The 57,671-nt window shown below is 54.2% G+C and carries 49 protein-coding genes, 1 tRNA gene and 3 rRNA genes (1 of these 53 running past the window's edge); 33 read left to right on the top strand and 20 right to left on the bottom strand.

Going from position 1 to position 57,671, the window contains the following annotated elements:
* Window positions 1-201: 201 nt before the first annotated feature.
* The gene (gene yihA, locus B8P98_RS27535; RefSeq protein WP_002882734.1) at window positions 202-834 is read left to right on the top strand and encodes a ribosome biogenesis GTP-binding protein YihA/YsxC; all 633 of its coding nucleotides are present in this window, start codon (window positions 202-204) and stop codon (window positions 832-834) included.
* A gap of 133 nt (window positions 835-967) precedes the next feature.
* Here the strand turns inward: yihA and B8P98_RS32160 are convergent, their stop codons facing one another.
* A complete protein-coding gene (locus B8P98_RS32160) occupies window positions 968-1,015 on the bottom strand; it encodes a spot 42 RNA, inhibition of DNA synthesis (protein ID WP_071892919.1) in 48 nt (15 codons plus the stop codon).
* Between the two features lie 165 nt (window positions 1,016-1,180).
* Window positions 1,181-3,967, bottom strand: coding sequence for a DNA polymerase I (gene polA, locus B8P98_RS27540; protein ID WP_025710902.1), 2,787 nt, complete (start codon window positions 3,965-3,967; stop codon window positions 1,181-1,183).
* A 396-nt stretch (window positions 3,968-4,363) separates the two neighbouring features.
* On the opposite strand from polA, the gene B8P98_RS27545 reads away from it, so the two are divergent.
* Window positions 4,364-5,263, top strand: a complete 900-nt coding sequence (locus tag B8P98_RS27545; RefSeq protein ID WP_025710901.1) for an acyltransferase — start codon at window positions 4,364-4,366, stop codon at window positions 5,261-5,263.
* Window positions 5,264-5,312: 49 nt separating this feature from the next.
* Here the strand turns inward: B8P98_RS27545 and dsbA are convergent, their stop codons facing one another.
* The 3 genes from dsbA to B8P98_RS27560 form a co-directional block, all read right to left on the bottom strand.
* On the bottom strand, window positions 5,313-5,936 hold the full coding sequence (dsbA, locus tag B8P98_RS27550) for a thiol:disulfide interchange protein DsbA (protein ID WP_025710900.1): 624 nt from the start codon (window positions 5,934-5,936) through the stop codon (window positions 5,313-5,315).
* A gap of 27 nt (window positions 5,937-5,963) precedes the next feature.
* A complete protein-coding gene (locus B8P98_RS27555) occupies window positions 5,964-6,950 on the bottom strand; it encodes a serine/threonine protein kinase (RefSeq protein ID WP_025710899.1) in 987 nt (328 codons plus the stop codon).
* Between the two features lie 75 nt (window positions 6,951-7,025).
* Window positions 7,026-7,295, bottom strand: coding sequence for a YihD family protein (locus B8P98_RS27560; protein WP_002882612.1), 270 nt, complete (start codon window positions 7,293-7,295; stop codon window positions 7,026-7,028).
* A gap of 71 nt (window positions 7,296-7,366) precedes the next feature.
* Between B8P98_RS27560 and mobA the strand changes: the two genes are divergently transcribed.
* Together mobA and mobB are read left to right on the top strand one after the other, a co-directional pair.
* The gene (mobA, locus tag B8P98_RS27565; RefSeq protein WP_025710894.1) at window positions 7,367-7,948 is read left to right on the top strand and encodes a molybdenum cofactor guanylyltransferase MobA; all 582 of its coding nucleotides are present in this window, start codon (window positions 7,367-7,369) and stop codon (window positions 7,946-7,948) included.
* Complete coding sequence (mobB, locus tag B8P98_RS27570) at window positions 7,945-8,451, top strand: molybdopterin-guanine dinucleotide biosynthesis protein MobB (RefSeq protein WP_025710892.1); 507 nt, start codon at window positions 7,945-7,947, stop codon at window positions 8,449-8,451. Before mobA ends, mobB begins: the two co-directional genes overlap by 4 nt.
* Before the next feature lie 202 nt (window positions 8,452-8,653).
* Here mobB and rrf read toward each other — a convergent pair.
* The 4 genes from rrf to B8P98_RS27595 form a co-directional block, all read right to left on the bottom strand.
* Window positions 8,654-8,769 (bottom strand): 5S ribosomal RNA (rrf, locus tag B8P98_RS27580).
* Between the two features lie 97 nt (window positions 8,770-8,866).
* Window positions 8,867-11,768, bottom strand: a 23S ribosomal RNA gene (locus B8P98_RS27585).
* 182 nt (window positions 11,769-11,950) lie between these two features.
* A tRNA-Glu gene (locus tag B8P98_RS27590) sits at window positions 11,951-12,026 on the bottom strand.
* 85 nt (window positions 12,027-12,111) lie between these two features.
* Window positions 12,112-13,651 (bottom strand): 16S ribosomal RNA (locus B8P98_RS27595).
* The 16S, 23S and 5S rRNA genes sit together here with 1 tRNA gene alongside, the layout of an rRNA operon.
* 477 nt (window positions 13,652-14,128) lie before the next feature.
* Here B8P98_RS27595 and B8P98_RS27605 point away from each other — a divergent pair.
* Window positions 14,129-14,830, top strand: a complete 702-nt coding sequence (locus B8P98_RS27605; RefSeq protein WP_025711386.1) for a FadR/GntR family transcriptional regulator — start codon at window positions 14,129-14,131, stop codon at window positions 14,828-14,830.
* Between the two features lie 12 nt (window positions 14,831-14,842).
* Window positions 14,843-16,240 (top strand): multidrug transporter subunit MdtD, encoded by a 1,398-nt coding sequence (mdtD, locus tag B8P98_RS27610; protein ID WP_025711385.1) that lies wholly within the window; start codon window positions 14,843-14,845, stop codon window positions 16,238-16,240.
* On the opposite strand, the gene rbsR is transcribed toward mdtD, so the two are convergent.
* The 6 genes from rbsR to rbsD form a co-directional block, all read right to left on the bottom strand.
* On the bottom strand, window positions 16,237-17,229 hold the full coding sequence (gene rbsR / locus B8P98_RS27615) for a ribose operon transcriptional repressor RbsR (RefSeq protein ID WP_025711384.1): 993 nt from the start codon (window positions 17,227-17,229) through the stop codon (window positions 16,237-16,239). The genes mdtD and rbsR overlap by 4 nt on opposite strands.
* A 3-nt stretch (window positions 17,230-17,232) precedes the next feature.
* The gene (gene rbsK, locus B8P98_RS27620) at window positions 17,233-18,162 is read right to left on the bottom strand and encodes a ribokinase (RefSeq protein ID WP_025711383.1); all 930 of its coding nucleotides are present in this window, start codon (window positions 18,160-18,162) and stop codon (window positions 17,233-17,235) included.
* Between the two features lie 103 nt (window positions 18,163-18,265).
* Window positions 18,266-19,156: a ribose ABC transporter substrate-binding protein RbsB gene (rbsB, locus tag B8P98_RS27625; RefSeq protein WP_012969238.1), complete on the bottom strand. Its 891-nt coding sequence runs from the start codon at window positions 19,154-19,156 to the stop codon at window positions 18,266-18,268.
* 27 nt (window positions 19,157-19,183) lie between these two features.
* On the bottom strand, window positions 19,184-20,149 hold the full coding sequence (gene rbsC, locus B8P98_RS27630; RefSeq protein WP_008806709.1) for a ribose ABC transporter permease: 966 nt from the start codon (window positions 20,147-20,149) through the stop codon (window positions 19,184-19,186).
* 5 nt (window positions 20,150-20,154) lie between these two features.
* Window positions 20,155-21,660, bottom strand: coding sequence for a ribose ABC transporter ATP-binding protein RbsA (rbsA, locus tag B8P98_RS27635; RefSeq protein ID WP_095033600.1), 1,506 nt, complete (start codon window positions 21,658-21,660; stop codon window positions 20,155-20,157).
* A gap of 10 nt (window positions 21,661-21,670) precedes the next feature.
* Window positions 21,671-22,090 (bottom strand): D-ribose pyranase, encoded by a 420-nt coding sequence (rbsD, locus tag B8P98_RS27640; protein ID WP_025711381.1) that lies wholly within the window; start codon window positions 22,088-22,090, stop codon window positions 21,671-21,673.
* A 254-nt stretch (window positions 22,091-22,344) separates the two neighbouring features.
* Between rbsD and B8P98_RS27645 the strand changes: the two genes are divergently transcribed.
* Entirely contained in the window at window positions 22,345-23,673 is a 1,329-nt protein-coding gene (locus B8P98_RS27645; protein WP_080896980.1) for an IS4 family transposase, read from the top strand.
* A 39-nt stretch (window positions 23,674-23,712) separates the two neighbouring features.
* On the opposite strand, the gene kup is transcribed toward B8P98_RS27645, so the two are convergent.
* Window positions 23,713-25,581 (bottom strand): low affinity potassium transporter Kup, encoded by a 1,869-nt coding sequence (gene kup, locus B8P98_RS27650; RefSeq protein ID WP_025711380.1) that lies wholly within the window; start codon window positions 25,579-25,581, stop codon window positions 23,713-23,715.
* A gap of 217 nt (window positions 25,582-25,798) precedes the next feature.
* On the opposite strand from kup, the gene ravA reads away from it, so the two are divergent.
* Window positions 25,799-27,298, top strand: a complete 1,500-nt coding sequence (gene ravA / locus B8P98_RS27655; RefSeq protein WP_025711379.1) for an ATPase RavA — start codon at window positions 25,799-25,801, stop codon at window positions 27,296-27,298.
* A complete protein-coding gene (gene viaA / locus B8P98_RS27660) occupies window positions 27,295-28,743 on the top strand; it encodes an ATPase RavA stimulator ViaA (protein WP_025711378.1) in 1,449 nt (482 codons plus the stop codon). The genes ravA and viaA overlap by 4 nt, the downstream gene beginning before the upstream one ends.
* 3 nt (window positions 28,744-28,746) lie before the next feature.
* On the opposite strand, the gene asnA is transcribed toward viaA, so the two are convergent.
* Complete coding sequence (gene asnA / locus B8P98_RS27665) at window positions 28,747-29,739, bottom strand: aspartate--ammonia ligase (RefSeq protein WP_025711377.1); 993 nt, start codon at window positions 29,737-29,739, stop codon at window positions 28,747-28,749.
* 151 nt (window positions 29,740-29,890) lie between these two features.
* Between asnA and asnC the strand changes: the two genes are divergently transcribed.
* From asnC to B8P98_RS27785, 23 genes are all read left to right on the top strand, one after another.
* Window positions 29,891-30,349, top strand: coding sequence for a transcriptional regulator AsnC (gene asnC / locus B8P98_RS27670; RefSeq protein ID WP_002882510.1), 459 nt, complete (start codon window positions 29,891-29,893; stop codon window positions 30,347-30,349).
* Between the two features lie 99 nt (window positions 30,350-30,448).
* A complete protein-coding gene (mioC, locus tag B8P98_RS27675; RefSeq protein ID WP_025711376.1) occupies window positions 30,449-30,889 on the top strand; it encodes an FMN-binding protein MioC in 441 nt (146 codons plus the stop codon).
* Window positions 30,890-31,270: 381 nt separating this feature from the next.
* Window positions 31,271-33,160, top strand: coding sequence for a tRNA uridine-5-carboxymethylaminomethyl(34) synthesis enzyme MnmG (mnmG, locus tag B8P98_RS27680; protein ID WP_025711375.1), 1,890 nt, complete (start codon window positions 31,271-31,273; stop codon window positions 33,158-33,160).
* 116 nt (window positions 33,161-33,276) lie between these two features.
* The gene (gene rsmG, locus B8P98_RS27685; protein WP_025711374.1) at window positions 33,277-33,900 is read left to right on the top strand and encodes a 16S rRNA (guanine(527)-N(7))-methyltransferase RsmG; all 624 of its coding nucleotides are present in this window, start codon (window positions 33,277-33,279) and stop codon (window positions 33,898-33,900) included.
* 616 nt (window positions 33,901-34,516) lie between these two features.
* Entirely contained in the window at window positions 34,517-34,897 is a 381-nt protein-coding gene (gene atpI / locus B8P98_RS27690; RefSeq protein WP_025711373.1) for a F0F1 ATP synthase subunit I, read from the top strand.
* 8 nt (window positions 34,898-34,905) lie between these two features.
* Entirely contained in the window at window positions 34,906-35,721 is an 816-nt protein-coding gene (gene atpB / locus B8P98_RS27695; RefSeq protein ID WP_025711372.1) for a F0F1 ATP synthase subunit A, read from the top strand.
* 48 nt (window positions 35,722-35,769) lie between these two features.
* Window positions 35,770-36,009 (top strand): F0F1 ATP synthase subunit C, encoded by a 240-nt coding sequence (gene atpE, locus B8P98_RS27700; protein ID WP_000429386.1) that lies wholly within the window; start codon window positions 35,770-35,772, stop codon window positions 36,007-36,009.
* A 50-nt stretch (window positions 36,010-36,059) separates the two neighbouring features.
* On the top strand, window positions 36,060-36,530 hold the full coding sequence (atpF, locus tag B8P98_RS27705) for a F0F1 ATP synthase subunit B (RefSeq protein ID WP_004107293.1): 471 nt from the start codon (window positions 36,060-36,062) through the stop codon (window positions 36,528-36,530).
* Between the two features lie 14 nt (window positions 36,531-36,544).
* Window positions 36,545-37,078 (top strand): F0F1 ATP synthase subunit delta, encoded by a 534-nt coding sequence (gene atpH, locus B8P98_RS27710; RefSeq protein ID WP_025711371.1) that lies wholly within the window; start codon window positions 36,545-36,547, stop codon window positions 37,076-37,078.
* Between the two features lie 12 nt (window positions 37,079-37,090).
* Window positions 37,091-38,632, top strand: coding sequence for a F0F1 ATP synthase subunit alpha (atpA, locus tag B8P98_RS27715; RefSeq protein WP_004144995.1), 1,542 nt, complete (start codon window positions 37,091-37,093; stop codon window positions 38,630-38,632).
* A 50-nt stretch (window positions 38,633-38,682) separates the two neighbouring features.
* Entirely contained in the window at window positions 38,683-39,546 is an 864-nt protein-coding gene (gene atpG, locus B8P98_RS27720) for a F0F1 ATP synthase subunit gamma (RefSeq protein WP_004144996.1), read from the top strand.
* A 26-nt stretch (window positions 39,547-39,572) separates the two neighbouring features.
* Window positions 39,573-40,955 (top strand): F0F1 ATP synthase subunit beta, encoded by a 1,383-nt coding sequence (gene atpD / locus B8P98_RS27725; RefSeq protein WP_004144997.1) that lies wholly within the window; start codon window positions 39,573-39,575, stop codon window positions 40,953-40,955.
* 20 nt (window positions 40,956-40,975) lie between these two features.
* A complete protein-coding gene (locus B8P98_RS27730) occupies window positions 40,976-41,395 on the top strand; it encodes a F0F1 ATP synthase subunit epsilon (RefSeq protein WP_001251971.1) in 420 nt (139 codons plus the stop codon).
* Window positions 41,396-42,095: 700 nt separating this feature from the next.
* Complete coding sequence (glmU, locus tag B8P98_RS27735) at window positions 42,096-43,466, top strand: bifunctional UDP-N-acetylglucosamine diphosphorylase/glucosamine-1-phosphate N-acetyltransferase GlmU (RefSeq protein WP_025711369.1); 1,371 nt, start codon at window positions 42,096-42,098, stop codon at window positions 43,464-43,466.
* A 186-nt stretch (window positions 43,467-43,652) separates the two neighbouring features.
* Window positions 43,653-45,482, top strand: a complete 1,830-nt coding sequence (gene glmS, locus B8P98_RS27740) for a glutamine--fructose-6-phosphate transaminase (isomerizing) (protein ID WP_025711368.1) — start codon at window positions 43,653-43,655, stop codon at window positions 45,480-45,482.
* 337 nt (window positions 45,483-45,819) lie between these two features.
* Window positions 45,820-46,860, top strand: a complete 1,041-nt coding sequence (pstS, locus tag B8P98_RS27745) for a phosphate ABC transporter substrate-binding protein PstS (protein WP_025711367.1) — start codon at window positions 45,820-45,822, stop codon at window positions 46,858-46,860.
* Window positions 46,861-46,988: 128 nt separating this feature from the next.
* Complete coding sequence (pstC, locus tag B8P98_RS27750; protein WP_004145004.1) at window positions 46,989-47,948, top strand: phosphate ABC transporter permease PstC; 960 nt, start codon at window positions 46,989-46,991, stop codon at window positions 47,946-47,948.
* Window positions 47,948-48,838: a phosphate ABC transporter permease PstA gene (pstA, locus tag B8P98_RS27755; RefSeq protein ID WP_025711366.1), complete on the top strand. Its 891-nt coding sequence runs from the start codon at window positions 47,948-47,950 to the stop codon at window positions 48,836-48,838. The genes pstC and pstA overlap by 1 nt, the downstream gene beginning before the upstream one ends.
* A gap of 46 nt (window positions 48,839-48,884) precedes the next feature.
* Window positions 48,885-49,658 carry a phosphate ABC transporter ATP-binding protein PstB gene (pstB, locus tag B8P98_RS27760; RefSeq protein WP_004145006.1) on the top strand — a complete coding sequence of 258 codons (774 nt, stop codon included), beginning with the start codon at window positions 48,885-48,887 and terminating at the stop codon, window positions 49,656-49,658.
* A 50-nt stretch (window positions 49,659-49,708) separates the two neighbouring features.
* Window positions 49,709-50,434: a phosphate signaling complex protein PhoU gene (gene phoU, locus B8P98_RS27765; protein WP_004145007.1), complete on the top strand. Its 726-nt coding sequence runs from the start codon at window positions 49,709-49,711 to the stop codon at window positions 50,432-50,434.
* A 483-nt stretch (window positions 50,435-50,917) separates the two neighbouring features.
* The gene (locus tag B8P98_RS27775; protein ID WP_080924897.1) at window positions 50,918-52,552 is read left to right on the top strand and encodes a carbohydrate porin; all 1,635 of its coding nucleotides are present in this window, start codon (window positions 50,918-50,920) and stop codon (window positions 52,550-52,552) included.
* 38 nt (window positions 52,553-52,590) lie between these two features.
* Window positions 52,591-53,757 carry an esterase gene (locus tag B8P98_RS27780; protein ID WP_080924898.1) on the top strand — a complete coding sequence of 389 codons (1,167 nt, stop codon included), beginning with the start codon at window positions 52,591-52,593 and terminating at the stop codon, window positions 53,755-53,757.
* A 48-nt stretch (window positions 53,758-53,805) separates the two neighbouring features.
* On the top strand, window positions 53,806-54,525 hold the full coding sequence (locus B8P98_RS27785; protein ID WP_095033601.1) for a glucosamine-6-phosphate deaminase: 720 nt from the start codon (window positions 53,806-53,808) through the stop codon (window positions 54,523-54,525).
* 69 nt (window positions 54,526-54,594) lie between these two features.
* On the opposite strand, the gene yieH is transcribed toward B8P98_RS27785, so the two are convergent.
* Window positions 54,595-55,260: a 6-phosphogluconate phosphatase gene (yieH, locus tag B8P98_RS27790; RefSeq protein WP_095033602.1), complete on the bottom strand. Its 666-nt coding sequence runs from the start codon at window positions 55,258-55,260 to the stop codon at window positions 54,595-54,597.
* A 169-nt stretch (window positions 55,261-55,429) separates the two neighbouring features.
* Here yieH and B8P98_RS27800 point away from each other — a divergent pair, with 169 nt between their 5' ends.
* Window positions 55,430-56,767 carry an NCS2 family permease gene (locus B8P98_RS27800; protein ID WP_025711361.1) on the top strand — a complete coding sequence of 446 codons (1,338 nt, stop codon included), beginning with the start codon at window positions 55,430-55,432 and terminating at the stop codon, window positions 56,765-56,767.
* A gap of 81 nt (window positions 56,768-56,848) precedes the next feature.
* On the opposite strand, the gene B8P98_RS27805 is transcribed toward B8P98_RS27800, so the two are convergent.
* Together B8P98_RS27805 and B8P98_RS27810 are read right to left on the bottom strand one after the other, a co-directional pair.
* Window positions 56,849-57,415 (bottom strand): NADPH-dependent FMN reductase, encoded by a 567-nt coding sequence (locus tag B8P98_RS27805; protein ID WP_025711360.1) that lies wholly within the window; start codon window positions 57,413-57,415, stop codon window positions 56,849-56,851.
* A gap of 38 nt (window positions 57,416-57,453) precedes the next feature.
* Window positions 57,454-57,671 carry the final stretch of a 4'-phosphopantetheinyl transferase family protein gene (locus B8P98_RS27810; RefSeq protein ID WP_165931894.1) on the bottom strand. It continues 358 nt past the right edge of the window, so the window shows 218 of its 576 coding nt (coding positions 359-576); its start codon lies beyond the right edge, outside the window; its stop codon occupies window positions 57,454-57,456.

Consider the following 57,671-nt stretch of genomic DNA (forward strand, 5'->3'; position numbering starts at 1 on the left):
TCTATTTTTATAATGTATTTATTTTCAGTAGGTTAATTGCAATTGGTCTCATTTTTCTCAGGTATGTCCTATACGAAGAATAGCCAATGTCTCACAAAGCGTATGGTTTTTACTTACAGAACCAGCGTGCGGTAAAAACAGCCTTTTTCTGCTGTTCAGGTATAATCCCTGCCATAGCCTGTTTTAACGGAGACGACCGTCTTGACCAACTGGAATTATCAACTGACGCACTTTGTCACTAGCGCGCCAGATATCCGCCATCTTCCTGCCGATACTGGTATTGAAGTGGCGTTCGCCGGCCGCTCCAATGCGGGAAAATCCAGCGCGCTGAATACGCTGACCAACCAGAAAAACCTGGCGCGCACCTCCAAAACCCCCGGACGTACGCAGCTGATTAACCTGTTCGAAGTCGCCGAAGGCAAACGCCTGGTCGACCTGCCCGGCTATGGTTATGCGCAAGTCCCGGAAGAGATGAAGATTAAATGGCAGCGCGCGCTGGGGGAATACCTGGAAAAACGTCTGTGCCTGAAGGGCCTGGTGGTCCTGATGGACATTCGCCATCCGCTTAAAGATCTCGATCAGCAGATGATCGAATGGGCGGTAGAGAGCGATATTCAGGTGCTGGTGCTGCTGACCAAAGCCGATAAGCTCGCCAGTGGCGCGCGTAAAGCGCAAGTGAATATGGTGCGAGAAGCGGTACTGGCCTTCAATGGCGATGTCCAGGTTGAACCCTTCTCTTCGCTGAAAAAATCTGGCGTGGATAAGCTGCGACAGAAGCTGGATAGCTGGTTTAACGAAATCCCGCCGCAAGAAGCTGTCGAAGACGCAGAGTAACCCCGCTTTTTCCGGATAACGGCGCTTAGCGCCCTATCCGGACGTTCATACTACGCAGTTTTAACTGTGTAAAACTTTTCTTTCGCGCAATAAAAAACGCCCCGGTCATAAATGACCGGGGCGGCTAAAATATTCAGCCAAATCCGATTACGTGAAGTAAAAGGTCTGAAAGATAGAACATCTTACCTCTGTACCCTACGCGAATAACTTTACTCTTCTTTCGCTCACGGATAAAGCATTTTTTGTAGTTTTTTTTCACTATTTACATAGCAAATTCAAATGATCCTCACAAAACTCTATAAGTTATGTTGCTTACTTACAGAAAATCGCTTTGTACTTTGTATACTTAGTGCGCTTGATCCCAATTTTCGCCGCTGCCCACTTCCACCAGCAACGGTACCGCCAGGGTGGTACTGTTCTCCATCAGTTCATGGATCTTCTTCGATACAGCATCAAGCTCATCCTTATGGACTTCAAAGACCAGTTCATCGTGAACCTGCATGATCATCCGCACGCGAGGTTGCTCCTTCCGCAGCCATTCATCAACAGCAATCATCGCCCGCTTGATAATGTCCGCTGCCGTCCCCTGCATTGGGGCGTTGATCGCCGCACGTTCCGCTCCAGCGCGACGGGCACCATTGCTGGATTTAATATCCGGCAGATAGAGTCGACGGCCATCCAGCGTTTCAACATACCCTTGCTCTTTCGCCTGAACGCGGGTGCGCTCCATATACTCCAGGACGCCCGGGTAACGCTCGAAATAAAGATCCATGTACTTCTGCGCTTCCTTACGCGGAATGTTCAGCTGGCGGGCCAGGCCGAAGGCGCTCATGCCATAGATCAGACCGAAGTTGATAGCTTTCGCACTGCGGCGCTGTTCGCTGCTGACGCTGTCCAGCGGTAAGCCAAACACTTCAGCCGCCGTCGCCCGGTGAATATCCTTACCTTCAGCAAAGGCGGTCAGCAGGCCTTTATCTCGTGACAGGTGCGCCATAATACGCAGTTCGATTTGCGAGTAGTCCGCTGAGACAATGACGTAATCTTCCGGCGCGATAAACGCCTGGCGAATACGTCGCCCTTCTTCGTTACGCACCGGAATATTTTGCAGGTTGGGATCGGTAGACGACAAACGGCCGGTAGCGGTAACCGCCTGATGATAGGAGGTATGCACTCGGCCCGTTTTAGGGTTAATCATCAGCGGCAGTTTATCGGTATAGGTGGACTTCAGCTTCGCCAACCCGCGGTACTCCAGAATCACTTTCGGCAACGGATAATCCAACGCCAGCTCTTCCAGCACCTCTTCAGAGGTGGACGGCGCGCCGCCCGGCGTTTTCTTCAGCGGCTTGATGCCCTGTTTTTCAAACAAGATCGTTTGCAGCTGTTTGGTGGAGGAGAGATTAAACGCTTCCCCGGCAATCTCATGCGCGCGCTGTTCCAGCTCTACCAGACGCTGAGCGATCTCCTGCGAATGCGCATGCAGCACGGCAGGGTCTATTTTCACGCCGTTGCGCTCAACCCGAGACAGCACCGGCACCAGCGGCATTTCGATATGCTTAAAGATATTCAGCGGACCTTCATGCTGCTGCAGCTTCGGCCACATCTTCAGATGCAGCTGGAGCGTGACGTCGGCGTCTTCCGCCGCGTAGCGACCAGCCTCTTCCAGCGCAATCTGGTTAAAGGTGAGCTGATTCTTACCCTTGCCGGCAATTTCTTCAAAGGTAATGGTTTTATGCTTCAGCCAGCGATCGGAAAGGCTGTCCATATCATGACGGCCCGCCACGCTGTCGAGGATGTAAGACTCCAGCATGGTATCGAATGCAATCCCGCGCAGCTCAATGTCGTAATTGGCCAAAATACCGCGATCGTATTTGAGATTTTGCCCGACCTTGAGCAGCTTCTCATCCTCCAGCAGCGGTTTAAGCAGCGCCAGCACACGCTCGCGAGGGATCTGATCCGGCGCATCAAGATAATCATGCGCCACCGGAACATAGGCGGCCACACCCGGCTCAACCGCGAATGAAAGGCCGACCATATTGGCGGAGATATTATCCAGGCTGTCGGTTTCCGTATCAAAGGCAAAAAGCGGCGCCTGCTTGAGCTTATCGATCCAGCTGAGCAGCGTGGCCTCATCAAGAATAGTGACATAATGCTCTGCTGAAAGGGCGGTGGCCGGTTCAACGTCTTCTGCTTGTGCCGCTGCAGGCTCTGCAGGTTTCGCAGCCGGTTTGCCGCCCTTCGCCTGTAGCCATTTCCCGGCCTCAACGTCGGTTGTCCAGCGCTTAAACTCATACTGTCTGAACAGCGCCAGCAAATCGTCAGCCGCCGGCGGCTGCACCTCCAGCTCTTCGCACGTGAGCTCCAGCTCGACATCGGTTTTAATGGTCGCCAGCTGATAAGAGAGATAAGCCACATCCTTGTTCTGCTCCAGCTTCGCCGCCATCGTTTTCGCGCCACGGAAGCTCAGTTCAGCAATTTTCTCCGGTTCCGCATACAGCGTATCGAGGCCACCAAGGCCTTGCAGCAGCGCCTGGGCAGTCTTTTCGCCCACGCCTGGTACGCCGGGAATGTTATCTGACGAGTCACCCATCAGCGCCAGGAAATCAATAATCAGCTCCGGCGGAACGCCATATTTGGTGACCACCTCATCAGGTCCAAGGATGGTGTTGGTCATGGTATTGATCAGGGTGATCCCCGGCGTCACCAGCTGGGCCATGTCTTTATCACCGGTGCTGATCAGCACCGGACGTCCCGCCCTTTCCGCTTCCCGCGCCAGGGTGCCAATCACATCGTCAGCCTCAACGCCCGGGACCGCCATCAGCGGTAACCCCATCGCTTTCACCATCTTATGCAACGGTTCGATCTGCGCACGCAGATCGTCCGGCATCGGCGGACGGTGAGATTTGTAGTGTTCGAACAATTCATCACGGAAGGTTTTCCCTTTCGCATCAAAGACCACGACGGCGTGGGTTGGTTGATACTGCAGGATCAAACTGCGCAGCATATTGAGTACGCCGTACATAGCCCCGGTCGGCTCCCCTGCGCTGTTAGTTAGCGGCGGAAACGCATGATATGCGCGATAAAGATAGGAGGAGCCGTCAACGAGGATGAGAGGGTTTTCTGGGATCTGAACCATAATTTCCGTGCCTGTTTATCAGATTATGGGTAAAGGATGCCACAGACGGGCATAAAATCCTGAATTTTTCCCGCAATTCGCGGAAAAGATTCCATGATCGTCGCGATCGCATGACAACTTTGCTTGTGGATAACTTTGTGTATAGTTTTACAGCGTCAGCTTATCCGCCCCTGAAAATAAATGAATAAATACTATTAATCTTTATATATCAGTTAATTAAAAACAGATCGACGGTCCTGGCATCCATTTGATGACCCAATGCTCCATGTGGATAGAAGATCCTTGTTTTTTTCTGTTCTGTTAAGACCCGTCATTTGCCGCGTTTTCTGGTAAAATCAGCCTCTTGCGCGGCTTAAAGGCGCTCTTTGTTAGCCTAACTTTCTGAATAAATTAACTATGTCGAGATTACTCGCTGCGATAACACTTCCGCTGAGTATCGCCTTAACCATCTTAGTCACCATTATCTGCTCTGTACCGATCATCGTCGCCGGGCTGATTAAACTGCTGGTCCCTATTCCTGCGGTATGGCGCTCTATATCCGTTTTTTGCAATTTTATGATGTACTGCTGGTGCGAAGGGCTGGCGCTGCTGTTACATCTCAATCCCTGGATTAAATGGGACGTCCAGGGGCTGGAAGGCTTGAACAAAAAAAACTGGTATCTGCTGATCAGCAACCACCACAGTTGGGCAGATATCGTGGTGCTGTGTGTGCTCTTTCGCAAACACATTCCGATGAACAAGTATTTCCTTAAACAACAGCTGGCGTGGGTACCGTTTATCGGGCTCGCCTGCTGGGCGCTGGATATGCCCTTTATGCGCCGCTATTCGCGCAGCTATCTGATTCGTCATCCGGAGCGCCGTGGTAAAGATGTCGAAACCACCCGTCGTTCCTGTGAGAAATTCCGTTCGCATCCAACAACTATCGTCAATTTCGTAGAAGGCTCGCGTTTTACCGAAGAAAAAAAGCGCGAAACGCGCTCTCCTTACCACAATCTTTTACCGCCGAAAGCCGCTGGTATCGCCATGGCGCTCAACGTACTCGGTTCGCAGTTCGATAAACTGCTGAACGTCACGCTGTGTTACCCGGAGAATAATACAAGACCGTTTTACGATATGTTAAGCGGCCGCCTGACGCGCATTGTAGTACGTATCAATCTGATCCCTATTGGTGAAGAGCTGCACGGCGATTACGTTAACGATAAGAACTTTAAGCGTAGTTTTCAGCGCTGGTTGAATGGGCTTTGGGAAGAGAAAGACCGACAGTTGACGGAGATTATGCGGGATAAAGGAAAGTAGCCATTGCAAATGCAGGTAAAGTAACGCCGGTCAGTGACCGGCGTTTTTTTTATTTCTTCTCAACCAGTTGCTTCACGGTATCCGCATACTGAGCGACGAAGACATCCATATTGCTGGTGTCCATCCCCTGCGGGTTCAGCTGGTATTTACCATTAACATACATAGCCGGTACCCCCTGCAACTGCAGATCGGCTGCCGCTTTCTCTTGCTGAGCGACCAGAGATTTCACCACGAAGCTGTTCCATGCGGCATCGTAGTCTTCTCCTTTCACACCCGCATCAACGAATACTTTACGAATGTCGGCCACGCTCTGCACGGTCTGGGTTTTCTGCACGGCTTCGAACATCGGCGCAGTAATTTTATCTTCAACGCCCAGCGCGACGGCCACCGCCCATGCCTGCGTCAGATCCTTGCCCAGAGGGCCCAGGAACTCAACGTGGTATTTGGTCATTTTGGTGCCTTCCGGCAGTTTCTGCCGCACACTGTCAGAGACATGCAGTACTTCTTCAAACTGGTAGCAGTGCGGGCAGTAGAATGAAAAGAACTCGAGCACCTGCGGCTCGCCAGCAACCGGCTTATCAAGGGTGATGTACTGCTTGCCGTCGGTGATCTGGGCAGCGGATGCACTAAAAGCCAGAATCATACCAGCCAGCGCCAGCCAAACTTTTTTCATGATTTACTCTCTCCTGGATATATCACATTAATACATTGGCGTTAACTGAAGCGGGGGTTCCTGTAGAACCTTCACCTGCTCAAGAAAAGTCGACGTCTGTCCCCGCCAGTAATCCTCCCCGGTTAACCAGGGGAAATTGACCGGAAAAGCGGGATCGTCCCAGCGTCTGAGCAACCACGCCAGATAATAAACCAGTCGCATGGCGCGTAAAGGTTCAATAAGCGCGATTTCATCGCTGTTAAAGGGGCTGAATTCCTCATAGGCCTCGACGATGGTCTCCAGCTGCATACGCTGTTCAGCCTTATCGCCGTTGAGCAGCATCCACAGGTCCTGAATCGCCGGGCCAGTGCGCGCATCGTCTAAGTCGACAAACAGCGGTCCATCGCGCCAAAGGATATTGCCTGCATGGCAGTCACCATGCAGGCGCAACGTGTTCCCGCAGCCGTGCCATTGCGCTATGACGGCAGCAATGAGTTTATCGGTCGCCTTCAGGAAATCGGCTTTCAGGCCTGAGGGGATAAGCGTCGACTGTTCAAACACCTGGCGCGGTTCCAGCAGGTACTCCTGCACGCCAATCTCCGGGCGGGCAGTAAAGCGCTGTTTGCGGCCAGTCTGGTGCAAACGCCCCAGATAGCGGCCAACCCACTCCATCTGATCAAGGTTATCCGCTTCGAACTGACGGCCGCCAAGGCTTGGAAAAACGGCAAAGTAGAATCCCTGATGCTGATGAAGCGTGCTGTCATTAAAAAAGAGCGGCGCAGCAACGGGCACTTCATCTTCTACAAGCTGAAGCGCAAACTGGTGTTCTTCAAGGATCTGTTCTGCGGACCAGCGCTCAGGACGATAGAACTTCACTACATAGCGATGACGCTCTTCGTCCTGGAACTGATATACGCGGTTCTCATAGCTATTCAGCGGGGTGAGACCGGAGTCCACCCGCATACCCAGATCGAATAACCCATCGATAATGGTATCCGGGCGAAGCGTCTGAAAAGTAAAAGCCTTATCGTGCATCCTGACATCCGATAATCGTACGAATAGTTCAGGATATCATCTCATTGCGTTTTACGCGGCAGCGCTTACAACCTTTTACTCTTTTATTACCCCGCGGGCGCGCAGCAGCGCGGTTTTAAAGTCCTCTTCATAATCCTTCTGAATACCCGGAATGACGGCATCTTTGGAAGAATCGCGCATCTTCAGGTGATAGATCAGAATATCGTCGGAAAGATCGCTCAGTTCGCCATCATAGCCGGCCTCTTTCGCCAGCTTCTGCAAAAATTGCATCAGGTTCAGTTCAGGCTCTTTTTGCCAGGCTGGCTGGAGGAGTTCAATTACTTCATTCAGACGTTTACATTTCATGGTCATGCTCCTTACTCTTGATAGGGACAAGTTAACAGGGTCAATCCCACAATGAAAGAGGCGATATTCATATGCAAAGCGAGGCAATAACCGGCGTCGTGCTGGCGGGCGGCAGAGCCACGCGAATGGGCGGTATTGATAAAGGATTACAGTTGTTAAATGGCCGCCCTCTTTGGCGTCACGTCGCGGAGACATTAGCCCCGCAGGTAGATGCGCTAGTCATTAGCGCCAACCGTCATCTTGAGCAGTGGCATGCCAGCGGCTATCCGATCTTTCGCGATACACAAGAGGGTTATCCGGGGCCACTGGCCGGCATGCTTGCCGTGATGCAGCAGGTCGCAAGTCCCTGGTTTGTTTTTTGCCCCTGCGACACCCCCTTCATTCCAACATTTCTAGTTGAGCGCTTTATCCAGCAGAGAGGTGTTGCACCAGTGGTTTGGGCCCATGACGGCGAACGGGATCATCCCGCCGTTGCGCTCGTGCATCGACAAATCATACCAGACCTCGAGGCCTACCTTACCAGTGGAGAACGCCGGGTAATGGTCTTTATGCGTCAGGTGGGTGGAAGCCCGGTGAATTTCAGCGATGTGAAATCAGCGTTCATCAATGTAAATACGCTTGAGGATTTGCAGCAGATGCAGGAGCCGTCATGATCCCATTACTGGCGATAGCCGCCTGGAGCGGTACCGGAAAAACAACATTATTAAAGCGTCTTATCCCTGAGCTCTGCGCTCAAGGATTGCGCCCGGGGCTGATAAAGCACACCCATCATGACATGGACGTGGATAAGCCGGGCAAAGATAGTTATGAACTTCGTAAGGCGGGCGCTGCGCAAACCATTGTCGCCAGCGAACAGCGCTGGGCGTTGATGACCGAGACGCCAGAGAAGTCGGAATTAGATCTCTCGTGGCTGGCCAGTCGAATGGATGCCAGCAAACTGGACCTGGTTTTAGTGGAGGGGTTCAAACATGAACCCGTGCCTAAGATCCTGCTTTTTCGGCAAAACAGTGGCCATTCTGTAGAAGAGCTGATGATTGATGAGCATACCCTTGCCGTGGCCAGCGATATGCCGATCGCGACATCGCCTCCGCTGCTGGATTTAAATGATGTTCCACAGATCGCGACATTTATTATCAGCTGGTTAGCGAAGCAGTAGCAGGTATTCAGGCGATATTTTTCCCGGAGGCGGTGCTGCGCACCTTGTCCGGGCTACGGATCCGTAGCCCCGGTAAGCGCAGCGCCACCGGGGGGACATACCCCACACCGCAAAAAACCCCGCACCTTTCGGGACGGGGTTCTTGTTAAAACGCAAAAACAAAAAGCTCAGTCTTCCGACTGAGCTTTCTGCTTTATTTGATGCCTGGCAGTTCCCTACTCTCACATGGGGAGACCCCACACTACCATCGGCGCTACGGCGTTTCACTTCTGAGTTCGGCATGGGGTCAGGTGGGACCACCGCGCTAGTGCCGCCAGGCAAATTCTGTTTTATCAACACGTCTCACGGACGCATCGATTAATCTGTATCAGAGCTGAAAATTCTCTCAATTCCGCCAAAACATCTTCGGCGTTGTAAGGTTAAGCCTCACGGTTCATTAGTACCGGTTAGCTCAACGCATCGCTGCGCTTACACACCCGGCCTATCAACGTCGTCGTCTTCAACGTTCCTTCAGGAGACTTATAGTCTCAGGGAGAACTCATCTCGGGGCAAGTTTCGTGCTTAGATGCTTTCAGCACTTATCTCTTCCGCATTTAGCTACCGGGCAGTGCCATTGGCATGACAACCCGAACACCAGTGATGCGTCCACTCCGGTCCTCTCGTACTAGGAGCAGCCCCCCTCAATTCTCCAGCGCCCACGGCAGATAGGGACCGAACTGTCTCACGACGTTCTAAACCCAGCTCGCGTACCACTTTAAATGGCGAACAGCCATACCCTTGGGACCTACTTCAGCCCCAGGATGTGATGAGCCGACATCGAGGTGCCAAACACCGCCGTCGATATGAACTCTTGGGCGGTATCAGCCTGTTATCCCCGGAGTACCTTTTATCCGTTGAGCGATGGCCCTTCCATTCAGAACCACCGGATCACTATGACCTGCTTTCGCACCTGCTCGCGCCGTCACGCTCGCAGTCAAGCTAGCTTATGCCATTGCACTAACCTCCTGATGTCCGACCAGGATTAGCTAACCTTCGTGCTCCTCCGTTACGCTTTGGGAGGAGACCGCCCCAGTCAAACTACCCACCAGACACTGTCCGCAACCCCGATAAGGGGCCAACGTTAGAACATCAAACATTAAAGGGTGGTATTTCAAGGTTGGCTCCACGCAGACTGGCGTCCACGCTTCAAAGCCTCCCACCTATCCTACACATCAAGGCTCAATGTTCAGTGTCAAGCTATAGTAAAGGTTCACGGGGTCTTTCCGTCTTGCCGCGGGTACACTGCATCTTCACAGCGAGTTCAATTTCACTGAGTCTCGGGTGGAGACAGCCTGGCCATCATTACGCCATTCGTGCAGGTCGGAACTTACCCGACAAGGAATTTCGCTACCTTAGGACCGTTATAGTTACGGCCGCCGTTTACCGGGGCTTCGATCAAGAGCTTCTCCTTACGGATAACCCCATCAATTAACCTTCCGGCACCGGGCAGGCGTCACACCGTATACGTCCACTTTCGTGTTTGCACAGTGCTGTGTTTTTAATAAACAGTTGCAGCCAGCTGGTATCTTCGACTGGTCTCAGCTCCGTCCGCAGGGACTTCACCTACACACCAGCGTGCCTTCTCCCGAAGTTACGGCACCATTTTGCCTAGTTCCTTCACCCGAGTTCTCTCAAGCGCCTTGGTATTCTCTACCTGACCACCTGTGTCGGTTTGGGGTACGATTTGATGTTACCTGATGCTTAGAGGCTTTTCCTGGAAGCAGGGCATCTGTCACTTCAGTACCGTGGTACCTCGTCATCACACCTCAGCCTTGATTATCCGGATTTGCCTGGATAACCAGCCTACATGCTTAAACCGGGACAACCGTCGCCCGGATGACATAGCCTTCTCCGTCCCCCCTTCGCAGTAACACCAAGTACAGGAATATTAACCTGTTTCCCATCGACTACGCCTTTCGGCCTCGCCTTAGGGGTCGACTCACCCTGCCCCGATTAACGTTGGACAGGAACCCTTGGTCTTCCGGCGAGCGGGCTTTTCACCCGCTTTATCGTTACTTATGTCAGCATTCGCACTTCTGATACCTCCAGCAGCCCTCACAGGCCACCTTCACAGGCTTACAGAACGCTCCCCTACCCAACAACACATAGTGTCGCTGCCGCAGCTTCGGTGCATGGTTTAGCCCCGTTACATCTTCCGCGCAGGCCGACTCGACCAGTGAGCTATTACGCTTTCTTTAAATGATGGCTGCTTCTAAGCCAACATCCTGGCTGTCTGGGCCTTCCCACATCGTTTCCCACTTAACCATGACTTTGGGACCTTAGCTGGCGGTCTGGGTTGTTTCCCTCTTCACGACGGACGTTAGCACCCGCCGTGTGTCTCCCGTGATAACATTCTTCGGTATTCGTAGTTTGCATCGGGTTGGTAAGTCGGGATGACCCCCTAGCCGAAACAGTGCTCTACCCCCGAAGATGAGTTCACGAGGCGCTACCTAAATAGCTTTCGGGGAGAACCAGCTATCTCCCGGTTTGATTGGCCTTTCACCCCCAGCCACAAGTCATCCGCTAATTTTTCAACATTAGTCGGTTCGGTCCTCCAGTTAGTGTTACCCAACCTTCAACCTGCCCATGGCTAGATCACCGGGTTTCGGGTCTATACCCTGCAACTTAACGCCCAGTTAAGACTCGGTTTCCCTGCGGCTCCCCTATACGGTTAACCTTGCTACAGAATATAAGTCGCTGACCCATTATACAAAAGGTACGCAGTCACACCCGAAGGTGCTCCCACTGCTTGTACGTACACGGTTTCAGGTTCTTTTTCACTCCCCTCGCCGGGGTTCTTTTCGCCTTTCCCTCACGGTACTGGTTCACTATCGGTCAGTCAGGAGTATTTAGCCTTGGAGGATGGTCCCCCCATATTCAGACAGGATACCACGTGTCCCGCCCTACTCTTCGAGTTCACAGCCTGTGCATTTTGGTGTACGGGACTATCACCCTGTACCGTCGGACTTTCCAGACCGTTCCACTAACACACAAGCTGATTCAGACTCTGGGCTGCTCCCCGTTCGCTCGCCGCTACTGGGGGAATCTCGGTTGATTTCTTTTCCTCGGGGTACTTAGATGTTTCAGTTCCCCCGGTTCGCCTCGTTAACCTATGTATTCAGTTAACGATAGTGTGACGAATCACACTGGGTTTCCCCATTCGGACATCGCCGGCTGTAACGGTTCATATCACCTTACCGACGCTTTTCGCAGATTAGCACGTCCTTCATCGCCTCTGACTGCCAGGGCATCCACCGTGTACGCTTAGTCGCTTAACCTCACAACCCGAAGATGTTTCACTTCTGATTGCGAAAATTTGAGAGACTCGAACACACTTAAACAGTGTGTCGTTTCAATTTTCAGCTTGATCCAGATTTTTAAAGAGCAAATATCTCAAACGTCACCCGAAGATGAGTTTTGAGATATGTCGGCACGCGTCTTTCACTCACGAACCAGCAAGTGGCGTCCCCTAGGGGATTCGAACCCCTGTTACCGCCGTGAAAGGGCGGTGTCCTGGGCCTCTAGACGAAGGGGACACTGAAGTCTCAATCGCAAGACGCCTTGCTTCTCTACTTTCATCAGACAATCTGTGTGAGCACTACAAAGGCAGGTTCTTTAAGGTAAGGAGGTGATCCAACCGCAGGTTCCCCTACGGTTACCTTGTTACGACTTCACCCCAGTCATGAATCACAAAGTGGTAAGCGCCCTCCCGAAGGTTAAGCTACCTACTTCTTTTGCAACCCACTCCCATGGTGTGACGGGCGGTGTGTACAAGGCCCGGGAACGTATTCACCGTAGCATTCTGATCTACGATTACTAGCGATTCCGACTTCATGGAGTCGAGTTGCAGACTCCAATCCGGACTACGACATACTTTATGAGGTCCGCTTGCTCTCGCGAGGTCGCTTCTCTTTGTATATGCCATTGTAGCACGTGTGTAGCCCTGGTCGTAAGGGCCATGATGACTTGACGTCATCCCCACCTTCCTCCAGTTTATCACTGGCAGTCTCCTTTGAGTTCCCGGCCTAACCGCTGGCAACAAAGGATAAGGGTTGCGCTCGTTGCGGGACTTAACCCAACATTTCACAACACGAGCTGACGACAGCCATGCAGCACCTGTCTCACAGTTCCCGAAGGCACCAATCCATCTCTGGAAAGTTCTGTGGATGTCAAGACCAGGTAAGGTTCTTCGCGTTGCATCGAATTAAACCACATGCTCCACCGCTTGTGCGGGCCCCCGTCAATTCATTTGAGTTTTAACCTTGCGGCCGTACTCCCCAGGCGGTCGATTTAACGCGTTAGCTCCGGAAGCCACGCCTCAAGGGCACAACCTCCAAATCGACATCGTTTACGGCGTGGACTACCAGGGTATCTAATCCTGTTTGCTCCCCACGCTTTCGCACCTGAGCGTCAGTCTTTGTCCAGGGGGCCGCCTTCGCCACCGGTATTCCTCCAGATCTCTACGCATTTCACCGCTACACCTGGAATTCTACCCCCCTCTACAAGACTCTAGCCTGCCAGTTTCGAATGCAGTTCCCAGGTTGAGCCCGGGGATTTCACATCCGACTTGACAGACCGCCTGCGTGCGCTTTACGCCCAGTAATTCCGATTAACGCTTGCACCCTCCGTATTACCGCGGCTGCTGGCACGGAGTTAGCCGGTGCTTCTTCTGCGGGTAACGTCAATCGATGAGGTTATTAACCTCACCGCCTTCCTCCCCGCTGAAAGTGCTTTACAACCCGAAGGCCTTCTTCACACACGCGGCATGGCTGCATCAGGCTTGCGCCCATTGTGCAATATTCCCCACTGCTGCCTCCCGTAGGAGTCTGGACCGTGTCTCAGTTCCAGTGTGGCTGGTCATCCTCTCAGACCAGCTAGGGATCGTCGCCTAGGTGAGCCGTTACCCCACCTACTAGCTAATCCCATCTGGGCACATCTGATGGCATGAGGCCCGAAGGTCCCCCACTTTGGTCTTGCGACGTTATGCGGTATTAGCTACCGTTTCCAGTAGTTATCCCCCTCCATCAGGCAGTTTCCCAGACATTACTCACCCGTCCGCCGCTCGTCACCCGAGAGCAAGCTCTCTGTGCTACCGCTCGACTTGCATGTGTTAGGCCTGCCGCCAGCGTTCAATCTGAGCCATGATCAAACTCTTCAATTTAAGTTTGATGCTCGTGAATTAAACTTCGTAATGAATTACGTATGTTCACTCAGAGACTTGGTATTCATTTTTCGTCCGAGGACGTTAAGAATCCATGTCACTTTGAGTGCCCACACAGATTGTCTGATAAATTGTTAAAGAGCAGTGCCGCTTCGTTTTTCGCTGCGGCGCGGGGTGTGCATATTACACTTTCCCGCTGCAGAGTCAAGCATTTATTTTTGCTTTTCTCTGCGAGGTTCTCACCGGAACCCCGCTGACCCGGCGGCTTGCTTGCCGTTGTTCCGTGTCAGTGGAGGCGCATTATAGGGAGTAATTCTGAAGTGACAAGGGGAAATACAAAAAAACTTTCCAACCGTCTCTTTTTTCAACAACGCGGCGAGGAAAGTCGCAAAAAACCACCGTTTTGCCGTTTTAACCGACGAAACGAGGCACCTGGTGGCATACTGTTAGAGTAGAGAAAAGAAAGGAACGGCATTTATGTCTTTAAGCGCACAGCAGCTGGCGGCACAAAAGAACATCTCCTGGGTACTGGCCGAGAAGCTTGCCCAAAAAATCCTGACTGGCGAATATCAGCCGGAAAGCATTCTTCCCGGTGAAATGGAGTTGGGGGAGCAGTTTGGCGTAAGTCGTACTGCCGTCCGTGAAGCGGTGAAGACGCTCACGGCGAAAGGCATGTTGTTGCCCCGTCCTCGCATTGGCACCCGGGTGATGCCTCGCAGTAGCTGGAACTTCCTTGATAAAGAGTTGCTCTCCTGGTGGCTAACAGAAGATAACTTTGAAGAGGTGGTGAGCCACTTTCTTGTCATGCGCAGCAGCCTGGAGCCTCAGGCCTGTTTTCTGGCCGCCGCTCACGGTACCGCTGAACAGAAAGCGCAGCTCAATACCTTAATGGAAGAGATGATTGCCTTGAAACGTCATTTTCAGCGCGATCGCTGGATAGAAGTCGATATGGCCTGGCATGAACATATTTATGAAATGAGCGGTAATCCTTTCCTCAGCTCATTCGCCTCTCTGTTTCATTCGGTCTACCACACCTACTTCACATCAATTACGCAAAATGAAGTGGTGAAACTCGATCTCCACCAGGCGATTGTCGATGCCATTCTCAATAGTGATGCGCCTGGCGCCATGCTCGCCTGCCAGGCATTGTTGAACGCCCCTCACCCCGTAAATCAATAACAAGGAATTGGCATGAGCGGAAAAAAAGGGCGCAGCATGGCCGGCCTGCCGTGGATCGCGGCGATGGCCTTCTTTATGCAGGCGCTGGATGCAACCATTCTCAACACCGCCCTCCCGGCTATCGCCCATAGTCTTAACCGTTCTCCCTTAGCAATGCAGTCAGCCATTATCAGCTATACGCTGACGGTGGCGATGCTGATCCCGGTCAGCGGCTGGCTGGCCGATCGCTTCGGCACGCGCCGGGTCTTTATTATTGCTGTTAGCTTGTTCACTTTGGGGTCCCTCGCCTGCGCCCTCTCCAGTTCATTAATGGAGCTGGTCATTTTTCGGGTGATTCAGGGGATCGGCGGAGCGATGATGATGCCGGTGGCGAGGCTGGCGCTGCTGCGCGCCTATCCCCGCAGCGAACTGTTGCCGGTCCTCAACTTTGTCACCATGCCGGGACTGGTGGGACCGATTCTGGGCCCGGTACTCGGCGGGGTATTTGTCACCTGGGCCAGCTGGCATTGGATTTTCCTGATAAACATTCCCATCGGCGTGATTGGCATTCTGTACGCCCGTAAATACATGCCAAATTTCACAACGCCGCGCCGGCGCTTCGATGTAAGCGGTTTTCTGTTATTTGGCTTAAGCCTGGTACTGTTTTCCAGCGGTATTGAACTGTTTGGGGAAAAAATCGTGGCGACATGGTTGGCGCTGGCCGTAATTGCCGTCAGCCTGATACTGCTCCTGGCGTATGTTCGCCACGCGCGCCGCCATCCGGCGCCGCTGATCTCGCTCTCTTTATTTAAGACACATACGTTCTCGGTCGGCATCGCCGGCAACCTCGCCACACGGTTGGGTACCGGCTGTGTACCGTTTCTGATGCCGCTGATGCTGCAGGTTGGCTTCGGCTATCCGGCCATTATCGCCGGCTGTATGATTGCCCCTACCGCTATCGGCTCCATTATTGCGAAATCTACCGTTACCCAGGTGCTGCGCTGGTTTGGCTATCGTAAGACCCTGGTGGGGATCACGGTATTTATTGGCCTCATGATTGCTCAGTTCTCACTGCAGTCACCAGAGATGCCGCTGTGGATGCTTCTTCTGCCACTGTTTGTGCTGGGGATGGCGATGTCCACGCAGTTTACCTCGATGAATACCATTACGCTGGCCGATCTGACGGATGACAATGCCAGCAGCGGCAACAGCCTGCTGGCGGTAACCCAGCAGCTTTCAATTAGTCTCGGGGTGGCCATCAGCGCAGCGGTGCTGCGCTTCTATGAAGGTTTTGACAACGCCAGCACGGTACAGCAGTTTCACTACACCTTTATTACCATGGGCGTGATAACCATCATATCGGCGCTAATGTTTATGCTGTTAAGAGCGAAAGATGGCCGCAACCTGATTAGCGAGCGGCACAAACGCTAAGCGGAACCGCGAACCACCAGCTCCGGCGTTAACTGAACGCGCTGCTGTTTTTGCTGCGGATCGGCCATTCGATGGATCAGCACATCGATGGCCAGTTCTCCCAGCTCATCTTTTGGCTGGTGAATGGTGGTCAACGGCGGCGTCATATAGCGTGCCAGTTCAATATCATCGTAGCCCACCAGCGCCATGTCCTGCGGGATCTGCAAACCGGCCTGGTACAACGCCTGATAAGCGCCAACCGCCATGGCATCGTTGCCGACAAACACCGCCTGCGGCCGCTGCGGCAAAGCCAGCAGCTGCTGCATCGCGCTAAACCCGCCGCCAAACTCAAAATCACTGGTCACCACGTATCCGTCGGCAACCGGCAGGCCGCAGCGCGCCATCGCAGCATGGTAACCTTCAAGGCGCAGACGCGCCGGGGTTTTATCCAGCGGGCCGGCAATACAGGCAATGCGCGAATACCCCTGGTCAATCAGATACTGGGTCGCCATATCGCCGCCAAGCAGCGAGTTATCCTGAATCAGATCGCTATCGCCATCAAAGGGGGCCCAGTCCATCATGACCGTCGGTACCGACGGATAACGCTGCATGATTTCCGGAGAGGGCTGATGAGTCTCTGTGCACAGCAGAAGTAATCCATCGACGCGTTTTTGCATCAGCGTCTCCAGATTGCGATTCATTCGCTGCTCATCACCTTCCGTATTACAGAGTACAAGACTATAACCCCGCTCAAAACAGCTGCGCTCCACGCCCCGCACCAGCTCCGAATAAAACGGATTGGTACTGGCGGTGATGAGCATGCCGATGGTACGGGTTTGATTAAGCTTGAGGCTACGCGCCAGCGCAGAGGGGGCGTAGTTGAGGCTTTTGATCGCGGCGTCTACTTTGGCGGTAATTGCCTCGCTGACAAAGCGGTCCTTATTGATGACGTGTGACACCGTCGATGTGGAAACGCCCGCGACGCGGGCCACATCTTTCATCGTAGCCAAGCATTACCCCTGTTGCGCTAAAAATTCATCAATCTCTGTGCGCCACGGCACGGACGGCTGCGCGCCTTTGCGGGTCACGGCAATCGCCGCCGCGGCATGGGCAAAGCGGATCGCGTCTGGCAGGGAAGTCCCTTCCAGCAACGCGGTCACCAGCGCGCCGTTAAAGGTATCACCGGCCGCGATAGTATCAATGGCCTGCACCCGAAAGCCCGGGATCCGCCGGCTTTCGCCTTCGGCACTGAGCCAGACGCCGCGGCTGCCAAGGGTGATCATCACGGTGCCAATGCCCTTGGCATGCAACACCCCGGCGGCTTTTGCCGCATCCTCGTCGCTTTCAACGCGAATACCGGTCAGCTTTTCCGCTTCGGTTTCGTTAGGGGTAATGATATCCACCAGCGCCAGTAACTCGTCTGAGAGTTCACGCGCAGGCGCGGGATTCAGCACCACGGTGGTCTGATGGTGATGGGCGATTTTCGCCGCTGCCAGCACGCTCTCCAGCGGTGACTCCAGCTGCATTAACAATGCCTGAGCGCTGGCGATACGTTCTTTTTCCGCCTCCACCTGAGCGACGGAAAGCGCCGCATTGGCGCCGGCATGAATACCGATGACATTCTCACCTTCGGCGTTAACGAAGATTAACGCCACGCCGGTCGCTTCCCCGGCGACCGCGCGCACAGGCGCCACGTCGATTTTATCGCTCGCCAGCTGGCAACGGATACGCTCGCCAATATCGTCATCGCCAGTACAGGCGATAAACGCGATATCCGCTCCGCTGCGCCCGGCGGCCACCGCCTGGTTGGCCCCTTTACCACCGAACGCCACCTGATAATGGTGGCCGGTGACGGTCTCACCCGGCGTCGGGAAAGCGTCAAGGTTAAGAATGTGATCGGCATTGATACTGCCAAGGACGACAAGTTTGCCTGCAGTTTTCATCGTTTCGGTTCCCGGGAAAGCGCGCCACCGGGATCCGGTGGCGCATGCCCTGCTTTTCTTTTTTTATATTGTCCCTCGGACTGTTGCCAGTCCGAATCGCATATTACTGCTTAACGACCAGTTTCAGCTCAACCGGGTAGTTAGCCTCCACTTTTTCGCCCTTCAGTACCTTATCGGCAGTCTCAACGCCTTTCGCGCCGATCTGCTCCGGCAACTGTGCGACGGTCGCCGCCAGTTTGCCACTGTTTACTGCTTTTTCGCCATCTGGAGTGCCGTCAAATCCAACCACCATCACATCGGACTTGCCTGCGGTCTGCAGCGCGCGCAGGGCGCCCAGCGCCATTTCATCATTTTGCGCGAACACTGCCTGAACGTCAGGATGTGCGGTCAGCAGGTTCTGCATCACGTTCAACCCCTTGGTACGGTCGAAATCAGCCGGCTGGCTGGCCAGGACGTTGAACTTGTGCGCCGCCACAGCCTGTTTGAAGCCTTCGCCGCGCTCGCGCGCCGCAGAAGTCCCGGCAATGCCCTGCAGCTCAATGACTTTCGCACTTTCACCCACTTTTTTCGCGATGTAATCGCCAGCCATTTTTCCGCCCTGCACGTTGTCAGACGCAATGTGGCTCACGACATCGCCTTTTGTCGCCTGACGGTCAAGGGTGATGACCGGGATTTTCGCCTGGTTTGCCATCTTCACGGCGTTGCCGACAGCATCAGAGTCGGTTGGGTTGATCAGCAGCAGCTTGGCGCCGCGCACCGTTAAATCCTGGACGTTCGCCAGCTCTTTCGCCGGGTTGTTCTGGGAATCCAGCACCACCAGGTTGTAGCCCAGCTTGTCAGCTTCTTTTTGCGCGCCGTCTTTCAGCGACACGAAGAACGGGTTGTTGAGGGTAGAGATAACCAGAGCGATGGTGTCTTTGGCCATCGCGTTCGCGCTAACGGTCGCACTTAGCGCAACAGCAGAGACCAGGGTCGCCAGTTTTTTCATATTCATAGTTAAGATGTCCTGTAGAGTTCTCAGTTACTGCTTTTTGTTATCTACCAGTACCGCCAGCAAGATCACCACCGCTTTAACGATCATCTGGTAATAGGAAGAAACGCCTAAAAGATTAAGACCATTATTCAGGAAGCCGAGGATCAGCGCGCCTATCAGGGTGCCGACAATCCGCCCTTTGCCACCCGCCAGGCTGGTGCCGCCGAGCACCACCGCCGCAATGGCATCCAGCTCATAGCCTGTCCCGGCCGTCGGCTGCGCAGAGGAGAGGCGCGCCACTTCGATGATCCCGGCCAGCGACGCCAACATACCGCACAAGGCGTAGACGATAATTTTGACTTTATTGACGCTGATCCCGGACAGACGCGTCGCCGCTTCATTACCACCCAGGGCGTAAATATATCGGCCCAGCCGAGTATGGTGCAGCATGTACCAGGCCGCCAGGAAGACAATCGCCATGATCCATACTGGCGTCGGGATCCCCAGCGGGCGCCCGATACCAAACCAGCCAAACAGATCGGCGTTATCGCTAAAGCCGGTGTTGATCGGACTGCCGTTGGTGTACACCATGGTTACGCCGCGCAGCAGCAGCATCATCACCAGAGTGGCGATGAAAGCCTGCACGCGGCCTTTCGCCACAATCACCCCGGTGACTGCGCCAATCGCCGCCCCCAATGCGAGGGCGGCAGCGACCGCCACCAGCGCATTCACCTCAATGCCAACGATCGACGCCGCCACTGCACCGGTGAGCGCCAGCAGGGAACCGACGGACAGGTCGATTCCCGAGGTCAGTATGACCAGCGTCATCCCTACCGCCATGATGGCGTTAACGGAGGTCTGTTGCAGGATATTGAACAGGTTATTGACGGTAAAAAAGTTGGGGCTCATGGTCGACACCACCGCGATCAGCACCAGCAGGGCAATCAGCGATTTTTGCTCCATCAGCCACGCTTTCGTGAAATAACGGCGACCAGTAACAGCCTGGGTAGTCATCTTTTTTACTCCTGATTCACACGGTTAAGCTTGCCCACAGCGGCAGCCATCAATACTTCCTGGGTGGCCTGCTCGCGTGTGAATTCACCGCCGAGATGCCCTTCATGCATCACTATGATGCGATCGCTCATGCCCATCACCTCCGGCATCTCGGAGGAGACCAGAATGATGCTCAGGCCATCGGCTTTGAACTGATTGATGAGCTGGTAGATCTCTTTCTTCGCCCCGACGTCGACGCCGCGGGTCGGTTCATCGAGGATCAGCACCTTTGGTCGGGTCATCAGCCCGCGGGCAATGGCGACCTTTTGCTGGTTGCCGCCGGAAAGCAGGCCGATCGCCTGCTCCATGGACGGCGTTTTCACGTTAAACAGCCGGATGAAATCACTCACCGCCTGCTGCTCATCTTTATGCTTGAGACTACCGCCCGCCCGGCTGAAGTAGCGCAGCGCGGTCAGGGACATGTTTTCTTTGACCGACATCCCGAGTACCAGGCCATCGCGCTTACGGTCTTCGGAGATATAGACAATACCGTTCGCCAGGCCATCCTGCGGCGAGCGGGTAACCACTTCATGGCCATCCAGCGTCACGGCGCCGCTGCTGCGCGGCAGCGCGCCGTACAGCACTTTCATCAGTTCAGTCCGCCCGGCGCCCATCAGCCCGGCAACGCCAAGGATTTCCCCCTGGCGCAGAGTAAAGGTCACGTTTTCCACACCCGGGCCGCAGAGATTATCGACCTTCAGGCGTATCGCGCCCGGCGCCTTATCGAGATGCGGATATTGATCTTCCAGCTTACGGCCAACCATCATTTCGATCAGTCGATCTTCATCCAGCGAGGAGACTTCGCGTTCGGCGATAAACTGCCCGTCGCGGAACACGGTGACGTCGTCGCAAATCTCAAAGATCTCTTTCATACGGTGGGAGATATAGACGATGCCGCGCCCCTGCGACTTCAGTTCGCGGATGACGCGGAACAACGATTCGGTTTCGGTATCGGTCAGCGCATCGGTCGGCTCATCCATAATGATGACCTTCGATTCAAAGCTCAGCACTTTGGCGATCTCCACCATTTGCTGATCGCCAATCGACAGATCGCCCACCAGCTTCTGGCTGTTAAAGCGTAAATTCAGCTTCGCCAGCAGCTTGTCGGCTTCGGCATACATCTGCTTCCAGTCGATTTTGCCAAAACGGTTCACGAACTCACGACCGAGGAAGATGTTCTCGGCGATCGTCAACTGCGGGATCAGGTTCAGTTCCTGGTGAATGATGCCGATCCCGGCTTCCTGGGAGGATTTTGGGCCATTAAAGGTGGTTTCTTTGCCCAACCATAATAAAGCGCCTGCATCGCGGGTATAGATCCCGGTCAGCACTTTCATCATGGTGGATTTACCAGCGCCATTCTCACCCACCAGCGCCATCACCCGGCCGGGGTAAACATTCAGTGAGGCACCGGAGAGCGCCTTGACGCCAGGGAACGCTTTATCGATCCCTTTTAGTTGCAATAAGGCTTCCATGACGGCGACCTCAGAACGTAACGCCGGCACAGAGAATGATATTCGCAAACGGGGAACACTCCCCGCTGCGAATTACCGCCTGACTGTCTGCGGTTTGTTTTTTGAACTGCTCATGACTGGTGTAACGAATTTCAATGGTATTTCCCTGGTGCTGCTGCAGCTGCTCAAGGTGGTTGAGCAACGTCGCGTGGAGCTGCGGATTATGGGTTTTAATCTCTTCCGCGATAACAGCCGCTTCAACCTGCATTTCCGTCGTCACCACTTCCAGTACCTGCATAAAGGAAGGTACGCCCTGGGTTAGCGCCATATCAATGCGCGTGCTGCTGCGGGGAACCGGTAATCCGGCATCGCAGACCACCAGCGTATCGGTGTGGCCCAGGCGGGAGATGACCGCGGAAATATCAGCGTTAAGTACGGTGCCTTTTTTCATTTTCTCTTTTGCTCCACTAGCGAAACGTTTCGCTAAAATAATTATTATCAATGTGTGAGCAGAAAACCATCACAAGAAGAGAGAAATGTGATCGCCATCGAAACGTTTCGCGAGGCAGAGACAGGACGTGACAGCCAGAGTGAGAAACAAAAAGCCCTTCGCAATGGGAGTAATGCCGATCAGTTAAGGATCAGTTGATCGATCCAGTGGCTGTGTAAGAATCCGGAAATGCTCACCCGTTTCCGGATTTTTTTATGCACATTGGACAGGCTCTTGATCTGGTATCCCGTTACGATTCTCTGCGTAACCCACTGACTTCTCTGGGCGACTATCTGGACCCGGAACTCATTTCCCGCTGTCTGGCCGAAGCCGGTACCGTCACCCTGCGCAAGCGTCGCCTGCCGCTGGAAATGATGGTCTGGTGCATTGTCGGCATGGCGCTTGAACGTAAAGAACCCCTTCATCAGATCGTCAACCGTCTGGACATCATGCTGCCGGGCAGTCGTCCCTTCGTCGCCCCCAGCGCGGTGATCCAGGCCCGTCAGCGTCTGGGAAGCGAAGCCGTCCGCCGCGTATTCTCGCAGACAGCACAGCTCTGGCATAACGCCACGCCGCATCCACACTGGTGCGGCCTGACCCTGCTGGCCATTGATGGTGTGTTCTGGCGCACACCGGACACACCAGAGAACGATATCGCCTTCCCCCGCCAGACGCATGGCGGAAACCCGGCACTCTACCCACAGGTTAAAATGGTCTGCCAGATGGAGCTGACCAGCCATCTGCTGACGGCAGCAGCCTTCGGCACGATGAAAGACAGCGAAAATGCGCTCGCGGAGAAACTTATAGAGCAAACCGGCGATAACACCCTGACGCTAATGGATAAAGGCTATTACTCACTGGGTCTGCTGAACGCATGGAACCAGGCGGGAGAACACCGGCACTGGCTGATCCCTCTGAAAAAAGGCGCGCAGTACGAAGAGGTCAGAAAACTGGGTAAAGGCGACCACCTGGTGAAGCTGAAAACCAGCCCGCAGGCACGAAAAAAGTGGCCGGGTCTGGGAAATGAGATGACAGCCCGCCTGCTGACCATCACGCGCAAAGGAAAAGTCTGCCATCTGCTGACGTCGATGACGGACGCCATGCGCTACCCCGGCGGGGAAATGGCGGATCTGTATAGCTATCGCTGGGAAATTGAGCTGGGTTACCGGGAGATAAAGCAGACGATGCAACTGAGCAGGTTGACACTGAGAAGTAAAAAGCCGGAGCTTGTGGAGCAGGAGTTGTGGGGCGTGTTGCTGGCTTATAATCTGGTGAGATATCAGATGATTAAAATGGCAGGGCAACTGAAAGGATACTGGCCAAATCAGCTGAGCTTCTCAGAGTCCTGCGGGATGGTGATGCGGATGCTAATGACGTTGCAGGGCGCTTCACCGGGTCGTATCCCGGAGTTGATGCGTGATCTTGAAAGTATGGGGCAGTTAGTCAAGTTACCGATAAGGAGGGAAAGGGTCTTCCCAAGGGTGGTGAAAGAGAGGCCTCAGAAATACACCACCGCCCTGAGAAAGGGCCAGTCAGTTGCTTAACTGACTGGCATTATTCGCAATGGGAGGGCTTTTTTGACATCAGATTTCGACCTGGGTCCCCAGCTCGATAACCCGGTTTGGCGGGATTTCAAACTGATCCGGCGCCCGCAGAGCGTTGCGCTGCAGCAGCAAATACAGTTTGCCGCGCAGACGCAGATACCATGGACGTTTGCCGATAATCAGCGACTCATGGGACATAAAGAATGAGGTTTCCATCATTCGACAGCTCAATCCTTCCAGACCGCAGCGGTGGAAGACCTCTTCGACGTTTGGCGTTTCGCGCCAGCCGTAGCTGGCCACCACCCGCCAGAACGACGGCGACAGTTGCTCAATCTGCACGCGGCGAACGTTATGCACATAAGGCGCATCTTCGGTACGCAGGGTCAGGAGGATCACTCGCTCATGCAGCACCTTGTTGTGTTTCAGGTTATGCAGCAGAGCAAACGGGATCACGTTCAGGGCGCGGGACATATAGACCGCGGTACCCGGCACGCGCACCGGCGGCGACTTCTCCAGCGAAGAGATCATCGCTTCCAGCGAGTTGCCATGCTCATGCATCCGGCGCAGCAGACGGAAACGCTCGCTTTTCCAGGTCGTCATCACCGTAAACATCACCATACCCAGCGATAACGGCAGCCAGCCGCCAGAGACAATCTTATCGAGGTTCGCCGAGAACAGCGGAATATCAATGCACAGGAAGGCCACCAGCATCAGGCCAACAAATAGCTTGTTCCAGTGCCAGTTTTTGCGCGCCACCGTTGCCGACAGAATGGAGGTCAGCACCATGGTGCCCGTTACCGCGATACCATACGCCGCCGCCAGGTTAGATGAGTGCTCGAAACTGACGATAACGATGACTACAGACACGTACAGCAGCCAGTTAATGAACGGAATATAGATCTGCCCGGACTCCATTTCCGAGGTGTGGATGATGCGCATCGGCGACAAATAGCCCAGACGCACTGCCTGACGGGTCAGAGAGAAGACCCCGGAGATCACCGCCTGCGAGGCGATAACCGTCGCCAGCGTGGCGATAATCAGCATCGGGATCAGAGCCCATTCCGGCGCCAACAGGAAGAACGGGTTTTTAATTGCTTCCGGGTGCTTGAGCAGCAGCGCACCCTGACCAAAATAGTTCAACACCAGCGAAGGCAGCACCACGGAGAACCAGGCGACGCGGATCGGTAATTTGCCGAAGTGACCCATATCGGCGTACAGCGCTTCCACCCCGGTAATCGACAGCACCACCGCGCCAAGCGCAATAAAGGAAACGGTCTTGTACTGCAGAAAGAAGTGCACTGCCCAGTAGGGATTCAGCGCCTGCAGAACTTCCGGGTTAGCGTAAATGCTGCGCGCGCCAAGCACCGCCAGCAGCAGGAACCAGACCAGCATAATCGGTGCAAACAGCTTACCGACCATCCCGGTGCCGTGCTTTTGGATCACAAACAGCAGGGTAAGCACGATAATGGAAATAGGGACAATCCAGGTATCCAGCTGTGGGGCGATAATTTCTAACCCCTCTATCGCCGACATAACGGAAATTGCCGGCGTAATCACCACTTCGCCATAGAAGAAACTGCCGCCGATCAGGCCGAGGATCACCAGCACGGAGGTCATTCTGGCCGAGGTATTGCGTCCGGCCAGCGACATCAGTGTTAAGATCCCGCCTTCCCCGGCGTTATCCGCCCGCATCACGAAGGTGATGTATTTAATTGATACGGTAAAGATTAACAGCCAGAAAATTAGCGACAAAAAGCCGAAAACGGCATCGCGCTCAACGCCAAAGCCAAACTGGCCTGACAGGCATTCGCGCAAGGTATACAGTGGACTGGTACCGATATCGCCGTACACCACGCCGATGGCCGCCAGCGTTAACGCCGGCAACGATTGTTTATTATCAGTGCTCATAGACTAGTCTTTTCGTTTATAAAACAAATGTGTGCCTAGTCCCTTGGCCCACAAAAAGCGCACAGTATGCACGATTATTTGCGAAATCGTACCCCTAACAGACACCATATTAACCTGGCTCAAAAAAAATAAATCGATTCTTCAGGCTATTACCGCCCCTGCTCTAACATCTATACTCGACCCAATAACGATACATGACAAAGCACGCAACTCAATTATGGCTCAAACACATTTACTGGCTGAAAGAATTTCCCGGCTCAGCGCGGCACTCGAAAAAGGACTCTTTGAACGCAGTCATGCGATACGCCTCTGCCTGCTGGCGGCGCTCAGCGGCGAGAGCGTTTTTTTGCTCGGCCCACCGGGGATCGCCAAAAGCCTGATTGCCCGCCGCCTCAAATTCGCCTTCCAGCAGGCGCGCGCTTTTGAATACTTGATGACCCGCTTCTCCACCCCGGAAGAAGTTTTTGGGCCACTGTCCATTCAGGCACTGAAGGATGAAGGCCGTTACGAACGTTTAACCGCCGGCTACCTGCCGGAAGCCGAAATCGTCTTTCTCGATGAAATATGGAAAGCGGGTCCGGCGATCCTCAACACCCTGCTGACGGCGATTAACGAACGTCACTTCCGCAATGGGGCGCACGAAGAGAAAATCCCGATGCGCCTGCTGGTGGCCGCGTCGAACGAACTCCCCGAAGCCGACAGCAGTCTGGAAGCGCTGTATGACCGAATGCTGATCCGTCTGTGGCTTGATAAAGTGCAGGATAAAGGTAATTTCCGTTCAATGCTGGTCAGCCAGCAGGATGAAAACAGCAATCCGGTCCCCAGCGCGCTGCAGGTTAGCGACGAAGAGTTTACCCAATGGCAGCAGCAGATCGGCAATATCAAACTGCCAGACGCGGTGTTTGAGCTGATATTCCAGCTCCGCCAGCAGCTGGATGCCCTGCCAAATGCGCCGTACGTCTCGGATCGCCGCTGGAAAAAGGCCATTCGCCTGCTGCAGGCCAGCGCCTTCTTCAGCGGGCGCGACAGCATCGCGCCGATAGATCTGATCCTGCTGAAAGATTGTCTGTGGCACAACGTCGAGAGCATGAACCTGATGTCGCAGCAGCTGGAAACGCTAATGACCTGTCACGCCTGGCAACAGCAGGCGATGCTGACGCGGCTGGGGGCCATTGTCCAGCGACGCATTCAGATCCAACAGCAGCAAAGCGACAAAACGGCGCTGAAGGTCACCCGCCTTGGCGGGATGTTTAGCCGCAAACCGCATTATGAATTGCCGGCGGAGATCCAGGGGACCACCCTGACGCTGCTGCTGCAGCAGCCGCTCAAACTTCACGATATGGAAGTGATCCACATTACTTTTGAACGCGAGGCGTTAGCCAACTGGCTGGAAAAGGGCGGTGAGATCCGCGGTAAGCTCAACGGGATCGGCTTTGCCCAACTGCTCAATATGGATGTCGACACCAGCCAGCACCTGGTCGTCCGCGACGTCAGCCTGCAGGGCTCACGCCTCGCGCTGCCCGGTAGCGCATCGCAGGAGAACATGCCGGCGGAAATTCGCCAACAGCTGGAGGCGCTCGATGATGAGTGGCACCAGCAACACAACCGCTTCAGCGAGCAGCAAAAGTGTCTGTTTATCCCGGTCGAGTGGCTGGGAAGAATTGAAGCCAGCCTGCAGGATGTCGGGGCGCAGATTAAACAGGCGAAGCAGCCATGACGCTCGATATGCTGAATGTCATGCTGGCAGTCAGCGAAGAGGGAATGATCGAGGAGATGCTGCTGGCGCTGCTGGCCTCTCCTCAGCTGGCGATTTTCTTTGAAAAATTTCCCCGGCTGAAAAATATCATCGCGGCGGATATTCCGCGCTGGCGGGAAGCCGTTCGCGCCCGTTTAAAAGAGGTTAACATCCCGCCGGATCTGGACGCCGAAGTGCAGACCTATCAGCAGGCTCAGCTGCTTTCTACCTCGCAGTTTATCGTCCAGCTTCCGCAGATCCTCGGCAAACTGCACCAGCTCCAGTCCCCTTTTGCCGCCCAGGCGCAGAAGCTGGTGGACGACAATGCCACCTTTACCCCAGCGCTGCATACGCTGTTTTTACAGCGCTGGCGCCTGAGCCTGGTGGTGCAAGCCACCAGCCTTAACCAGCAGCTGCTGGATGAGGAGCGTGACCAGTTGCTCAGTGAAGTCCAGGAACGCATGACGCTCAGCGGCCAGCTCGATCCGGTGCTGGCGGACAATGACACCGCCGCCGGACGCCTGTGGGACATGAGCGCTGGTGAACTCAAACGTGGCGACTATCAGCTGATCGTGCGCTATGGCGATTTTCTCAACCAGCAACCGGAGCTACTGCAGCTGGCGGAACAGCTGGGGCGTTCACGGGAAGCGAAATCCGTCCCGAAAAAAGACGCGCCGATGGAGACCTTCCGCAGCCTGGTACGCGAGCCGGCGACGGTGCCGGAACAGGTCGACGGACTCCAGCAAAGCGATGATATTCTGCGCCTGCTGCCGCCGGAGCTGGCGACGCTCGGCATCACGGAGCTGGAGTTTGAATTTTATCGCAAGCTGGTGGAGAAGCAGCTGCTCACTTACCGCCTGCACGGCGACGCCTGGCGCGAGAAAATCACCGAACGCCCGGTGACGCGCCAGGATTTTGATGAACAACCGCGCGGGCCGTTTATTGTCTGCGTCGACACCTCAGGATCGATGGGCGGTTTTAACGAACAGTGCGCCAAAGCTTTTTGTCTGGCCCTGATGCGCGTCGCGCTGGCCGATAACCGCCGCTGCTTTATTATGCTGTTCTCCAGCGAAGTGGTGCATTACGAGCTGACCAGCGAGAGCGGTTTGGAACAGGCGATCCGCTTCCTGAGCCAGCGCTTTCGCGGCGGCACGGATCTGGCCAGCTGTTTTCGCGCCATTATTGAACGTCTGCAAAACCCGCAATGGGTGGATGCCGATGCTGTCGTGATCTCTGACTTTATTGCCCAGCGGTTGCCGGATGAGGTGATTACTCAGGTGGGAGAGCTACAGCGCAAGCATCAGCACCGTTTTCACGCGGTGGCGATGTCGGTACATGGCAAGCCCGGTATCATGCGTATCTTCGATCATATCTGGCGCTTTGATACCGGGTTGCGTAGCCGCCTGCTGCGACGCTGGCGGCGCTAATCGTTACAGCAGCGCGGAAACGCTTTCGCGAACCTGCGCCGGCCAGACACCACACTGCACCTGGCCGATATGATCAAGCTGCAGCAGCAGCATCGTCAAACGTGACTGGCCAATGCCGCCGCCGATAGTCTGCGGCATCTCACCACGCAACAGCGCCTGGTGCCACTCCAGTTTCAGGCGATCTTCATCAGCAGTCAGCGCCAGCTGACGTTTCAGCGCTTCGGCGTCAACGCGGATCCCCATTGAAGAGATCTCAAACGCATCCTCCAGCACCGGGTTCCACACCAGGATATCGCCGTTCAGACCGGCAAAACCTTCAGCAACCTCTGTACTCCAGTCATCATAATCCGGCGCACGGACGTCGTGGCGCTTGCCATCAGACAGTTTTCCACCGATACCGATTAAGAAGACGGCGCCCAGCTCTTTGGCAATCGCCCGCTCGCGGCCTTTAGCATCGAGCTCCGGATAGCGGCTCAGCAGCTCCTGGCTGTGAACAAAATGGATCTGTTCCGGCAGGAACGGCGTCAGGCCAAACTCCTGGCTGACCGCCAGCTCGGTGGCTTTGATCCCGGCGTAGATCGCCTCGACGGTTGCCTTCAGGGTGCCAACGTGGCGCTCTTCATCCCCCATCACGCGCTCCCAGTCCCACTGGTCAACATACACGGAATGGATCGGCGTCAGACGGTCTTCATCGGGGCGAAGGGCCTTCATGTGCGTGTACAGCCCTTCGCCCGCGCTGAAGTCGTGTTGTCCCAGGGTTTGACGCTTCCACTTCGCCAGCGAATGAACCACTTCGAACTGAGCGTCGGGCAGTGTTTTCACTTTTACCTGAACCGCTTTTTCGCTGCCGGACAAGTTATCCTGCGTCCCGTCCCCCACGCGGCTTAAGATTGGCGCCTGGACTTCAATCAGGCCAAGCTTCTCTTCCAGCTGACGGGAAAAGTGGGATTTAACGAAACTGATCTGGCGTTGTTTTGCGATATATGCGGTTTTCATTTTTATGACTCCTGCGTCCTGTTGCCATTGATTAAGCAACAAAACAGGCCACCAATACAATAATCAATCAATAAAAAGCCACATCGACTTTTAATTCATCAAAATAAGGCGCTAAAATAGTAAGAACCCTCAAACTTCATAAGAAAAAGATATGGAAAATTATCAGATCGACAATCTGGACCGCGGCATTCTCGATGCGCTGATGGCCAACGCCCGTACTGCCTATGCGGAACTGGCCAAACAGTTCAGCGTCAGCCCGGGCACCATTCACGTACGCGTCGAAAAGATGAAGCAGGCGGGCATCATTACGGGGGCGCGCATTGACGTCAGCCCCAAGCAGCTGGGCTATGACGTCGGCTGTTTTATCGGCATTATCCTCAAGAGCGCCAAAGACTATCCTTCTGCCCTTGCCCGTCTGGAAAGTCTGGAGGAGGTGACCGAGGCTTACTACACCACCGGCCATTACAGCATCTTTATTAAGGTAATGTGTAAATCCATCGATGCCCTGCAGCAGGTACTTATCAACAAGATCCAAACAATCGATGAAATTCAGTCCACCGAAACCCTGATCGTGTTGCAGAACCCGATCATGCGCACCATCAAGCCCTGATCGCTTTTTTTAATCCCACATTTTTCCACAGGTAGATCCCAGCTCGCTCACAGCGTACAATACGCCACTCTGAACAGTTGAGCGGGCGATCAGCGATCTATGGCAGACATTACACTTATCAGCGGCAGCACCCTGGGCAGTGCGGAATATGTAGCAGAACATCTGGCGGAAAAGCTGGAAGAAGCGGGCTACAGCACTGACATCCAGCACGGTCCGCTGGTGGACGATCTGCAGGCGCAAGGGATCTGGTTAGTGATCTCTTCCACCCATGGCGCCGGGGATATTCCCGACAACCTGGTTCCCTTCTACGACGCGCTGCAGGAGAAGCAGGCCGATCTCTCCGCCGTGCGCTTTGGCGCCATCGGCATCGGCAGCCGCGAATACGACACCTTTTGCGGCGCGATCGATAAATTAGAAGCCGCGCTGAAGGACTGCGGGGCAAAACAGATCGGTGAGACGCTGAAGATCAACGTTCTGGAACACGAAATTCCGGAGGATCCGGCGGAAATCTGGCTGGGATCCTGGAAAAATTTGCTCTGAGAATTGTAAAGATCGTCCGATCTTCTGTGGATAACCATGCTTAAAAGCTTGGATCAACCGGTAGTTATCCAAAGAATAACCGTAGTATGGTTTTTGTGCTGTGCATAACCCTTCATTCTGATCCCAGCTTATACGGACCAGGATCACCGATCATTCACAGATAGTGATCCTTCTTAAGCTTTTGATCTTACTTCGCGGATCCGACTTATCCACAAAGAGAGTCGATCCTAATAAGAGATCACAATAGAACAGATCTCTATATAAAGATCTTCTTTTTAATACTCAGGATCCCGGAGTCTTTCTCGAAAGCCTAAAGTTGAGTAGAATCCACGGCCCGGGCTTCAATCCATTTTCATACCGCTTTATGCGAGGCAGACCACCATGTTTTATCAGGATCCTTTTGACGTCATTATCATTGGCGGGGGTCATGCAGGCACTGAGGCCGCAATGGCCGCAGCGCGTATGGGTCAACAGACCCTGCTTTTGACACACAATATCGACACGCTGGGGCAGATGAGCTGCAACCCGGCGATTGGCGGCATTGGGAAAGGACACCTGGTAAAAGAAGTGGACGCGCTCGGCGGTCTGATGGCCAAAGCGATCGATCAGGCGGGTATTCAGTTTAGGATACTAAACGCCAGCAAAGGGCCCGCAGTGCGCGCCACACGCGCCCAGGCTGACCGCGTGCTATATCGCCAGGCAGTGCGTACTGCACTGGAGAACCAGCCTAATCTGATGATCTTCCAGCAGGCGGTGGAAGATCTGATTGTCGAAAACGATCGTGTTGTGGGCGCCGTCACCCAGATGGGCCTCAAATTCCGTGCAAAAGCAGTGGTACTGACCGTCGGGACCTTCCTTGATGGTAAAATTCATATTGGTCTGGATAACTACAGCGGCGGCCGTGCTGGCGATCCGCCGTCTATCCCGCTGTCTCGTCGTCTGCGTGAATTGCCGCTGCGCGTAAGCCGCCTGAAAACCGGTACGCCGCCGCGTATTGACGCGCGCACCATTGATTTCAGCGTACTGGCGCAACAGCACGGCGATAATCCTATGCCGGTCTTCTCGTTTATGGGATCTGCGGATCAACACCCGCGCCAGGTGCCGTGTTACATCACGCACACCAATGAGAAAACCCATGATGTGATCCGCAATAACCTCGATCGCAGCCCCATGTACGCCGGGGTGATCGAAGGGATCGGCCCACGCTACTGCCCGTCGATCGAAGACAAAGTCATGCGCTTTGCCGATCGCAATCAGCACCAAATCTTCCTTGAACCGGAAGGCCTGACTTCAAACGAAATTTATCCGAACGGTATCTCCACCAGCCTGCCGTTTGATGTGCAAATGCAAATCGTCCGCTCGATGCAGGGGATGGAGAACGCACGGATCGTCCGTCCTGGCTACGCCATTGAGTACGATTTCTTCGACCCGCGCGATCTGAAGCCGACGCTTGAGAGTAAATTCATTCAGGGTCTGTTCTTTGCCGGACAGATCAACGGTACCACCGGTTATGAAGAAGCGGCTGCTCAGGGTCTGCTGGCTGGTCTTAACGCCGCCCGCTTCTCTGCGGAAAAAGAGGGCTGGGCGCCGCGTCGCGATCAGGCTTACCTCGGCGTGCTGGTGGACGACCTGTGTACTCTGGGTACCAAAGAACCGTACCGCATGTTCACCTCGCGTGCCGAATATCGTCTGATGTTGCGTGAAGACAACGCCGACCTGCGTCTGACCGAAAAAGGTCGCGAGCTGGGTCTGGTGGATGACGAACGCTGGGCGCGCTATAACGAGAAGCTGGAAAGCATTGAACGTGAACGTCAGCGTCTGAAATCCACCTGGGTGAACCCGCAGGCAGAAAGCGCCGCCGAAGTGAACGTTCACCTGACCGCGCCGTTGTCGCGTGAAGCCAGCGGTGAAGATCTGCTGCGCCGTCCGGAAATGACCTATGAGCAGCTGGTTCGTCTTTCGCCGTTCGCGCCGGGTCTGCAGGATCAGCAGGCGGCTGAACAGGTTGAGATCCAGGTGAAATATGAAGGTTATATCGCGCGCCAGCAGGATGAGATCGAGAAACAGCAGCGCAACGAGAACACTTTACTGCCGGCTACGCTCGACTATCGCCAGGTTACCGGGTTGTCAAACGAGGTGATCGCCAAACTGAACGACCATAAACCGTCGTCGATAGGGCAGGCGTCACGTATTTCCGGGATCACCCCGGCAGCGATCTCTATTTTGCTGGTTTGGCTGAAAAAGCAGGGCATGCTGCGCCGCAGCGCCTGATTGCGGTAGCCTGCCAGCGCTGATTTCCCAGTTGCATAATCGGCGTTCGCCTTTATCATTCATAGCCCGGTAAGCGTTAGCGCCTCCGGGCTCATTATTTTTTGAAGGGATTTACCGTGCTCAACAAACTTTCTCGTCTGCTGGATGAAGCGGGTATTTCGCTCACCGATCACCAGAAAAATCAGCTGGTGGCTTACGTCGGGCTGCTCGATAAGTGGAACAAGGCCTATAACCTGACTTCCGTTCGCGATCCGAATGAGATGTTAGTGCGTCACATCCTCGACAGCATCATCGTGGCGCCTTACCTGCAGGGCTCGCGCTTTATCGATGTTGGGACCGGACCGGGGCTTCCTGGCATTCCGCTGGCCATCGTGCGCCCGGAGTCGCATTTCACCCTGCTGGACAGTCTCGGCAAGCGTGTGCGCTTCCTGCGCCAGGTACAGCATGAGCTTAAGCTGGCTAACGTCACCCCGGTGCAGAGCCGCGTGGAAGCCTTCCCCGCCGAGCCGCCGTTTGACGGTGTGATAAGCCGCGCTTTCGCGTCGCTCAATGATATGGTGAGCTGGTGCCACCATCTGCCGGCAGAGAACGGTCATTTTTATGCGCTCAAAGGGTTAGCGCAAAAAGAAGAGATGGAAAATCTGCCGGAAGGGTATGCCATTGCCGAGGTGATCGCGCTGCATGTTCCTCAGCTGGAAGGGGAGCGACACCTGGTGGTGATTACGCCAAAATCGCGTTAATTTTTATCAAAAAATGTGGAAAAAATGTGGCCCAAGCATGTTACAAAAATAAAAGTCACTCCCTGATATTATCGGGCTGCATTTAACCTTGTTTTTACTATGGCTTTTCTTGCGGTTAACTTTAGCTAAGTGATTCACTGACAAAATAGTCAACTTTGAAAATATCAGGGTGCTAAAAATCGACAATGATGAGCAGCATAGTGATGTTAAATTATTATTATAAATGTCAATAAAAGGTTTTTATTGTATGTGGGGTTGTTTTAGATAATGTCCTCACTTTTTATCTTGAATATCAAAAACATGAAAAATAGTGTTTTATGTCCTTGATTCATTAAAGGGCGCTTGAAATGTTTATTATGTGATCTAATGCACGCTTTAATTGCCGTGTTTCCACGTTATTTGCAGTTTTGTATGACCGCTCACAGAACGCTGAAATGCGCGGAAAGTTGGCCGTTGGAAAATAATTAAACATTTATTCACTATTTTGCTACTTATTGTTTGAAATCACGGGGCGTCACCGTATAATTTGTCCGCTTTTTGATGCTTGACTCTTCGTCTTAAAGGACGTTTTATACGACACGCGACATACCTCAAAGGGAGCAGGAGTAAAAACGTGATGTCAGTGTCGCTCTTGAGTCGAAACGTTGCTCGCAAGCTTCTGTTTATTCAGTTACTGGCCGTAATAGCAAGTGGACTGCTGTTCAGCCTCAAAGACCCCTTCTGGGGCATTTCCGCAATATGCGGCGGTTTGGCAGTGGTTTTGCCAAACCTGATGTTTATGATTTTTGCCTGGCGTCATCAGGCGCATACACCAGCAAAAGGCCGTGTGGCCTGGACCTTCGCCTTCGGTGAAGCCTTCAAGGTGTTGCTAACCTTCGCCCTTCTGGCGATGGCGCTGGCCGTTTTAAAAGTGGTATTTTTGCCGCTGATCGTGACGTGGGTTTTGGTGCTGGTGGTACAAGTTCTGGCGCCAGCTGTAATCAACAACAAAGGGTAAAAGGCATCATGGCTTCAGAAAATATGACGCCGCAGGAATACATAGGTCATCATCTGAACAACCTTCAGATTGACCTGCGTACTTTCTCGCTGGTGGATCCGCACAACCCCCCGGCCACCTTCTGGACGCTCAACATTGACTCCATGTTTTTCTCGGTGGTTCTCGGTCTGCTGTTCCTGGCCATGTTCCGTAGCGTTGCCAAAAAAGCAACCAGCGGTGTACCAGGGAAATTCCAAACCTTCATTGAGATGATCATCGGCTTCGTCCATGGCAGCGTCAAAGACATGTACCATGGCAAGAGCAAGGTCATCGCGCCGCTGGCGCTTACTGTGTTCGTCTGGGTCTTCCTGATGAACCTGATGGACCTGCTGCCAATCGACCTGATTCCTTACATCGGCGAACACATTTTCGGCCTGCCTGCACTGCGCGTGGTTCCGTCTGCTGACGTGAACATCACCCTGTCGATGGCGCTTGGCGTGTTCATCCTGATTATTTTCTACAGCATCAAAATGAAAGGCGTAGGTGGGTTCGTTAAAGAACTGACCATGCAGCCGTTCAATCACTGGGCGTTCATTCCTGTCAACTTAATCCTTGAAGGGGTAAGCCTGCTGTCCAAACCGGTTTCTCTCGGTCTGCGACTGTTCGGCAACATGTATGCCGGTGAGCTGATTTTCATTCTGATTGCTGGTCTGTTGCCGTGGTGGTCACAGTGGGTTCTGAATGTGCCTTGGGCCATTTTCCACATCCTGATTATTACGCTGCAAGCCTTCATCTTCATGGTTCTGACGATTGTCTATCTGTCGATGGCATCTGAAGAGCATTGATTTTTACCAACACTACTACGTTTTAACTGAAACAAACTGGAGACTGTCATGGAAAACCTGAATATGGATCTGCTGTACATGGCTGCCGCTGTGATGATGGGTCTGGCGGCAATCGGTGCTGCGATCGGTATCGGCATCCTCGGGGGTAAATTCCTGGAAGGCGCAGCGCGTCAGCCGGATCTGATTCCTCTGCTGCGTACTCAGTTCTTTATCGTTATGGGTCTGGTGGATGCTATCCCGATGATCGCTGTAGGTCTGGGTCTGTACGTGATGTTCGCCGTCGCGTAGTAAGTTGTTAGAAACCTAAGCCACAGAGTTAATTAAAGAGGTATTGTGCTGTGAACATGAACGCAACAATCCTCGGCCAGGCCATCGCGTTTGTTATCTTCGTATGGTTCTGCATGAAGTATGTATGGCCGCCTTTAATGGCTGCCATCGAAAAACGCCAGAAAGAGATTTCTGACGGTTTAGCTTCTGCAGAACGCGCTAAGAAAGATTTGGACCTTGCACAGGCCAACGCGACCGACCAGCTGAAAAAAGCGAAAGCGGAAGCCCAGGTTATCATTGAGCAGGCGAACAAGCGCCGCTCTCAGATCCTGGACGAAGCTAAAGCTGAAGCAGAACAGGAACGCACCAAAATCGTTGCACAAGCGCAGGCTGAAATTGATGCTGAGCGTAAACGTGCTCGCGAGGAGCTGCGTAAGCAGGTCGCTATCCTGGCTGTTGCTGGCGCCGAGAAGATCATCGAACGTTCCGTGGATGAAGCTGCTAACAGCGACATCGTGGATAAACTTGTCGCTGAACTGTAAGGAGGGAGGGGCTGATGTCTGAATTTGTAACGGTAGCTCGCCCCTACGCCAAAGCAGCTTTTGACTTTGCCGTCGAACACAACAGTGTTGAACGCTGGCAGGATATGCTGGCGTTTGCCGCCGAAGTGACCAAAAACGACCAAATGGCAGAACTTCTCTCCGGTGCTTTGGCGCCGGAAACGCTCTCAGAAGCGTTTATCGCTATCTGCGGCGAGCAGCTCGACGAAAACGGCCAGAACCTGATTAAGGTGATGGCGGAAAATAATCGTCTGAAGGTGCTCCCGGACGTTCTTGAGCAATTCATTCACCTGCGCGCGGCCAGCGAGGCCATCGCAGAGGTAGACGTAATATCTGCCAACCAACTGAGTGATGAACAGCTTGCCAGGATCGTCAGCGCGATGGAAAAACGTCTGTCTCGCAAAGTTAAGCTGAATTGCAAAATCGATAAGTCTGTAATGGCAGGTATTATCATCCGTGCGGGTGATATGGTCATTGATGGCAGCGTACGCGGCCGTCTTGAGCGCCTTGCAGACGTCTTGCAGTCTTAAGGGGACTGGAGCATGCAACTGAATTCCACCGAAATCAGCGAACTGATCAAGCAGCGCATTGCTCAGTTCAATGTTGTGAGCGAAGCTCATAACGAAGGTACTATTGTTTCTGTAAGTGACGGTGTTATCCGCATCCACGGCCTTGCCGAATGTATGCAGGGCGAGATGATCTCCCTGCCGGGTAACCGTTACGCTATCGCACTGAACCTGGAGCGCGACTCCGTCGGTGCGGTCGTTATGGGGCCGTACGCTGACCTTGCCGAAGGCATGAAGGTTAAATGTACTGGCCGTATCCTGGAAGTTCCGGTTGGCCGTGGCCTGCTGGGCCGCGTGGTTAACACCCTGGGCGCGCCAATTGATGGTAAAGGTCCGCTGGAAAACGACGGTTTCTCCGCCGTTGAAGCGATCGCGCCGGGCGTCATCGAACGTCAGTCCGTCGATCAGCCGGTACAGACCGGTTATAAATCCGTTGACGCCATGATCCCAATCGGTCGTGGTCAGCGTGAGCTGATCATCGGCGACCGTCAGACCGGTAAAACGGCGCTGGCTATCGATGCCATCATCAACCAGCGTGATTCCGGCATCAAATGCGTCTATGTCGCTATCGGTCAGAAAGCATCCACCATTTCTAACGTGGTGCGCAAACTGGAAGAGCATGGCGCGCTGGCTAACACCATCGTAGTGGTAGCAACGGCATCCGAATCTGCTGCTCTGCAATACCTGGCGCCATATGCCGGTTGCGCAATGGGCGAATACTTCCGCGATCGCGGTGAAGATGCGCTGATCGTTTACGATGACCTGTCTAAACAGGCTGTTGCTTACCGTCAGATTTCCCTGCTGCTCCGTCGTCCGCCAGGACGTGAAGCGTTCCCGGGCGACGTATTCTACCTCCACTCTCGTCTGCTGGAGCGTGCTGCGCGTGTTAACGCTGAATACGTTGAAGCCTTCACCAAAGGTGAAGTGAAAGGGAAAACTGGCTCTCTGACCGCACTGCCGATTATCGAAACGCAGGCGGGTGACGTTTCCGCGTTCGTTCCGACCAACGTAATTTCCATTACCGATGGTCAGATCTTCCTGGAAACCAACCTGTTTAACGCCGGTATTCGTCCTGCGGTTAACCCGGGTATCTCCGTATCCCGTGTTGGTGGTGCAGCGCAGACCAAGATCATGAAGAAACTGTCCGGTGGTATCCGTACCGCGTTGGCGCAGTATCGTGAACTGGCGGCGTTCTCCCAGTTTGCATCCGACCTTGACGATGCAACCCGCAAACAGCTGGACCACGGTCAGAAAGTGACCGAGCTGCTGAAACAGAAACAGTATGCGCCGATGTCTGTCGCGCAGCAGTCGCTGGTTCTGTTCGCAGCAGAACGTGGTTACCTGGCTGATGTAGAACTGGCGAAAATCGGTAGCTTCGAAGCCGCTCTGCTGGCTTACGTCGACCGTGATCACGCTCCGCTGATGCAAGAGATTAACCAGTCCGGTGGCTATAACGACGAAATCGAAGGCAAGCTGAAAGGCATCCTCGATTCCTTCAAAGCAACCCAATCCTGGTAACGTCTGGCGGTCTGTCTTAGGGCAGGCCGCAAGGCATTGAGGAGAAGCTCATGGCCGGCGCAAAAGAGATACGTAGTAAGATCGCAAGCGTCCAGAACACGCAAAAGATCACTAAAGCGATGGAGATGGTCGCCGCTTCCAAAATGCGTAAATCGCAGGAGCGCATGGCGGCCAGCCGTCCTTACGCAGATACTATGCGCAAAGTGATTGGTCACCTTGCGAACGGTAATCTGGAATATAAGCACCCTTACCTGGAAGAACGCGACGTTAAGCGCGTGGGCTACCTGGTGGTGTCGACCGACCGTGGTCTGTGCGGCGGCTTGAACATTAACCTGTTCAAGAAACTGCTGGCGGAAATGAAAGCATGGTCCGATAAAGGCGTTCAGTGCGACCTCGCAATGATCGGCTCTAAAGGCGTCTCTTTCTTTAACTCCGTAGGCGGCAACGTGGTTGCACAGGTGACCGGTATGGGGGATAACCCATCCCTGTCCGAACTGATCGGCCCGGTAAAAGTGATGTTGCAGGCCTACGATGAAGGCCGTCTGGACAAGCTGTACGTTGTCAGCAACAAATTTATTAACACCATGTCTCAGGTTCCGACGATCACTCAGCTGCTGCCGTTACCGGCATCAGAAGACGCTGATCTGAAACGTAAATCCTGGGATTACCTGTATGAGCCCGATCCGAAAGCGCTGCTGGATACCCTCCTGCGCCGCTACGTAGAGTCTCAGGTTTATCAGGGCGTGGTTGAAAACCTGGCCAGCGAGCAGGCCGCCCGTATGGTGGCGATGAAAGCCGCGACCGATAATGGCGGCAGCCTGATTAAAGAGCTGCAGTTGGTATACAACAAAGCTCGTCAGGCCAGCATTACTCAGGAACTCACCGAGATCGTCTCGGGGGCCGCCGCGGTTTAACCAGGTTATTTCGTAGAGGATTTAAGATGGCTACTGGAAAGATTGTCCAGGTAATCGGCGCCGTGGTCGACGTCGAGTTCCCTCAGGATGCCGTACCACGCGTGTACGAAGCCCTTGAGGTACAGAATGGTAATGAAGTTCTGGTGCTGGAAGTTCAGCAGCAGCTGGGCGGCGGTATCGTACGTACCATCGCCATGGGTTCTTCCGACGGTCTGCGCCGCGGTCTGGATGTAAAAGACCTCGAGCACCCGATCGAAGTCCCGGTAGGTAAAGCAACGCTGGGTCGTATCATGAACGTACTGGGTCAACCGGTTGACATGAAAGGCGACATCGGCGAAGAAGAGCGTTGGGCTATCCACCGCGCAGCACCGTCCTATGAAGAGCTGTCCAGCTCTCAGGAACTGCTTGAAACCGGCATCAAAGTTATCGACCTGATGTGTCCGTTCGCGAAGGGCGGTAAAGTTGGTCTGTTCGGTGGTGCGGGTGTAGGTAAAACCGTAAACATGATGGAGCTGATCCGTAACATCGCGATCGAGCACTCCGGTTACTCTGTGTTTGCGGGCGTAGGTGAACGTACTCGTGAGGGTAACGACTTCTACCACGAAATGACCGACTCCAACGTTATCGATAAAGTATCCCTGGTGTACGGCCAGATGAACGAGCCGCCGGGAAACCGTCTGCGCGTTGCGCTGACCGGCCTGACCATGGCTGAGAAATTCCGTGACGAAGGTCGTGACGTACTGCTGTTCGTCGATAACATTTATCGTTACACCCTGGCCGGTACTGAAGTATCCGCGCTGCTGGGTCGTATGCCTTCAGCGGTAGGTTATCAGCCGACCCTGGCGGAAGAGATGGGTGTTCTGCAGGAACGTATCACCTCCACCAAAACCGGTTCTATCACCTCCGTACAGGCGGTATACGTACCGGCGGATGACTTAACTGACCCATCCCCAGCAACTACCTTTGCTCACTTAGATGCAACCGTAGTACTGAGTCGTCAGATCGCATCCCTGGGTATCTACCCGGCCGTTGACCCGCTGGACTCCACCAGCCGTCAGCTGGATCCGCTGGTTGTTGGTCAGGAACACTACGACACCGCGCGTGGCGTTCAGTCCATCCTGCAGCGTTATCAGGAACTGAAAGACATCATCGCCATCCTCGGTATGGACGAACTGTCTGAAGAAGACAAACTGGTGGTAGCTCGCGCACGTAAGATCCAGCGCTTCCTGTCCCAGCCGTTCTTCGTGGCAGAAGTCTTTACTGGTTCTCCGGGCAAATACGTGGCGCTGAAAGACACCATCCGTGGCTTTAAAGGCATCATGGAAGGCGAATACGATCACCTGCCAGAGCAGGCGTTCTACATGGTCGGTTCCATCGACGAAGCCGTGGAAAAAGCCAAAAAACTTTAACGCCTTAATCGGAGGGTGATATGGCAATGACTTACCACCTGGACGTCGTCAGCGCAGAGCAACAAATGTTCTCTGGTCTGGTCGAAAAAATCCAGGTAACGGGTAGCGAAGGTGAACTGGGTATTTACCCGGGCCACGCACCGCTGCTCACCGCCATTAAGCCTGGTATGATTCGCATCGTTAAACAGCACGGTCATGAAGAGTTTATCTATCTGTCCGGCGGCATTCTTGAAGTGCAGCCTGGCAGCGTGACCGTTCTGGCGGATACCGCAATTCGCGGTCAGGACCTCGACGAAGCGCGAGCGCTGGAAGCGAAACGCAAAGCGGAAGAGCATATTAAGAGCTCTCACGGCGATGTGGATTACGCTCAGGCGTCTGCGGAACTGGCCAAAGCGATCGCTAAACTGCGCGTTATCGAGTTGACCAAAAAAGCGATGTAACACCGGCTTGAACGTAAAAAGCCAGTCTGGTTTTCCAGACTGGCTTTTTTTATGGCCCGCCGCAGATCCGCGGATGAAGCGAAAACAAAATTCCCGCTTAATTGTTATTGATTAGTTAAATGAGGAGGCGTAGACTCTTTTTTATGTGATGTACATCACAAAAAAAGAACGTTATTAAACTGCACCTGCGTCAGGAAATCATCATGAAACTGTTTCATAAAATCATCGCCAAATTTAGCGTACTGAGCTTCTAAGTTCCGCGCTATCTCCACCCGCTTACACGACGTATCGCCCATCAAAACGACAACACAGGCAATGTGCAACCGGGAAAATAAGGTCACCTGACGGTGGCCTTTCGTTTTTTATAGATACCATCAATCACTTTACCGCCCTCCCCTGCCAGAGACTGGCGACTATTTATCATGGTTCTTCCCGCTGTGGATGCCTGAACCTGCCTGCCGCCGCTGCTTTATTCAGGTGGCGAAAAAACAGCAAAAGCAGTGAGATAGTCAATGATTACCCTCCCTACCCTCCTTTTTCAGCGTTAAACTGATTTGCAGTGGTCAAAATTAGCGTCATAAAATGGTGGATAGCTGTGAGCCTGGACGTTTTCTCCACGTCTCGTTTTATGATGAAAAATATGTAGAAATTTCAACGTGAAAGGCTTTTACTTTTCGTTCTAACTACCGTCAGGATGAGTATGTCAAATAGTGCGATGAGCGTGGTTATCCTTGCCGCAGGCAAAGGGACCCGCATGTATTCCGATCTTCCTAAGGTGCTGCATACCCTGGCCGGGAAGCCAATGGTGCAGCATGTCATTGATGCTGCTAACGATTTAGGCGCCAGTGCGGTACATCTGGTGTATGGCCACGGTGGCGATTTGCTGCGTCAGACGCTGCATGAAGACAACCTGAACTGGGTGCTGCAGGCCGAGCAGCTCGGTACCGGGCACGCCATGCAGCAGGCGGCGCCGTTCTTCAATGATGATGAAGACATCCTGATGCTCTATGGTGACGTGCCGCTGATCTCCGTTGAGACGCTACAGCGCCTGCGCGCTGCGAAACCACAGGGTGGGATTGGTTTGCTAACGGTGAAGCTGGATGACCCAACGGGCTACGGCCGCATTACCCGTGAAAATGGCCAGGTGACGGGTATCGTTGAGCACAAAGATGCCAGCGAAGCGCAGCGCCAGATTCAGGAAATTAACACCGGCATCTTGATCGCCGGCGGAGCCGATCTGAAGCGCTGGCTGGCGAAGCTTACCAATAACAATGCCCAGGGCGAATACTACATCACCGATATCATTGCCATGGCACATCAGGAAGGCCATGAGATCGTTGCGGTGCATCCGCAGCGCCTGAGCGAGGTCGAAGGCGTCAACAATCGCCTGCAGCTTGCGCGTCTGGAGCGCGTCTACCAGGCTGAGCAGGCGGAAAAACTGCTGCTGGCGGGCGTAATGTTGCGCGATCCGGCGCGTTTCGATCTGCGCGGTACGCTGCAGCACGGGCGCGATGTGGAGATCGATACTAACGTTATTCTGGAAGGCAACGTGGTACTGGGCGACCGTGTGAAAATCGGCGCTGGCTGCGTGATCAAAAACAGCACCATCGGCGATGACTGCGAAATCAGTCCCTACAGCGTGGTGGAAGATGCCCAGCTGCAGGCTGCCTGTACCATCGGCCCATTTGCCCGTCTGCGTCCGGGTGCCGAACTGCTGGAAGGCGCTCACGTTGGCAACTTCGTGGAAATGAAAAAAGCGCGTCTCGGCAAAGGTTCCAAGGCGGGTCATCTGACCTACCTGGGCGATGCGGAGATCGGTGATAACGTCAATATCGGCGCGGGCACCATCACCTGCAACTACGATGGTGCGAACAAGCATAAAACGATTATTGGCGATGATGTTTTTGTCGGCTCAGATACCCAGCTGGTGGCCCCGGTCACTGTGGGCAATGGCGTCACTATCGCCGCCGGCACCACCGTTACCCGCAACATTGCCGATAACGAACTGGTATTAAGCCGCGTGCCGCAGGTCCATAAGCAGGGCTGGCAGCGTCCGGTGAAAAAGAAGTAAGCAGGATTGTCGCCGGGGGTGAACAACACCCGGCGAACTAGGATGAGAGGGTCAACATAGATCCCCGTCCGCAGGCAGTACCATAACAATAACCCCACTCTCTACAAGGCTCGGGGCGCCCGGAAAACGGGCAAATACAGGTCAGCGACAACGCATGGCATATCGCCATTATCAGGAAATTTAACTATGTGTGGAATTGTTGGCGCAGTCGCGCAGCGTGATATTGCTGAAATCCTTCTCGAAGGTTTACGTCGTCTGGAATACCGTGGCTATGACTCTGCCGGTCTGGCGGTGGTCGACAGCGAAGGTCATATGACCCGCGTGCGTCGCCTGGGTAAAGTCCAGATGCTGGCTCAGGCGGTAGAAGAGCAACCGTTACACGGTGGTACCGGGATCGCCCATACTCGCTGGGCGACGCACGGCGAACCGTCTGAGGGCAATGCGCATCCGCATGTTTCTGAACACATTGTAGTGGTTCATAACGGGATCATCGAAAACCACGAGCCGCTGCGCGCCCTGCTGCAGTCTCGCGGCTATGTCTTTGTCACCGAGACCGATACCGAAGTTATCGCCCATCTGGTGCACTGGGAGCTGGAACAAGGCGGTACCTTGCGAGAAGCTGTCCTGCGCACGATTCCGCAGCTGCGCGGCGCCTACGGTACGGTGATCATGGATACCCGTGACCCGGGAACCCTGCTGGCGGCCCGCTCCGGTAGCCCGCTGGTGATTGGCCTGGGCATGGGCGAAAACTTTATCGCCTCCGACCAGCTGGCATTGCTGCCGGTTACCCGCCGCTTCATCTTCCTGGAAGAAGGCGATATTGCCGAAGTGACTCGTCGTTCGGTGGTGATCTTTGATAAGTCCGGTGCACAAGTGAAGCGCCAGGAGATCGAATCCAATCTGCAGTATGACGCTGGCGATAAAGGTATCTACCGTCACTATATGCAGAAAGAGATTTTCGAGCAGCCGAATGCGATTAAGAACACCCTGACCGGGCGCATCAGCCATGGCGAAGTGGATCTCAGCGAGCTGGGGCCGAACGCCAATGAAATGCTGGCTCAGGTTGAACATATTCAGATAGTTGCCTGCGGGACCTCCTATAACTCCGGAATGGTCTCCCGCTACTGGTTTGAAGCGTTAGCCGGCGTACCGTGCGATGTGGAAATCGCCTCCGAGTTCCGCTATCGCAAGTCCGCGGTGCGTCGCAATAGCCTGATGATCACCCTCTCCCAGTCCGGTGAAACCGCCGATACCCTGGCGGCGCTGCGCCTCTCTAAAGAGCTTGGCTATCTTGGTTCACTGGCCATCTGCAACGTGGCGGGTTCGTCGCTGGTACGTGAGTCTGACCTGGCGCTGATGACCAAAGCCGGAACGGAAATCGGCGTGGCCTCGACCAAAGCCTTTACCACTCAGCTAACCGTGCTGTTGATGTTGGTGGCGAAACTGGCGCGACTGAAAGGTCAGGATGCGTCTATCGAGCATGATATCGTACACGGCCTGCAGGCCCTGCCGAACCGTATTGAGCAGATGCTCTCCCAGGACAAGCGTATTGAGCAGCTGGCAGAGCGTTTCTCAGATAAGCACCATGCTCTATTCCTCGGCCGTGGCGATCAGTACCCGATCGCCATGGAAGGGGCGCTGAAGCTGAAAGAGATCTCTTACATTCACGCGGAAGCCTATGCGGCAGGTGAGCTGAAACATGGCCCGCTGGCGCTGATTGATGCGGAAATGCCGGTGATCGTGGTGGCGCCGAACAACGAGCTGCTGGAAAAACTGAAATCCAACATCGAAGAGGTTCGTGCCCGCGGCGGTGAGCTGTATGTCTTTGCCGACGGTGAGGCTGGCTTCAACGGTAGCGACAATATGCACATCATTGAGATGCCGCATGTCGAAGAGACGATTGCCCCAATCTTCTATACGGTACCGCTGCAGCTGTTGGCTTATCACGTCGCGCTGATCAAAGGCACTGACGTTGACCAGCCGCGTAACCTGGCGAAATCGGTCACGGTTGAGTAAAGCATCCTGTCTTGCAAAGGGCTGCCGACGGCGGCCCTTTTTTATTTTCACCTGCTGTTTGTCATCGATTTTGTGCGCAATATTTTGACTGGCGGTAGATGACAAACGATCGTTTTGCGGTTCGATTTTGCTGTCATAAAAAGAAAATTATTCTGTCATTGCACGGTCATGCTTGCTGATAACCTTCTGAGTTATAAGCGTATTATTTGCTGTAAAATCCCTTCTTTCGACCTGTCATAAAACTGTCATAATTCGTACATTTTACTGTCACCTCTTTGACCTATTTTGCTCACCATAGCCTCGAAACAATGATTTACGAATCCCAGCAGGAGACATTATGAACGTTATGCGTACCACCGTCGCAACAGTTGTCGCCGCGACCTTATCGATGAGCGCTTTCTCTGCCTTCGCAGCAGCAAGCCTGACTGGCGCAGGCGCAACTTTCCCTGCGCCGGTGTATGCCAAATGGGCTGACACCTATCAGAAAGAAACGGGCAATAAAGTGAACTACCAGGGTATTGGTTCCTCTGGTGGCGTTAAGCAGATTATTGCCAACACCGTTGATTTCGGTGCTTCTGATGCTCCGCTGGCTGATGACAAACTGACCCAGGAAGGCCTGTTCCAGTTCCCGACCGTGATTGGCGGCGTGGTACTGGCGGTTAACCTGCCTGGCGTGAAATCCGGCGAACTGGTGCTGGATGGCAAAACCCTGGGCGATATCTACCTGGGTAAAATTAAAAAATGGGATGACGAAGCGATCGCTAAACTCAACCCGGGCCTGAAGCTGCCGTCGCAGAACATCGCTGTGGTCCGCCGCGCCGATGGTTCCGGTACCTCCTTCGTCTTCACCAGCTACCTGTCCAAAGTGAATGAAGAGTGGAAATCGAAAATCGGCGCCGGCTCTACCGTTAACTGGCCAACCGGTCTGGGCGGTAAAGGCAACGACGGTATCGCCGCCTTTGTTCAGCGTCTGCCGGGCTCGATTGGTTACGTCGAATACGCTTACGCCAAGCAAAACAACCTGGCCTACACCAGGCTGGTTTCTGCCGATGGCAAGCCGGTTAGCCCGACTGAAGACAACTTCGCTAACGCCGCAAAAGGCGTTGACTGGAGCAAATCTTTCGCTCAGGACCTGACCAACCAGAAAGGCGAAAATGCATGGCCGATCACCTCAACCACCTTCATCCTGGTACATAAGGCGACGAACAAGCCGGAACAGACCGCTGAAGTGCTGAAGTTCTTCGACTGGGCGTATAAAAACGGCGGGAAAGAAGCGAATGCGCTGGATTACGCGACACTTCCGGAAAGCGTGGTAGAGCAGGTTCGCGCGGCATGGAAAACCAACGTCAAAGACAGCAGCGGTAAAGCGCTGTACTAACAGTAGATTTTTGACGAAGATGGCGGGGGCGTTCAGGCGCTGCCCGCCCTACGGTTCAGACTGTAGGCCCGGGAGCCAACGCCACCGGGCATTTATTCGAACAAGTTTTAATACGTAAAGAGTAATCTATGGCTGCAACCAAGCCTGCATTTACCCCTCCGGGGAAAAAGGGTGACATGATATTCAGTGCGCTGGTAAAACTGGCTGCGCTGATTGTGCTATTGATGCTGGGCGGCATCATCGTTTCCCTGATCATCTCTTCCTGGCCGAGCATTCAAAAGTTTGGCTTTGCCTTTTTGTGGACCAAAGAGTGGGATGCGCCTAACGAGATCTTCGGCGCGCTGGTCCCGATTTACGGAACCCTGGTCACCTCTTTTATCGCCCTGCTGATCGCCGTTCCGGTGAGTTTCGGCATTGCGCTGTTTTTGACCGAACTGTCCCCCGCCTGGCTCAAGCGCCCGCTGGGGATTGCGATTGAGCTGCTGGCGGCGATCCCGAGTATTGTGTACGGCATGTGGGGCCTGTTTATTTTCGCCCCATTGTTTGCGACTTACTTCCAGGAGCCGGTCGGCAACGTCCTGTCGACCATCCCGTTCGTCGGCGCGCTGTTTGCCGGCCCGGCTTTTGGTATCGGTATTCTCGCCGCTGGCGTCATTCTGGCCATCATGATCATCCCTTACATCGCCGCGGTCATGCGCGATGTTTTCGAGCAGACCCCGGTGATGATGAAAGAGTCGGCCTATGGCATCGGCTGCACCACCTGGGAGGTGATCTGGCGCATCGTTTTACCGTTCACTAAAAACGGGGTGATCGGCGGGGTGATGCTCGGTCTGGGCCGCGCGCTGGGTGAAACCATGGCGGTCACCTTTATCATCGGCAACACCTACCAGCTCGACAGCATCTCGTTGTATATGCCGGGGAACAGTATTACCTCCGCGCTGGCTAATGAGTTCGCCGAAGCGGAAACCGGCCTGCACGTGGCGGCGCTCATGGAACTGGGTCTGATCCTGTTCGTTATCACCTTTATCGTTCTGGCGGCGTCGAAGTTTATGATTATGCGCCTCGCGAAGAATGAGGGGGCACGCTAATGGCGACCATTGAATTGCAAACCACCGCCGAGCTGGCGGAATCCCGCCGCAAGATGCAGGCCAAACGCCGCATGAAAAACCGTATCGCTCTGGCGCTCTCGATAGCCACTATGGCGTTTGGTTTGTTCTGGCTTATCTGGATCCTGATGGCGACGATAACCCGCGGTTTCGATGGCATGAGTCTGGCGCTGTTCACCGAAATGACGCCACCGCCGAATACGGCGGGCGGTGGCTTGGCCAACGCCCTCGCAGGCAGCGGCCTGCTGATCCTGTGGGCAACCGTCTTTGGTACGCCGCTGGGGATCATGGCAGGTATCTATCTGGCAGAGTACGGCCGTAAGTCGGTACTGGCGGAAATCATCCGTTTTATTAACGATATTCTGCTATCCGCGCCGTCTATCGTGGTCGGTCTGTTCGTCTACACCATCGTGGTGGCGCAGATGCAGCACTTCTCGGGCTGGGCGGGCGTTATCGCGCTGGCGCTGCTGCAGGTACCTATCGTGATTCGTACCACCGAAAACATGCTGAAGCTGGTGCCGGATAGCCTGCGTGAAGCGGCCTATGCGCTGGGGACGCCGAAGTGGAAAATGATCTCGGCGATCACCCTGAAAGCGTCCGTCTCGGGGATTATGACCGGGATCCTGCTGGCTATCGCCCGTATCGCCGGGGAAACGGCACCCCTGCTGTTCACCGCGCTGTCCAACCAGTTCTGGAGCACCGACATGATGCAGCCGATTGCCAACCTGCCGGTGACCATTTTCAAATTTGCCATGAGTCCGTTTGCGGAATGGCAGCAACTGGCATGGGCCGGGGTATTGATTATCACCCTGTGCGTCTTGCTGCTGAACATCCTGGCGCGCGTTATCTTCGCCAAGAAGAAACACGGTTAATTTTTGCGGCGCAGCAACTGCTGCGCTGAATGAGGAAGAGATTGAGATGAGTATGGTGAATACAGCTCCGGGTAAGATTTCAGTTCGTAACCTGAACTTCTACTACGGCAAATTCCATGCCCTGAAGAACATCAACCTGGATATCACTAAAAACCAGGTAACGGCGTTTATCGGTCCGTCAGGCTGTGGTAAATCCACCCTGCTGCGCACGTTCAACAAGATGTTTGAACTGTATCCGGAGCAGCGCGCGGAAGGTGAGATCCTGCTGGATGGCGATAACATTCTGACCAACACCCAGGATATCGCCCTGTTGCGCGCTAAGGTTGGCATGGTATTCCAGAAGCCGACGCCGTTCCCGATGTCTATTTACGACAATATCGCCTTCGGCGTGCGCCTGTTTGAAAAACTGTCCCGTGCCGATATGGATGAGCGCGTGCAGTGGGCGCTGACCAAAGCCGCACTATGGAACGAAACCAAAGATAAACTGCACCAGAGCGGGTATTCTCTCTCCGGTGGTCAGCAGCAGCGCCTGTGTATTGCCCGCGGTATCGCGATCCGCCCGGAAGTTTTGCTGCTTGATGAGCCGTGCTCCGCGCTGGACCCGATCTCCACCGGGCGTATCGAAGAGCTGATCACCGAGCTGAAGCAGGATTACACCGTCGTTATCGTAACTCATAACATGCAGCAGGCTGCGCGTTGTTCCGACCATACGGCATTTATGTATCTTGGCGAGCTGATTGAGTTCAGCAACACGGATGACCTGTTCACCAAGCCCGCGAAGAAACAAACTGAAGATTATATTACTGGCCGCTACGGTTGATTTGCCCTTGTGCTTTCAGGCTCTCACCAGTTGGGCAATCAGGAGACACCATGGACAACCTAAATCTTAACAAACATATTTCCGGCCAGTTCAACGCTGAACTGGAGTATATCCGCACCCAGGTGATGACCATGGGGGGGCTGGTGGAGCAGCAGCTTTCTGATGCGATCACCGCCATGCATAACCAGGACAGCGATCTGGCGAAACGCGTGATTGACGGCGACAAACAGGTCAACATGATGGAAGTGGCGATCGATGAAGCGTGCGTGCGCATCATCGCCAAGCGCCAGCCGACCGCCAGCGACCTGCGCCTGGTGATGGCGATCATCAAGACTATCGCTGAGCTGGAACGCATTGGCGACGTGGCGGATAAAATCTGCCGCACCGCGCTGGAGAAGTTTTCCCAGCAGCACCAGCCGCTGCTGGTGAGCCTTGAATCGCTGGGCCGCCACACGGTGCAGATGCTGCATGACGTGCTGGATGCGTTTGCGCGTATGGATCTCGACGAAGCGGTACGTATCTACCGCGAAGATAAGAAAGTCGACCAGGAGTATGAAGGCATCGTGCGTCAGCTGATGACCTACATGATGGAAGACTCGCGCACTATCCCCAGCGTCCTGACGGCGCTGTTCTGCGCACGTTCTATCGAGCGTATCGGCGATCGCTGCCAGAATATCTGCGAATATATTTTCTACTTCGTTAAAGGTCAGGATTTCCGTCACGTTGGCGGCGATGAGCTGGATAAACTGCTTGCCGGTAAAGATCCGAAAGAGTAATAATCATTCTGTTTAATCCTGGTAAATAAATTTATCAGGATTAAATATGATTTAGCCAGAAGCCACGAGATTGCTGAGAGTATCGTCACAATTAACAGGCTGGCCATTTGAGTTCTTCATTTTATCGCGTAACAATCAGCTTCCACTGACTGAGCGCTAACGCTCAGGATGGTTTAAACGGATTGTGACTGCGACAGCAGGCAAAACCTGATATTGCCCCCACGGCGGCGGTATCAGGTTTTTTTGTTTTATGCGGGCCAATAATGGCTGAATGAGGGTTGCTACCGCGATGTGCGGGCAAAACCTGAAGAGGATTATCTGTTAAGGCAGATCGTCTTCTTCAGGTTTTTTTTTGCTTTTGTCTAACTGCAAAAATAACAGCTATTGCGACATCAAACGGTATGGATACGGCTATTAGCACTGGCGCGGAATAGGGGTTGCTGTCGTGTTTTATTTACGCCAATGATTATATAAGGGAATATTATGATGAGAAAAAACAGGATCGCTTCGGCGATGATATTGCTGGCACCGCTTTGTTATTCAACCCACCTGCTGGCAAGCCCGTTGACGGTGGAACAACGGCTTGAACTGCTGGAAAAAGCGCTCAAAGATACGCAAAAGGAACTCAAAAAATATCAGGACCAGGAGAAAAAAAGAGAGCAGATCTGGGCCTCATGGTCTCCGCCAGAGGAAGGTCAGAAGCGTAAGACCGGGGTGGCGGCCACCGGGCTGAAAACGGCGGTTAAACCGGATGCGGTGCTGGTTAAAAATCAACAACCTGCCACCGACGGCGCGCCAGCCTATAGCGCGATGACGCTGAAAGATTTTAGCAAGTTCGTGAAAGATGAAATTGGCTTTAGCTATAACGGCTACTTTCGTTCGGGCTGGGGCACCGCTTCGCACGGATCGCCAAAATCATGGGCGATTGGCTCGCTTGGCCGTCTGGGCAACGAATATTCCGGCTGGTTCGATCTGCAGCTGAAGCAGCGGGTATTTCAGGAAGGCGATAAACGCGTCGATGCCATCGTGATGCTCGACGGGAACGTTGGCCAGCAGTACTCCACTGGCTGGTTTGGGGACAACGCCGGCGGCGAAAACTACATTCAGTTCTCGGATATGTACGTTAACACCAAAGGGTTCCTGCCGTTTGCGCCGGAAGCTGATTTCTGGGTCGGTAAACACGGCGCGCCAAAAATCGAAATTCAGATGCTGGACTGGAAAACGCAGAGAACCGATGCGGCGGCCGGCGTGGGGCTGGAAAACTGGCAGGTAGGCGCCGGGAAATTCGATATCGCGTTGATTCGCGAAGATGTCGATGATTACGACCGTTCTTTGAGCAATAAGCAGCAAATTAACACCAATACTCTGGATATCCGTTACAAAGAGATCCCGCTGTGGGATAAAGCCAGCCTGATGGTTAGCGGACGCTATGTTGCCGCCAATGAAAGTTCATCAGAGAAATATAAAGAGGGCAATGAAGGCTATTATCCATGGAAAGATACCTGGATGGCGGGTACCTCGTTAACGCAGAAATGGGCTAACGGCGGCTTTAACGAATTCTCTTTCTTACTGGCCAATAACTCTATTGCCAGCAGCTTCTCGCGCTATGCCGGATCCAGCCCTTATACCACCTTTAACGGCCGCTATTATGGCGACCATACCAATGGCACCGCTGTGCGCTTAACCTCGCAGGGGGAAACCTATTTACGCGATGACATTATTATGGCGAATGCCATCGTCTACTCCTTTGGCAACGACGTCTATAGCTACGAGACCGGAGCCCACTCCGATTTTGAATCCATTCGCACGGTCCTGCGACCGGCTTATATCTGGGATAAATACAACCAGACCGGCGTCGAGCTGGGATACTTCAAACAGCAAAACAAAGATGTTACCGGCAAGAAATATAACGAGTCCGGCTACAAGACCACGCTGTTCCATACCTTCAAAGTCAATACCAGTATGCTGACCTCGCGCCCGGAAATTCGCTTCTATGCCACCTATATTAAAGCGAAGGATATCGACCTGGATAAGGCCGCGAATAATACCACCAGCATTTTTGAAGACGGTAAAAACGATCAGTTTGCCGTGGGGGCGCAGGCGGAAATCTGGTGGTAAGACGATAACAGAACGGACACAACGGAAGAGGAATAACGATGAAACGACATGCAATTTATTTCGCACTGGCGCTGGCGGGCGCGGCGTTTACCCTGCAGGCGGCGCCATTACCCGCAATGCCGGACCCGGGCCAACCGGTGAGCCACTTTATCACCCAGGTTAACGCGGATAAGAGTATCACTTACCGCCTGTTTGCCCCTGATGCCCGGCGGGTTTCGGTAGTGACAGGCGCCACGCCGGACTCCTTTGTCTCGCACGACATGACCAAAGCAGCGGACGGAGTCTGGACATGGAAAAGCGAGCCGATGAAAGCCAATCTCTATGAATACTATTTCGATGTGGATGGCTTCCGCTCGGTAGATACCGGCAGCCGCTATCAGAAGCCGCAGCGCCAGGTGAACACCAGTCTGATTCTGGTGCCGGGCAGTATTCTTGACGATCGGGCGGTCGCGCACGGCGATCTGCGCACCCTCACCTATCACTCGAAGGCACTGAACGCCGAACGTCGTCTGTATGTCTGGACGCCGCCGGGTTATAGCGGAAGCGGTGACCCGCTGCCGGTGCTCTATTTCTATCATGGCTTTGGCGACAGCGGCCTGTCGGCCATCGATCAAGGGCGGATCCCGCAAATCATGGATAACCTGCTGGCGGAGGGCAAAATCAAGCCGATGCTGGTGGTGGTCCCGGATACCGAAACCGATACTCCGGAAGCGATAGCGGAAAACTTCCCACCGCAGGAGCGGCGCAAAACCTTCTATCCCCTCAATGCGCAGGCGGCGGATAACGAGTTGATGCAGGATATTATTCCGCTGATCGATACCCGGTTTAATGTGCGTAAAGATGCCGACGGCCGGGCGCTGGCGGGCCTCTCCCAGGGCGGTTATCAGGCGCTGGTTTCAGGAATGAATCATCTGGAGAGCTTTGGCTGGCTCGCGACCTTTAGCGGTGTCACGACCACCACGGTGCCGAATGCCGGCGTGGAAGCGCAGCTGAAGCAGCCTGACGCGATCAATAAGCAACTGCGCAACTTTACCGTGGTCGTCGGAGAAAAAGATTCCGTTACCGGCAAAGACATTGCTGGTCTGAAAAGCGAGCTGGAAAAACAGAAGATTAACTTCGACTATCACTCGTATCCAGGCCTGAACCATGAAATGGACGTCTGGCGCCCGGCCTACGCCGAGTTTGTACAAAAACTGTTTAAATAACCTTGCGGGGGCGGTGAGCCCCCTTTTCCGCTTGTGAGGGAAGACAAGATGAAAATGATTGTGACCGAAGATTATGAAGAGATGAGCCTGGTCGCCAGCCATCATGTTCTGGGCTATATCACGGCGCCGCGGCGGGTGAATCTGGCGATGACGGCTGGCAGCACACCAAAGCGGATGTATGCGCATCTAACCGCCGCCGTGAAAGGCAAAGCCTTCTATGATCGGGTGCACTATTACAATTTCGATGAGATCCCCTTTCGCGGCCAGTCGCGAGAAGGCGTAACCATTTCCAACCTGCGTCAGCTGTTTTTTACCCCGGCACAGATCAAAGAAGAGAATATTCACAAGCTGACGCTGGAGAACGCTGCGCAGCACGATCGCCAGCTGGAAGAGGCAGGCGGCCTTGATCTGATGGTGTTGGGGCTGGGGGCCGACGGCCATTTTTGCGGCAACCTGCCGAATATCACCCGCTTTCAGGATCAGACGGTCGAAGTGCCGATTCGCGGGAATATGATTGCTCTCGTCGCTAACAGCGAGATGGGCGGGGATATCTCGGCAGTACCGGACAGCTATGTCACCATGGGGCCGAGAAGCGTGATGGCGGCGAAAAATCTATTGCTTATTGTCAGCGGTGCCGCAAAAGCGCACGCGTTAAAGCAGGTGGTGGAAGGCCCGGTCAGCGAGCAGGTGCCGGCTTCAGTGCTCAAATTGCACCCTTCGCTGGTGATTATTGCCGATAAGGCGGCAGCGGCGGAATTGCAGCACTAAAAAGCCGCTGGCCAGCGGGGCTACCATTGTGATCAACCGTAGCCCGGCCGAGCGTAGCGACGCCGGGTCTTAACGAGTAATATCCCAGCCACGCGCTCTCCACAATGCCGGCAGCTCTGCCAGATCGGTAAAGGTCGTCACTTTGGGATGATTGATCGGCTGGTTATGCGGATCGGCGCAGAAATAAAACACCTCCATGCCGGCGGCAATCCCCGACTGAGCACCGGCGCTGGAGTCATCCACCAGGATACAGTTTTCGGCTTTCACCTGCATGGCGTTTGCCGCATGGAACATCAGCGCCGGATCGGGTTTCCAGCGCTGAATATCGTAGCCGCTGTACAAGCGGTCAGCGAAATGATGCAGCAGGCCGGTGCGACCGAGCGAGTGCTGCATCTTACTGACCGGACCATTGGAAACCACGCACATCGGGACGCTTACCGCATCCAGCAGCGCCTGGGCTCCGGCAATCACCTCCAGCTCGCTATCGAACAGACGGGCCACCTCCGCCCGATAAATCGGCTCAAGAGTGGCCTTTTGCAGGTTAACCCCATGCTCAGCGTTGATGGTGTCGATAATCTCGTACAGTTTTACCCCTTTGAAGCGCTTAAAAATCTCCGCCAGGTCCAGCGTAATGCCGAATTCCTGGAACATGTGAACGTAGGCGCGGGAGCAAATCACCTCACTGTCGACCAGCGTGCCGTCACAGTCAAAAAATACTGCTTCTGGTTGAGTCATAGCCTTTCCATATTAACAAGTTTAACGTTTTCGTAATGCCCAATGCCGCGACGCAATCGTTGCCGTATAAGCAAAATAAATGAAAAAAATTACCATACAACCGCGCCTGGTGCTGTAATTTGGTATAGGATAGCCTCGAATTTTCCCTCCTTACGTTCGGAAACCGATAATGAGTCAACAACAAACCAGCCAGTCTTCTGGCCAGGGTCTGCTGGAGCGCGTATTTAAACTGCGCGAGCATGGCACCACGGTGCGCACTGAAGCGATCGCCGGTTTCACCACGTTCCTGACGATGGTGTACATTGTCTTCGTGAACCCACAAATTCTTGGCGTGGCGGGTATGGATACCAGCGCCGTGTTTGTGACCACCTGTCTGATTGCCGCTTTCGGCAGTATCCTGATGGGGCTGTTTGCGAACCTGCCGGTCGCCCTCGCGCCAGCGATGGGGCTGAACGCCTTTTTCGCCTTTGTAGTGGTGCAGGCGATGGGTTTGCCATGGCAGGTCGGTATGGGCGCCATCTTCTGGGGCGCCGTGGGTCTGCTGCTGCTGACCATCTTCCGCGTACGTTACTGGATGATCGCCAATATTCCGCTTAGCCTGCGCGTCGGGATCACCAGTGGGATCGGTCTGTTTATCGGCATGATGGGCCTGAAAAACGCCGGGGTTATCGTCGCTAATCCGGAAACGCTGGTCAGCATTGGTCATTTAACCTCCCACAGCGTACTGCTGGGCGTGCTGGGCTTCTTTATCATCGCGATTCTGGCATCGCGTAACATTCACGCCGCGGTCCTGGTTTCTATCGTAGTGACTACCCTGCTGGGCTGGATGCTGGGCGATGTGCACTACACCGGCATCGTCTCCGCGCCGCCGAGCGTGACCTCGGTTGTGGGTCAGGTCGATCTGGCCGGTTCGCTGAATCTTGGCCTGGCGGGCGTGATCTTCTCGTTCATGCTGGTTAACCTGTTTGACTCTTCCGGCACCCTGATTGGCGTCACAGATAAAGCCGGGCTGGCGGATGCGCAGGGTAAGTTCCCGCGCATGAAGCAGGCGCTGTTCGTCGATAGCGTGTCGTCCGTTGCTGGTTCCTTTATTGGTACCTCTTCGGTAACGGCCTATATCGAATCCTCCTCCGGCGTTTCCGTGGGCGGGCGTACCGGCCTGACTGCCGTTGTCGTCGGTATCCTGTTCCTGCTGGTAATCTTCCTGTCGCCGCTGGCGGGGATGGTTCCTGGTTATGCCGCCGCGGGTGCGCTGATTTACGTCGGCGTGCTGATGACTTCCAGCCTCGCGCGGGTGAAGTGGAACGATCTGACCGAGGCGGTACCAGCGTTCATCACCGCGGTGATGATGCCGTTTAGCTTCTCGATCACCGAAGGTATCGCCCTGGGCTTTATTTCCTACTGCGTGATGAAGATCGGCACCGGCCGTCTGCGCGAGCTCAGTCCGTGCGTGATTATCGTCTCGCTGCTGTTTGTGCTGAAAATTGTCTTTATTGATGCGAAATAAGCAGCAGGCCCTTTTCTGAGAAAAGGGCTTTAGTTCTGGTTTCCTCTTCCTGTGGGAGAGGTAACCAGACAGTTTTGATCTTTACGCTTTCACGCGCTGAATATAGTCTCCAAAGGCGGTCAGCTGGCCGCGCAGATGGTCGACAGTACTCTGATCGACCACTTCACCCAACTGCGGATCCACTTTGTTCTGGATCACGCCGCCCATAAATTCCGGTTTATTCATCACCATCGCATCCATGAACACCAGGATCTGGCGCAGATGATACTGGCAGCGTGCGCCGCCAATGGCGCCCATTGAGCTGGTTTGAATCAGAACCGGTTTGCCGGCCAGCGGCTGCTCGGGCAGGCGTGACAGCCAGTCGATGGCGTTTTTCAGGCCGCCAGGCACGGAATAGTTATATTCGGGAGTCACAATTACCACGCCATCCGCCTCACGGATCTGTTGCGCAATCTCCTGTACGCGCTGTGGGAATCCTTCTTCCTCCTGCATATCGGCATCGTAAAGCGGAATATCACCGATCGACGGCAGCGCCGCGATTTCCATACCCGCAGGCGCGATGCCTGGCAGGGTACGCGCGACCATTCCATTAAACGACCCTTTACGCAGGCTGCCGAGTAACGTAACCACTTTCAAAGTATCTGACATGATTGCTCCTTTTTATCATGATATGCCGGTGAGACCGGTCAATTGAGGGATAGGGTTTTTTCCGTGGGTAAACTGGTAAAGCGCATCAGGCGCGCCGAGGGCTCGCGCGCGCGCCGCTGGGCATCCGGCAGGCTGCACCAGTCGCCCCCCTTACCGTCATATTCCCAGACCTTCAGCGGGCCAATATTCGGGGTAGCGGCAATCGACCAGACGAGAAGTGATTCAGCATCACAGATGGCTTCTATCGGCTGGCTGC

The sequence above is a fragment of the Klebsiella quasivariicola genome, from assembly GCF_002269255.1.
Lineage (GTDB): Bacteria > Pseudomonadota > Gammaproteobacteria > Enterobacterales > Enterobacteriaceae > Klebsiella > Klebsiella quasivariicola.

Coding starts and splice junctions, on each gene's coding strand:
- mobA (WP_025710894.1), top strand. CDS start 7,367: ATGCAAAGCGAGGCAATAACCGGCGTCGTGCTGGCGGGCGGCAGAGCC.
- pstB (WP_004145006.1), top strand. CDS start 48,885: ATGAGTATGGTGAATACAGCTCCGGGTAAGATTTCAGTTCGTAACCTG.
- B8P98_RS27785 (WP_095033601.1), top strand. CDS start 53,806: ATGAAAATGATTGTGACCGAAGATTATGAAGAGATGAGCCTGGTCGCC.
- mdtD (WP_025711385.1), top strand. CDS start 14,843: ATGAGCGGAAAAAAAGGGCGCAGCATGGCCGGCCTGCCGTGGATCGCG.
- asnC (WP_002882510.1), top strand. CDS start 29,891: ATGGAAAATTATCAGATCGACAATCTGGACCGCGGCATTCTCGATGCG.
- pstS (WP_025711367.1), top strand. CDS start 45,820: ATGAACGTTATGCGTACCACCGTCGCAACAGTTGTCGCCGCGACCTTA.
- B8P98_RS27545 (WP_025710901.1), top strand. CDS start 4,364: ATGTCGAGATTACTCGCTGCGATAACACTTCCGCTGAGTATCGCCTTA.
- atpE (WP_000429386.1), top strand. CDS start 35,770: ATGGAAAACCTGAATATGGATCTGCTGTACATGGCTGCCGCTGTGATG.
- mobB (WP_025710892.1), top strand. CDS start 7,945: ATGATCCCATTACTGGCGATAGCCGCCTGGAGCGGTACCGGAAAAACA.
- glmU (WP_025711369.1), top strand. CDS start 42,096: ATGTCAAATAGTGCGATGAGCGTGGTTATCCTTGCCGCAGGCAAAGGG.
- kup (WP_025711380.1), bottom strand. CDS start 25,581: ATGAGCACTGATAATAAACAATCGTTGCCGGCGTTAACGCTGGCGGCC.
- pstA (WP_025711366.1), top strand. CDS start 47,948: ATGGCGACCATTGAATTGCAAACCACCGCCGAGCTGGCGGAATCCCGC.
- rbsK (WP_025711383.1), bottom strand. CDS start 18,162: ATGAAAACTGCAGGCAAACTTGTCGTCCTTGGCAGTATCAATGCCGAT.
- atpD (WP_004144997.1), top strand. CDS start 39,573: ATGGCTACTGGAAAGATTGTCCAGGTAATCGGCGCCGTGGTCGACGTC.
- B8P98_RS27780 (WP_080924898.1), top strand. CDS start 52,591: ATGAAACGACATGCAATTTATTTCGCACTGGCGCTGGCGGGCGCGGCG.
- B8P98_RS27555 (WP_025710899.1), bottom strand. CDS start 6,950: ATGCACGATAAGGCTTTTACTTTTCAGACGCTTCGCCCGGATACCATT.
- B8P98_RS27775 (WP_080924897.1), top strand. CDS start 50,918: ATGATGAGAAAAAACAGGATCGCTTCGGCGATGATATTGCTGGCACCG.
- B8P98_RS27560 (WP_002882612.1), bottom strand. CDS start 7,295: ATGAAATGTAAACGTCTGAATGAAGTAATTGAACTCCTCCAGCCAGCC.
- atpH (WP_025711371.1), top strand. CDS start 36,545: ATGTCTGAATTTGTAACGGTAGCTCGCCCCTACGCCAAAGCAGCTTTT.
- atpG (WP_004144996.1), top strand. CDS start 38,683: ATGGCCGGCGCAAAAGAGATACGTAGTAAGATCGCAAGCGTCCAGAAC.
- rbsC (WP_008806709.1), bottom strand. CDS start 20,149: ATGACTACCCAGGCTGTTACTGGTCGCCGTTATTTCACGAAAGCGTGG.
- ravA (WP_025711379.1), top strand. CDS start 25,799: ATGGCTCAAACACATTTACTGGCTGAAAGAATTTCCCGGCTCAGCGCG.
- phoU (WP_004145007.1), top strand. CDS start 49,709: ATGGACAACCTAAATCTTAACAAACATATTTCCGGCCAGTTCAACGCT.
- B8P98_RS27605 (WP_025711386.1), top strand. CDS start 14,129: ATGTCTTTAAGCGCACAGCAGCTGGCGGCACAAAAGAACATCTCCTGG.
- dsbA (WP_025710900.1), bottom strand. CDS start 5,936: ATGAAAAAAGTTTGGCTGGCGCTGGCTGGTATGATTCTGGCTTTTAGT.
- polA (WP_025710902.1), bottom strand. CDS start 3,967: ATGGTTCAGATCCCAGAAAACCCTCTCATCCTCGTTGACGGCTCCTCC.
- yieH (WP_095033602.1), bottom strand. CDS start 55,260: ATGACTCAACCAGAAGCAGTATTTTTTGACTGTGACGGCACGCTGGTC.
- B8P98_RS27800 (WP_025711361.1), top strand. CDS start 55,430: ATGAGTCAACAACAAACCAGCCAGTCTTCTGGCCAGGGTCTGCTGGAG.
- mnmG (WP_025711375.1), top strand. CDS start 31,271: ATGTTTTATCAGGATCCTTTTGACGTCATTATCATTGGCGGGGGTCAT.
- rbsA (WP_095033600.1), bottom strand. CDS start 21,660: ATGGAAGCCTTATTGCAACTAAAAGGGATCGATAAAGCGTTCCCTGGC.
- atpI (WP_025711373.1), top strand. CDS start 34,517: ATGTCAGTGTCGCTCTTGAGTCGAAACGTTGCTCGCAAGCTTCTGTTT.
- viaA (WP_025711378.1), top strand. CDS start 27,295: ATGACGCTCGATATGCTGAATGTCATGCTGGCAGTCAGCGAAGAGGGA.
- asnA (WP_025711377.1), bottom strand. CDS start 29,739: ATGAAAACCGCATATATCGCAAAACAACGCCAGATCAGTTTCGTTAAA.
- rbsB (WP_012969238.1), bottom strand. CDS start 19,156: ATGAATATGAAAAAACTGGCGACCCTGGTCTCTGCTGTTGCGCTAAGT.
- B8P98_RS27805 (WP_025711360.1), bottom strand. CDS start 57,415: ATGTCAGATACTTTGAAAGTGGTTACGTTACTCGGCAGCCTGCGTAAA.
- mioC (WP_025711376.1), top strand. CDS start 30,449: ATGGCAGACATTACACTTATCAGCGGCAGCACCCTGGGCAGTGCGGAA.
- atpA (WP_004144995.1), top strand. CDS start 37,091: ATGCAACTGAATTCCACCGAAATCAGCGAACTGATCAAGCAGCGCATT.
- atpB (WP_025711372.1), top strand. CDS start 34,906: ATGGCTTCAGAAAATATGACGCCGCAGGAATACATAGGTCATCATCTG.
- glmS (WP_025711368.1), top strand. CDS start 43,653: ATGTGTGGAATTGTTGGCGCAGTCGCGCAGCGTGATATTGCTGAAATC.
- pstC (WP_004145004.1), top strand. CDS start 46,989: ATGGCTGCAACCAAGCCTGCATTTACCCCTCCGGGGAAAAAGGGTGAC.
- B8P98_RS27645 (WP_080896980.1), top strand. CDS start 22,345: ATGCACATTGGACAGGCTCTTGATCTGGTATCCCGTTACGATTCTCTG.
- rbsD (WP_025711381.1), bottom strand. CDS start 22,090: ATGAAAAAAGGCACCGTACTTAACGCTGATATTTCCGCGGTCATCTCC.
- B8P98_RS27730 (WP_001251971.1), top strand. CDS start 40,976: ATGGCAATGACTTACCACCTGGACGTCGTCAGCGCAGAGCAACAAATG.